At 31.5% G+C, this 57,671-nt stretch carries 52 protein-coding genes (1 of these 52 running past the window's edge); 41 read left to right on the top strand and 11 right to left on the bottom strand.

What is annotated here, in order from left to right; all coding sequences use genetic code 11:
• The 7 genes from hrcA to RYK99_RS02305 form a co-directional block, all read left to right on the top strand.
• Positions 1-702: the 3' portion of a heat-inducible transcriptional repressor HrcA gene (hrcA, locus tag RYK99_RS02335; protein WP_314989789.1), read on the top strand. The gene continues 312 nt to the left of window position 1, outside the view; the window shows 702 of its 1,014 coding nt (coding positions 313-1,014); the start codon falls outside the window, past its left edge; the stop codon is at positions 700-702.
• A 13-nt stretch (positions 703-715) separates the two neighbouring features.
• Positions 716-1,285, top strand: a complete 570-nt coding sequence (gene grpE / locus RYK99_RS02330; protein WP_314989787.1) for a nucleotide exchange factor GrpE — start codon at positions 716-718, stop codon at positions 1,283-1,285.
• 309 nt (positions 1,286-1,594) lie between these two features.
• Positions 1,595-3,418, top strand: a complete 1,824-nt coding sequence (gene dnaK, locus RYK99_RS02325; RefSeq protein ID WP_314989785.1) for a molecular chaperone DnaK — start codon at positions 1,595-1,597, stop codon at positions 3,416-3,418.
• Between the two features lie 219 nt (positions 3,419-3,637).
• Positions 3,638-4,789: a molecular chaperone DnaJ gene (dnaJ, locus tag RYK99_RS02320; RefSeq protein ID WP_204642532.1), complete on the top strand. Its 1,152-nt coding sequence runs from the start codon at positions 3,638-3,640 to the stop codon at positions 4,787-4,789.
• Positions 4,790-4,924: 135 nt separating this feature from the next.
• Entirely contained in the window at positions 4,925-5,872 is a 948-nt protein-coding gene (locus RYK99_RS02315; RefSeq protein ID WP_314989782.1) for an HD domain-containing protein, read from the top strand.
• A 29-nt stretch (positions 5,873-5,901) separates the two neighbouring features.
• Positions 5,902-6,963 carry a hypothetical protein gene (locus RYK99_RS02310; protein ID WP_314989780.1) on the top strand — a complete coding sequence of 354 codons (1,062 nt, stop codon included), beginning with the start codon at positions 5,902-5,904 and terminating at the stop codon, positions 6,961-6,963.
• 82 nt (positions 6,964-7,045) lie between these two features.
• The gene (locus RYK99_RS02305) at positions 7,046-7,906 is read left to right on the top strand and encodes an LD-carboxypeptidase (protein WP_314989778.1); all 861 of its coding nucleotides are present in this window, start codon (positions 7,046-7,048) and stop codon (positions 7,904-7,906) included.
• An 18-nt stretch (positions 7,907-7,924) separates the two neighbouring features.
• Here RYK99_RS02305 and RYK99_RS02300 read toward each other — a convergent pair whose 3' ends face one another.
• Entirely contained in the window at positions 7,925-8,788 is an 864-nt protein-coding gene (locus tag RYK99_RS02300) for an NAD(P)-dependent oxidoreductase (protein ID WP_314989776.1), read from the bottom strand.
• Between the two features lie 162 nt (positions 8,789-8,950).
• Between RYK99_RS02300 and RYK99_RS02295 the strand changes: the two genes are divergently transcribed.
• The 4 genes from RYK99_RS02295 to RYK99_RS02280 all read left to right on the top strand — a co-directional run bounded on the left by RYK99_RS02295 (position 8,951) and on the right by RYK99_RS02280 (position 11,982).
• Positions 8,951-9,853 carry a 1,4-dihydroxy-2-naphthoate polyprenyltransferase gene (locus RYK99_RS02295; RefSeq protein ID WP_314989774.1) on the top strand — a complete coding sequence of 301 codons (903 nt, stop codon included), beginning with the start codon at positions 8,951-8,953 and terminating at the stop codon, positions 9,851-9,853.
• An 85-nt stretch (positions 9,854-9,938) separates the two neighbouring features.
• Entirely contained in the window at positions 9,939-10,445 is a 507-nt protein-coding gene (locus RYK99_RS02290; RefSeq protein ID WP_314989772.1) for a YceD family protein, read from the top strand.
• A gap of 32 nt (positions 10,446-10,477) precedes the next feature.
• Positions 10,478-10,654 carry a 50S ribosomal protein L32 gene (gene rpmF, locus RYK99_RS02285; protein ID WP_003147267.1) on the top strand — a complete coding sequence of 59 codons (177 nt, stop codon included), beginning with the start codon at positions 10,478-10,480 and terminating at the stop codon, positions 10,652-10,654.
• A 221-nt stretch (positions 10,655-10,875) separates the two neighbouring features.
• Entirely contained in the window at positions 10,876-11,982 is a 1,107-nt protein-coding gene (locus RYK99_RS02280) for a Gfo/Idh/MocA family oxidoreductase (protein WP_314989770.1), read from the top strand.
• A 65-nt stretch (positions 11,983-12,047) separates the two neighbouring features.
• On the opposite strand, the gene asd is transcribed toward RYK99_RS02280, so the two are convergent.
• The 3 genes from asd to thrC all read right to left on the bottom strand — a co-directional run bounded on the left by asd (position 12,048) and on the right by thrC (position 15,566).
• Positions 12,048-13,124, bottom strand: coding sequence for an aspartate-semialdehyde dehydrogenase (gene asd / locus RYK99_RS02275; RefSeq protein ID WP_314989768.1), 1,077 nt, complete (start codon positions 13,122-13,124; stop codon positions 12,048-12,050).
• An 88-nt stretch (positions 13,125-13,212) separates the two neighbouring features.
• Positions 13,213-14,094, bottom strand: a complete 882-nt coding sequence (thrB, locus tag RYK99_RS02270; protein ID WP_314989766.1) for a homoserine kinase — start codon at positions 14,092-14,094, stop codon at positions 13,213-13,215.
• Entirely contained in the window at positions 14,094-15,566 is a 1,473-nt protein-coding gene (thrC, locus tag RYK99_RS02265; RefSeq protein WP_314989764.1) for a threonine synthase, read from the bottom strand. The genes thrB and thrC overlap by 1 nt, the downstream gene beginning before the upstream one ends.
• 257 nt (positions 15,567-15,823) lie before the next feature.
• Here thrC and RYK99_RS02260 point away from each other — a divergent pair, with 257 nt between their 5' ends.
• From RYK99_RS02260 to RYK99_RS02250, 3 genes are all read left to right on the top strand, one after another.
• The gene (locus RYK99_RS02260; protein WP_314989763.1) at positions 15,824-16,978 is read left to right on the top strand and encodes a homoserine dehydrogenase; all 1,155 of its coding nucleotides are present in this window, start codon (positions 15,824-15,826) and stop codon (positions 16,976-16,978) included.
• A gap of 138 nt (positions 16,979-17,116) precedes the next feature.
• Positions 17,117-18,424: an aspartate kinase gene (locus RYK99_RS02255; protein ID WP_314989761.1), complete on the top strand. Its 1,308-nt coding sequence runs from the start codon at positions 17,117-17,119 to the stop codon at positions 18,422-18,424.
• A gap of 68 nt (positions 18,425-18,492) precedes the next feature.
• Positions 18,493-19,134, top strand: coding sequence for an NAD(P)H-dependent oxidoreductase (locus RYK99_RS02250; protein WP_314989759.1), 642 nt, complete (start codon positions 18,493-18,495; stop codon positions 19,132-19,134).
• Positions 19,135-19,186: 52 nt separating this feature from the next.
• Here RYK99_RS02250 and RYK99_RS02245 read toward each other — a convergent pair whose 3' ends face one another.
• Positions 19,187-19,822 (bottom strand): YigZ family protein, encoded by a 636-nt coding sequence (locus RYK99_RS02245; protein ID WP_314989757.1) that lies wholly within the window; start codon positions 19,820-19,822, stop codon positions 19,187-19,189.
• Between the two features lie 154 nt (positions 19,823-19,976).
• Here RYK99_RS02245 and RYK99_RS02240 point away from each other — a divergent pair, with 154 nt between their 5' ends.
• Genes RYK99_RS02240 through RYK99_RS02230 form a run of 3 tightly spaced genes read left to right on the top strand, consistent with a single transcriptional unit; the run spans position 19,977 to position 21,829 of the window.
• Positions 19,977-20,294 (top strand): PadR family transcriptional regulator, encoded by a 318-nt coding sequence (locus RYK99_RS02240; RefSeq protein WP_314989755.1) that lies wholly within the window; start codon positions 19,977-19,979, stop codon positions 20,292-20,294.
• The gene (locus RYK99_RS02235) at positions 20,287-20,895 is read left to right on the top strand and encodes an HAAS signaling domain-containing protein (protein ID WP_314989753.1); all 609 of its coding nucleotides are present in this window, start codon (positions 20,287-20,289) and stop codon (positions 20,893-20,895) included. The genes RYK99_RS02240 and RYK99_RS02235 overlap by 8 nt, the downstream gene beginning before the upstream one ends.
• Positions 20,888-21,829, top strand: a complete 942-nt coding sequence (locus RYK99_RS02230; RefSeq protein ID WP_314989751.1) for a DUF4097 family beta strand repeat-containing protein — start codon at positions 20,888-20,890, stop codon at positions 21,827-21,829. Before RYK99_RS02235 ends, RYK99_RS02230 begins: the two co-directional genes overlap by 8 nt.
• A gap of 38 nt (positions 21,830-21,867) precedes the next feature.
• Here RYK99_RS02230 and RYK99_RS02225 read toward each other — a convergent pair whose 3' ends face one another.
• On the bottom strand, positions 21,868-23,217 hold the full coding sequence (locus RYK99_RS02225; protein ID WP_314989749.1) for an LCP family protein: 1,350 nt from the start codon (positions 23,215-23,217) through the stop codon (positions 21,868-21,870).
• A gap of 184 nt (positions 23,218-23,401) precedes the next feature.
• Here RYK99_RS02225 and mutM point away from each other — a divergent pair, with 184 nt between their 5' ends.
• The 6 genes from mutM to RYK99_RS02195 all read left to right on the top strand — a co-directional run bounded on the left by mutM (position 23,402) and on the right by RYK99_RS02195 (position 27,293).
• Positions 23,402-24,283, top strand: coding sequence for a bifunctional DNA-formamidopyrimidine glycosylase/DNA-(apurinic or apyrimidinic site) lyase (gene mutM / locus RYK99_RS02220; protein ID WP_314989747.1), 882 nt, complete (start codon positions 23,402-23,404; stop codon positions 24,281-24,283).
• Complete coding sequence (locus RYK99_RS02215; RefSeq protein WP_314989745.1) at positions 24,276-25,124, top strand: YitT family protein; 849 nt, start codon at positions 24,276-24,278, stop codon at positions 25,122-25,124. Before mutM ends, RYK99_RS02215 begins: the two co-directional genes overlap by 8 nt.
• 70 nt (positions 25,125-25,194) lie before the next feature.
• Positions 25,195-25,527 (top strand): hypothetical protein, encoded by a 333-nt coding sequence (locus tag RYK99_RS02210; RefSeq protein WP_314989743.1) that lies wholly within the window; start codon positions 25,195-25,197, stop codon positions 25,525-25,527.
• Positions 25,528-25,589: 62 nt separating this feature from the next.
• Positions 25,590-26,141 carry a ribonuclease M5 gene (gene rnmV, locus RYK99_RS02205; RefSeq protein WP_271965970.1) on the top strand — a complete coding sequence of 184 codons (552 nt, stop codon included), beginning with the start codon at positions 25,590-25,592 and terminating at the stop codon, positions 26,139-26,141.
• The gene (gene rsmA / locus RYK99_RS02200) at positions 26,141-27,001 is read left to right on the top strand and encodes a 16S rRNA (adenine(1518)-N(6)/adenine(1519)-N(6))-dimethyltransferase RsmA (RefSeq protein ID WP_314989738.1); all 861 of its coding nucleotides are present in this window, start codon (positions 26,141-26,143) and stop codon (positions 26,999-27,001) included. Before rnmV ends, rsmA begins: the two co-directional genes overlap by 1 nt.
• Before the next feature lie 10 nt (positions 27,002-27,011).
• Positions 27,012-27,293: a nucleotide pyrophosphohydrolase gene (locus tag RYK99_RS02195; RefSeq protein WP_314989737.1), complete on the top strand. Its 282-nt coding sequence runs from the start codon at positions 27,012-27,014 to the stop codon at positions 27,291-27,293.
• 136 nt (positions 27,294-27,429) lie between these two features.
• On the opposite strand, the gene RYK99_RS02190 is transcribed toward RYK99_RS02195, so the two are convergent.
• Positions 27,430-28,647 carry an MFS transporter gene (locus RYK99_RS02190; protein ID WP_314989735.1) on the bottom strand — a complete coding sequence of 406 codons (1,218 nt, stop codon included), beginning with the start codon at positions 28,645-28,647 and terminating at the stop codon, positions 27,430-27,432.
• 789 nt (positions 28,648-29,436) lie between these two features.
• Between RYK99_RS02190 and trpX the strand changes: the two genes are divergently transcribed.
• The 8 genes from trpX (at position 29,437) to tnpA (ending at position 37,127) form a co-directional block, all read left to right on the top strand.
• On the top strand, positions 29,437-30,441 hold the full coding sequence (gene trpX, locus RYK99_RS02185) for a tryptophan ABC transporter substrate-binding protein (RefSeq protein WP_314989733.1): 1,005 nt from the start codon (positions 29,437-29,439) through the stop codon (positions 30,439-30,441).
• A 293-nt stretch (positions 30,442-30,734) separates the two neighbouring features.
• Positions 30,735-31,610 (top strand): ABC transporter permease, encoded by an 876-nt coding sequence (locus RYK99_RS02180; RefSeq protein WP_314989731.1) that lies wholly within the window; start codon positions 30,735-30,737, stop codon positions 31,608-31,610.
• 3 nt (positions 31,611-31,613) lie between these two features.
• Positions 31,614-32,387, top strand: a complete 774-nt coding sequence (locus tag RYK99_RS02175; protein ID WP_314989729.1) for an ATP-binding cassette domain-containing protein — start codon at positions 31,614-31,616, stop codon at positions 32,385-32,387.
• Positions 32,388-32,894: 507 nt separating this feature from the next.
• Positions 32,895-33,560: a response regulator transcription factor gene (locus RYK99_RS02170; RefSeq protein ID WP_314989727.1), complete on the top strand. Its 666-nt coding sequence runs from the start codon at positions 32,895-32,897 to the stop codon at positions 33,558-33,560.
• Positions 33,550-34,893, top strand: coding sequence for a HAMP domain-containing sensor histidine kinase (locus RYK99_RS02165; protein ID WP_314989725.1), 1,344 nt, complete (start codon positions 33,550-33,552; stop codon positions 34,891-34,893). The genes RYK99_RS02170 and RYK99_RS02165 overlap by 11 nt, the downstream gene beginning before the upstream one ends.
• A 294-nt stretch (positions 34,894-35,187) precedes the next feature.
• The gene (locus tag RYK99_RS02160; RefSeq protein ID WP_314989724.1) at positions 35,188-35,772 is read left to right on the top strand and encodes a PepSY domain-containing protein; all 585 of its coding nucleotides are present in this window, start codon (positions 35,188-35,190) and stop codon (positions 35,770-35,772) included.
• A gap of 82 nt (positions 35,773-35,854) precedes the next feature.
• A complete protein-coding gene (locus tag RYK99_RS02155) occupies positions 35,855-36,460 on the top strand; it encodes a PepSY domain-containing protein (protein WP_314989723.1) in 606 nt (201 codons plus the stop codon).
• Positions 36,461-36,662: 202 nt separating this feature from the next.
• Positions 36,663-37,127: an IS200/IS605 family transposase gene (gene tnpA / locus RYK99_RS02150; protein WP_314989722.1), complete on the top strand. Its 465-nt coding sequence runs from the start codon at positions 36,663-36,665 to the stop codon at positions 37,125-37,127.
• A 198-nt stretch (positions 37,128-37,325) separates the two neighbouring features.
• Here tnpA and RYK99_RS02145 read toward each other — a convergent pair whose 3' ends face one another.
• A complete protein-coding gene (locus RYK99_RS02145; protein ID WP_314989720.1) occupies positions 37,326-37,850 on the bottom strand; it encodes a hypothetical protein in 525 nt (174 codons plus the stop codon).
• Positions 37,851-38,366: 516 nt separating this feature from the next.
• Here RYK99_RS02145 and upp point away from each other — a divergent pair.
• The 9 genes from upp (at position 38,367) to RYK99_RS02100 (ending at position 45,608) form a co-directional block, all read left to right on the top strand.
• The gene (upp, locus tag RYK99_RS02140; protein WP_003147232.1) at positions 38,367-38,996 is read left to right on the top strand and encodes a uracil phosphoribosyltransferase; all 630 of its coding nucleotides are present in this window, start codon (positions 38,367-38,369) and stop codon (positions 38,994-38,996) included.
• Positions 38,997-39,156: 160 nt separating this feature from the next.
• On the top strand, positions 39,157-39,885 hold the full coding sequence (gene atpB, locus RYK99_RS02135) for a F0F1 ATP synthase subunit A (RefSeq protein ID WP_314989717.1): 729 nt from the start codon (positions 39,157-39,159) through the stop codon (positions 39,883-39,885).
• A gap of 76 nt (positions 39,886-39,961) precedes the next feature.
• The gene (gene atpE / locus RYK99_RS02130; protein ID WP_314989716.1) at positions 39,962-40,177 is read left to right on the top strand and encodes a F0F1 ATP synthase subunit C; all 216 of its coding nucleotides are present in this window, start codon (positions 39,962-39,964) and stop codon (positions 40,175-40,177) included.
• Between the two features lie 53 nt (positions 40,178-40,230).
• Positions 40,231-40,755, top strand: a complete 525-nt coding sequence (gene atpF, locus RYK99_RS02125) for a F0F1 ATP synthase subunit B (RefSeq protein WP_314989713.1) — start codon at positions 40,231-40,233, stop codon at positions 40,753-40,755.
• A complete protein-coding gene (atpH, locus tag RYK99_RS02120) occupies positions 40,755-41,294 on the top strand; it encodes an ATP synthase F1 subunit delta (protein ID WP_314989711.1) in 540 nt (179 codons plus the stop codon). The genes atpF and atpH overlap by 1 nt, the downstream gene beginning before the upstream one ends.
• Before the next feature lie 27 nt (positions 41,295-41,321).
• A complete protein-coding gene (gene atpA / locus RYK99_RS02115; protein ID WP_314989709.1) occupies positions 41,322-42,824 on the top strand; it encodes a F0F1 ATP synthase subunit alpha in 1,503 nt (500 codons plus the stop codon).
• Positions 42,825-42,858: 34 nt separating this feature from the next.
• Positions 42,859-43,728, top strand: a complete 870-nt coding sequence (gene atpG, locus RYK99_RS02110) for an ATP synthase F1 subunit gamma (protein WP_314989707.1) — start codon at positions 42,859-42,861, stop codon at positions 43,726-43,728.
• 39 nt (positions 43,729-43,767) lie between these two features.
• On the top strand, positions 43,768-45,183 hold the full coding sequence (gene atpD, locus RYK99_RS02105; protein ID WP_003147221.1) for a F0F1 ATP synthase subunit beta: 1,416 nt from the start codon (positions 43,768-43,770) through the stop codon (positions 45,181-45,183).
• A 20-nt stretch (positions 45,184-45,203) separates the two neighbouring features.
• Positions 45,204-45,608, top strand: coding sequence for a F0F1 ATP synthase subunit epsilon (locus tag RYK99_RS02100; protein WP_314989704.1), 405 nt, complete (start codon positions 45,204-45,206; stop codon positions 45,606-45,608).
• A 252-nt stretch (positions 45,609-45,860) separates the two neighbouring features.
• Here RYK99_RS02100 and RYK99_RS02095 read toward each other — a convergent pair whose 3' ends face one another.
• The 3 genes from RYK99_RS02095 to RYK99_RS02085 form a co-directional block, all read right to left on the bottom strand.
• Positions 45,861-49,343 (bottom strand): amidase family protein, encoded by a 3,483-nt coding sequence (locus tag RYK99_RS02095; protein WP_314989702.1) that lies wholly within the window; start codon positions 49,341-49,343, stop codon positions 45,861-45,863.
• 234 nt (positions 49,344-49,577) lie between these two features.
• A complete protein-coding gene (locus tag RYK99_RS02090) occupies positions 49,578-51,686 on the bottom strand; it encodes an amidase family protein (protein ID WP_314989700.1) in 2,109 nt (702 codons plus the stop codon).
• A 207-nt stretch (positions 51,687-51,893) separates the two neighbouring features.
• A complete protein-coding gene (locus tag RYK99_RS02085) occupies positions 51,894-52,742 on the bottom strand; it encodes a 5'-nucleotidase, lipoprotein e(P4) family (protein WP_314989698.1) in 849 nt (282 codons plus the stop codon).
• A gap of 426 nt (positions 52,743-53,168) precedes the next feature.
• Between RYK99_RS02085 and RYK99_RS02080 the strand changes: the two genes are divergently transcribed.
• Positions 53,169-57,671: YSIRK-type signal peptide-containing protein (locus RYK99_RS02080; protein ID WP_314989696.1), on the top strand; the 4,503-nt coding region annotated here is incomplete at its 3' end.

The raw sequence follows: 57,671 nt of genomic DNA, 5'->3' as shown, positions 1-57,671 counted from the left end.
AATTATCTAGAAAAAAATGCAATAGTACTATCGGACTTAACGGATTGTACGGCGGTGATATTAGCCCCGACAAAAACGGATAGGCGCATTAATAAAATAGAGGTTATTCTTCTAAGTAGTCGTAGTATTCTCGTTATTTTAGTAACAAATATAGGAGAGGTATTCCAACAAAACTATAAACTTGATGCGGATTTCACTGCAGAAGATATAGGGGAGATTAATAAACTTCTTCAAAGTTACTTCTATGATGTGGATATGGCAACAGCTCACATAATGATCCACGGTGAGTTAGAAAAATATCTAAAGAATAAAGTTAACAACTACGATATGATAGTGGTGGCTTTAAATAGATTGTTGCAAAATAAAATTAAAAAGACTGTAGCATTAGGGGGTAAGTACAATTTACTTAAACAACCCGATATAGACAATGTAGAAAAACTAAAAGAAGTAGTATCGCTCTTAGAAGATGATAAGATAGTCGAGCTTCTAGATAATAATGAAGTAACAGACAAACCATCTATTAAAATAGGAACTGAGCTTAAACTTGGGAATATAGATGATCTTTCATTAGTGTCTAGTAGTTATAACACATCAAAAGGTCAAGGTGTAATAGCCGTATTTGGACCAAAGAGAATGGACTATTCGAAAATCATGACACTTATAGCTTGTGTTCGTGATAATTTAAATAATAATTTAAAATAATTAGGAGGTAGAGATGGCTACTGAAGAACAAAAAGAAACTCTACAAGAAGAAGTAACAGCAGAAGAAACTGTTGAGACTGAAGAAACTACAGACTCTGAAGAAGTAGTTGAAAAAACTGCAGAAGAGTTATTACAAGAACAAATTGAAAAACTGCAAGAAGAAGTAAAAGCGTCAGAAGATAAATACTTACGTCTTTACGCAGAATTTGAAAACTTTAAACGACGTAAAAATCAAGAAATTGACACTATAAATGCTTATAAGAGTCAAAAAGTGATTACAGAAATCTTACCAAGTTTGGACAACTTAGAACGTGCTTTACAAGTTGAGTCAACTAATGAAGAAGTACAAACAGTTCTTAAAGGTGTACAAATGGTATACGAAGGATTACAAGCAGCGCTTAAATCAGAAGGTGTTGAACTAGTAGAAACAGAAAATGCTCAGTTCGATCCAAACTTCCACCACGCAGTAATGCAAGGAGAAGAAAGTGACAAAGAAAGTGGAGTAATCTTAGATACATTCCAAAAAGGATACAAACTAAAAGATAGAGTAATCAGACCAGCAATGGTTAAGGTTAACTCGTAATTATTAATCCTTAGTTTTTTCAAACCTAGAAGGTGAAGAAAAAAGTTAGGAGTAAGAATCGCACAGCTACACCAAGAATGAGGAGCGTAGCAACAAAATGATTGGTATGTAGCCACTGCGCAGATATATACTCAAAAAATTAAGAACGCAGTGACAAAAAAATTTGAAAGTAGCCACTGCGTAGAGTATTTTCAGTGTAAAGCTGAAAAGCATTTAAAAAAGTAATATAAGACTCTGTTAGAGTGAAATAATCATTTTAACAAATAAATTTGAAAATATAGTTATTATAAATTTAAGGAGGACAAGAATATGTCAAAAATTATAGGTATCGACTTAGGAACAACTAACTCATGTGTATCAGTATTAGAAGGTGGGGAAGCTAAAGTAATCCCTAACCCAGAAGGTAACAGAACTACACCTTCTGTAGTAGCATTCAAAGGTGATGAAATTCAAGTAGGGGAAGTAGCAAAACGTCAAGCAATCACTAACCCTAACACAGTAATTTCTATCAAACGTCACATGGGTACAGATTACAAAGAAGATGTAAATGGTAAAAAATACTCACCACAAGAAATCTCAGCTATGATCTTACAAAACTTAAAAGCAACTGCTGAAGCTTACTTAGGTGAAAAAGTAACTAAAGCTGTTATCACAGTACCAGCTTATTTCAACGACGCTCAACGTCAAGCAACTAAAGACGCTGGTAAAATCGCTGGATTAGAAGTAGAACGTATTATCAACGAACCTACTGCAGCAGCATTAGCATATGGATTAGAAAAAACAGATGTAGATCAAAAAGTATTAGTATTCGACTTGGGTGGTGGTACTTTCGACGTATCTATCTTAGAATTAGGAGATGGAGTATTCGAAGTATTAGCTACATCAGGAGATAACTTACTAGGTGGAGATGACTTCGACCAAGCTATTATTGACTACCTTGTAGATGAATTCAAAAAAGAACAAGCTATTGATTTATCACAAGATAAAATGGCAATGCAACGTCTTAAAGATGCAGCAGAAAAAGCTAAAAAAGACTTATCTGGTGTAACTTCAACTCAAATTTCACTACCATTCATCTCAGCTGGAGCTAACGGACCAGTTCACTTAGAAAACACATTAACTCGTGCTAAATTTGATGAACTTACTCACAGCTTAGTAGAAAGAACATTAATTCCAACTCGTCAAGCTCTTAAAGATGCGGGATTAAATCCAAGTGAAATCGATCAAGTAATCTTAGTTGGTGGATCTACTCGTATCCCAGCAGTACAAGAAGCTGTTAAAAAAGAAATGGGTAAAGAGCCTCATAAAGGAGTAAACCCTGACGAAGTAGTAGCTATGGGTGCTGCTATCCAAGGTGGAGTAATCACAGGGGACGTTAAAGACGTAGTATTATTAGACGTAACTCCATTATCATTAGGTATTGAAACAATGGGATCAGTTATGACAGTATTAATTCCAAGAAATACTACAATCCCAACTTCTAAATCACAAGTATTCTCTACAGCTGCAGATAACCAACCAGCAGTAGATATCCACGTATTACAAGGTGAACGCCCAATGGCATCTGACAACAAAACTCTTGGAAGATTCCAACTTTCAGATATACCACCAGCACCACGTGGAGTACCTCAAATCGAAGTTACATTCGATATCGACAAAAATGGTATTGTAAATGTTACAGCTAAAGATCTTGGAACTCAAAAACAACAAAAAATTACTATTGAATCAAGTAGTTCATTAACAGATGAAGATATCGATAGAATGGTTAAAGAAGCGGAAGCTAATGCTGACGCTGATGCTAAACGTAAAGAAGAAGCTGATGTACGTAATGAAGCTGATCAACTTTCATTCCAAGCAGATAAAGCATTAGAAGAAGCTAAAGATAAAGTAGACCAAAGCTTATTAGATAACATTAAAGCTAAAAACGATACATTAAAAGAAGCTATTAAAAACAATAACTTAGAAGAAATTAAAGCTGCTAAAGATGAATTAAACAAAGCTGTTCAAGAAATGACTATGAAACTTTACGAGCAAGCTAATGCTGCAGCTAGAGCTCAAGGAGCAGATGCAGGAGCAACTTCATCTAACAACGATGATGACACAATCGATGCAGACTTCACTGAGAAAAAATAATTAAATAAATAGTCTAAGGGAGTTGCCCACAGGTTCTAAATTCTGAAAAAGTTTATATGGGAACTCATAGACGCAGTGGTTTATTGATATCTAAATTTGCTTTATAAAAGCTTTTAGATATCTAATAAACTTTGCGGGGGTGACTCGACAAAATCGATTTCTCCGAAATCACGATTTTTGAGTCACTCCCTTTGTTAAATAATTATAGGAGAGATTAAGATGGCTAAAAGAGATTATTATGAGGTACTTGGCGTAAGTAAAAGCGCAAGTGCAGCTGAAATTAAAAAAGCATATCGTAAATTATCAAAACAATATCACCCAGATATCAACAAAGAGCCAGGCGCTGAAGATAAGTTCAAAGAAATTTCAGAAGCGTACGAAGTACTGAGTGACGATACTAAAAAAGCTCAATATGATCAATTTGGTCACGCAGCATTTGAAGGTGGAGCCGGTCAAGGTGGATTTGGTGGCTTCGGTGGAGGTTTCTCTGGATTCTCAGGTGGTTTTGATGACCTTGGAGATATTTTCTCAAGTTTCTTCGGTGGTGGAGGATCACGTCGTAATCCAAATGCCCCACGTCAAGGAGAAGACTTATTACACCGCATTCGTATAAGTTTTGAGGATGCCGTATTCGGTACGAAAAAAACTATTAAAATTCGTAAAGATGTAGAATGTGACCACTGTCACGGAAGTGGAGCGAAAGATTCTTCATCTGTAAACACTTGTCACAGATGTAATGGTAGTGGACAAGAAGCGGTAATTCAAGATACTCCATTCGGACGTATGCAAAGTCAACGTACATGTTCTGAATGTCAAGGACGAGGTAAAATCATTAAAGATAAATGTGCTCATTGTTTCGGTAAAGGATATAATAACCGTGAAGTAGAATACGAAGTAGAAATTCCAGAAGGAATTAGTTCAGGACAACGTGTTCGCCTTCGTGGTAAAGGTGGAGCAGGAGAAAATGGAGGTCCAGCAGGAGATTTATTCATAGAGGTAATCGTTGCTGAGGATTCATACTTCCACAGAGAAGATGATGACATCTACACTGAATTAAAACTTTCTCCAGCACAGGCTGCTTTAGGAACAAAAGTTGATGTTCGTACATTAACAGGTGAAATTGAACTAAATGTTCCAGCAGGAACACAACACGGACGTAAATTCCGTCTAGCAGGTAAAGGCGTTAAAAGCGTTATGGGATATGGTCAAGGAGATCACTATATCGTTGTATCTATTGAAATCCCTAAAAACCTATCAACAAAAGAACGTGAATTATACTTAGAACTTGCTAAATTAAATAATGAAAAAGTCGAAGAAGATGAAAGTTTCCTGGATAAGGTAAGTAGAAAAGCAAAAGATCTATTTGACTAATAAGATGAAAAGCTCAGAGATTTCTGGGCTTTTTTTCTATTTTATAGAGTATTATACTATATTTATTTGAATTTTTTTGTAATACAAAGTAAAATATAATATGGATATAAAATATACAAAAGAAGGAGTGAGGAAATGTTCATAAGCGGTTTTAAGACTGATCAAGAGATTAGTATGTTTTTATTATTAGATAATGTAATTCGTGGAATTGCGACAAGTGGGAAACCATATTTAACATTATATCTGAAAGATAAAACTGGCAGCATTGATGGGAAAATTTGGGAAGTTAAAGATGAAGATAGTGAAAACTTAAAAGCTGGTAAGATGGTTTATGTTGAAGGAACGATTTTAGATTATCGTGGAAAACTTCAGCTGAAAATTAAAAACTATCGAATGGCTACAGAAAATGACAACATTGATATACAAGATTATATTCAAACAGCCCCAGTACCAAAAGATGTAATGATAAATGAATTAAATTATTTCTTAAAAGAAATAAGTAATGAGAACTTAAGAACTGTAACAATTGAATTGTTAAATAAATATAAAAAACAATTTATTAGTTACCCTGCAGCTAAATCAATGCATCATGATTTTTATTCAGGATTGATTTACCATACAACAACAATGTTGAAAATAGCAAAAGCGTTGGTGGGAATTTATCCATCCTTAAATAAGGATTTATTATATAGTGGTATTATTTTACATGATTTAGGGAAAACTATAGAACTTAGTGGACCTGTAGGTACTTCTTATACATTAGAAGGTGAGCTATTAGGGCATATTGTTATTATGAGTGATGAAGTAGCTCGAATGGCTGATAAATTAGGTATTGAAGCTGAGGAGATTACATTACTTAGACATATGATTCTTGCACATCATGGTAAGTATGAATTTGGTTCACCAAAACTACCTATGATTAAAGAGGCGGAGATTATTCATTTTATTGATAATATCGATGCTAGAATGATGATGTTTGAGAAAAACTTAGCGAATGTAGAGCCTGGAACATTTAGTGATAAATTATTTGGACTAGAAGGAAGACATTTCTACGTCCCTACGTTTGATAGAGAAGATAATTAAAGAAGAAAATTATAGAAAGAGAAGAAAGTATGAACAAAGGAATAAAATATATATTAGGTTTTGTTGCGATTTTTGTTGCGGCTGTAATATGCGTATTTGGAATTATCAAATATGAAGAAATGCAAGAAGGAAGTACAACGAATAATAGTGCTAACTTAGGAAGTGTAGATGGAAAACAATTAGATAAAGAGACTACGATAATTATTGAAAAACTTTCAACATTAAATGATATCGATGCTCTTAATTCAGAATTACACTTATCACAATCTGTAATTGATATCTTGAAAAAATATGCACCGACTGTAAGTTATGCGGTAGATAACAGTGAAGGATATGATGTAATCTATTTCCGTTTAGGTGGCTATTATGCTAATCGTCAAGTTAATGATGTAAATAAAATTATCGGTTCTTATAGAGTTGATGGTGGAAAATTAACATCAACAGGAGATGACTTAGATAAGATAGGATCTAAAGTTAATGGTAATGATAAGTTGAAATGGAATAACATAAACGTAAATAACAAAGACCATGATAAAGATGCTGCAAAAGCTATTGCTGATAAATACTTTAGCGTTAGTTTAGGTGGAGGTATAGATAATATGATTGGATTATTTGGTTATTTATCAGATTTCAGTAAACATGTAAAAGATGCTCAACTAGGTATGAATGTTGTGCCAATGTCATTAGCAGAAATAACAGATATTTATAACACTGCTTCTGCAGAAACATTTAGTGCTGAACAAGTTTACAAAAAAGTAACATCATTACAATATGCTAAATATAAAGAAATTGATGATAGTTATAAAGGAAATGAAGACAAGTACAATAAGAGTGTTGGAAACGGAGAAGTTGTTTACTTCAAGAAAGATAAGATGTACCTTGCTGTATTTGGTGGAATCGGAGGAATGAATCCAATATCTCCAGCAACACCAGATAAGTTTAAAATAGAAGGTGATAAAGTTATCGTACCTCTAATTGATAGCTCTAGTGGCGGAAGACAATCAGGACAAATGGTACTACGTCTAAATAATAAAAAATATGAAGGCGGACAAAGTAGATCTAAATATTATGTAGAAAGCGTAAGTAATTAGACTATAAAAATATTATAAAAAGTAGAAGATAGGATTAAGTCCTGTCTTTTACTATATATATGATAAGGAAAACTAGTAAGGTATGATATTAAATATAAATGATAAAATAGCATTAGTAGTTTGCTCAAACGGAAAGAATATTGAAGATAGAGCGAGATTAGAAAAATTAGAGAGTATCTTAGTAGAGATGGGTTTAGTACCTGTCTTTACTAAATATATCTATAGAGATAAGTATGGACGTGCCGCAAGTCCACAACATAGAGCTGACGAATTAATGTCGTTTTATAGAAATAATGAGATTAGAGCAATCTTTGATATTTCTGGTGGAGATATTGCTAATGAAATTTTGGAATATATAGATTATGAAGTAATAAAAGAAAACTATAAACCATTTTTTGGATATAGTGACTTAACGACAGTATTAAATGCTTTAGTATGTAAAACAGATAAAATAAGTTATCTATATCAAATTTTAAATATTATAGAAAATGAAGAAATACAAACAAGTTTTGAAAATACATTTTTGAAGAAACAGAACTCTTTATTTGATGTTAACTGGAAATTTTTACAAGGAACAAAAATTGAAGGTGAAATTGTTGGAGGAAATATTAGATGTTTCTTGAAATTAGCTGGGACAGAGTATTTTCCAAAAGTAGAAAACAAGGTGCTTTTCATAGAAGGACTAGGTACTTCAATAGAAGGTCTACTAACACATCTTGCCCAGTTGAAACAACTAGGAGTATTTGATAAAATTTCAGGATTGTTAATAGGAACTTTTACAAAAATTGAAAAAGAATTTTCTGTAGATGAAATATTTGAAATTATTCAGGAGTATATCCCATCTTCTTTACCAGTAGCAAAAACTCAAGAGGTTGGACACGAAAAAGATTCAAAAGCATTGAAACTTGGAGAAAAAATATATATTAAAAATGAGTTGATCTAGGCGATCAACTCATCTTTTTTATAGTTTATACCATTTAGAAATAGCTTGAGTACCATTAGTATTTCTTACTTCTTCTTCTAACTCGTTGTAGATTTTATATGCTGTTTCAAGTCCAGGAAGTTTGATATTCATTTTTTCACATTCCTCTAAAGTTAGTTTCATATCTTTAATAAAGTGGTGAATGAAAAATCCTGGTTTGAAGTCTCCGTTTAGGATACGTGGCCCATATGAAGTCATCGAGAAGCTTCCGCCAGAACCTGTTGATACTGTTTTGAAGAACGAGTCTAAGTCTAGTCCAACTTCTTTAGCGAATTTAAAGCTTTCAGCAACAGAAATCATAGTAGTAGCTATAGCAATTTGGTTAGCAAGTTTAGCATATTGCCCTTTACCAGCTTCACCGAAATATGTAATATTTTTACCAAGTTTTTCAACTAGTGGAAGAACAACTTCTTCAAATACTTTCTTGTCCCCACCAGCCATGATAGACAATGTAGCATTTCTTGCTCCAACATCGCCACCTGTAACTGGAAGGTCGAATGCATATGCTCCAACTTTTAGGAATTCGTTGCTGATTTTTTCAGCGAGTGTAGGTGAAGAAGTAGTCATATCTACGAAGACTTGCCCCTTTTTAGCTGTCGTAATTAATCCTTCTTTACCTAAATATACTTCTTCAACATCTTTAGGGTAACCAACCATAGTGAATATGACTTCGGCAAATACTGGTGCATCTTTAATCTCTTCAAGAAGAGTTGCTCCACGTTTTACTAAGTTGTCAGTTTTACTCTTTGTTCTGTTGTAGACGAAAAGTTCATGACCTGCATCTAATAAGTGTCCAGCCATGCTCTCACCCATAACTCCTGTTCCAATCCATGCAATTTTCATAATGAGTTCCTCCATGTATAATTATATTTCTTCTTTAATTATACCATAAAAATTGAAAACGTTATAATTCGTAGTTTGAATAAATAGGGAAAGAATTTTAATAACATCGAAGAGAAATATATGATATAATATTCAAAGTAATAAGATAACTAGGAGGATGTTGTGAATAAAAGTAAATTAAAAGAATTTTTTATGTGTACAAGACCACATAGTTATCCAGCATCGATAGCACCAGTTTTGTTCGGAGCTACGTATGCATTGGGATATGAGAGTAAATTCTCAATTTTAAAATTTATATTGTTTTTACTAGCTTGCTTGTTAATTCAAGCTGCGACCAATTTATTCAATGAGTATTATGACTACAAACATGGATTGGACAAGGTCGATTCAGAAGGAATTTCCGGTTCGATAGTGAAGGGAAATCTAAGCCCTAAAGAGGTTATGGTAGGAGCCTTAGTATTATATGCACTAGCATTTGTACTGGGGTTAATATTAACTTTTATGACTAGTATTTATGTACTAGTGGTTGGTCTAGTGTGTATGCTTGCTGGATATTTCTATACTGGAGGAAAGTATCCTATAGCTTATTCTCCGTTTGGAGAAGTTGTCTCTGGATTCTTCATGGGAACAATAATAATAGCTTTATCGTTCTATTTCCAAACTGGCTATGTTAATGCTGATATTATTGTCGTTTCATTGCCTTTATTCATCATGATAGGAGCTATTTTATTAGCGAATAATATACGTGACTTAGATAATGATAAAGAATCTGGAAGAAGAACCTATGCAATATTAGTTGGAAGAAATAATGCGATTAAAACAATGGCAGGTAGCTTCATCGTGGTATATTTACTAAATATTTTATTTATATTTACTAAATATGCTTCATGGTGGAATCTGCTAGTGCTGGTTACTTTTCCTTTAGCGATAAAAATAATTAAAGGTTTCAGTGCGAACAATCACAAAAAAACAATGGCACCGTATATGGTGCTAACAGCTAAGTTAACGATTTTTGTAGGATTCATAATGTCGTTAGCAAATATACTGAAATATATAATGAATTAAAAAATATTAAAAGAGTCAACTTTTTTTGTTGACATCTCAAACTAAAAGATATATAATAAATAATGTGTTTATGAGGTGATATTTAATGAAATGGTTAAGATCTTCGTTATTCAAAAATAATAGTGATACTTTTGTTTTTGAAGAAAATATAAATGTTAAAGTAGCACACTATGATAGCTCTCTAAAAGATATTAGAGACGTTGTTGTTAGTGGAAAATTAACTCGAGGTGGACAAGATAAAATCTATGCCGATCTATTAATTAAAGGTAACTTCGAAATGATTTCAGGAAAAACACTAAAAGAAGTTGTTGTTCCATTCGAAGTCGAAGAGAGAGAAGAATACGTTGATAAATCTGTATTTGCAGGTGAAGAGGTATTCGACGTTAATTTAATGGATATGTATATTGATTTAACACCTTTAGTGAATGAGCTTATAATTTTAAATATTCCAATAACTACTTCTGATGAAGAAGAGCTTGAGATGGTTTCTGGTAATGACTGGGAACTGGTTTCTGAAGAGTCTTTAACTGATGTTAAAGAAAAGAAAGAATCACCATTTGCAGCTCTTAATGGATTATTTAAAGAACAATAAGAATTATTTAAAATAATTGGAGGAAATTAACTATGGCAGTTCCTTTTAGAAGAACATCAAAAACAGCTAAAAGAAAAAGAAGAACTCACAAAAAACTATCTGCACCATCAATTACTATCGATGCAACAACTGGTAACTACGTAATGGGTCACCGTGTTGATAGAAAAACTGGTATGTACAAAGGTAGACAAGTTCTAGACGTTAAATAATTTAAATATTACCAAACCCTAAGGAGGTGTCCTTAGGGTTTTTTATGTTTAAAATTAAGGTAGAAAATGAATATATGAGATTTGCATCTGAAGATTTAAATTTATATTAAAAATGAACAAAAAATAAATCTTTACATTTGTATTAGTAAGTTGTAGAATAAATATAAGGATATATAATATTATTTCTTAATTGTTTAGGAATATGAAAAGAGGGTTTTGATATGATAAATTATGGAATTGTTGGAACAGGTTATTTTGGTGCAGACTTAGCGCGTTCATTAGGGAAAATAAAAGATGCGAAGGTAACTGCAGTTTTTGATCCAGAAAATGGAGAGAAAGTTGCTAAGGAACTAGAAGCAGAGAATTGTTCAACTTTAGAACAATTGGTAACAAGAGAAGATGTAGATTGTGTTATCGTCGCAACACCGAGTAATTTACATCGTGAGCCAGTATTATTAGCCGCTAAGAATGGTAAACATGTATTCTGTGAAAAACCAATCGCTTTATCTTATGAAGATTGTAAGGTTATGGTTGAAACTTGTCGAGAAAATAATGTGATTTTTATGGCAGGTCATATTATGAACTTTTTTAATGGAGTACGTCACGCAAAAGAATTGATTAAGCAAGGGAAAATAGGAGATGTAATATTTTGTCATGCAGCAAGAACAGGATGGGAAGAAAAACAAGAAACTGTTTCTTGGAAAAAAAATCGATCACAGTCTGGAGGACACTTATACCATCACATTCATGAACTTGATTGTATTCAATTTATTATGGATGGTCTACCCGAGCAAGCAACTATGATGGGTGGAAATGTATGTCATGTTGGCGAAAATTTTGGTGATGAAGATGATTTCTTAATAGTTAATCTGGAATTTTCTAATAAACGATACGCAGTACTTGAATATGGGAATGCTTTTAGATGGGGTGAACACTATGTCCTTATAGAAGGTACAAAAGGAGCTATAAAATTAGATTTATATAATACTAGAGGTACTTTAAGAGTAGTAGGAGAAGGAGAGAGTTATTTCTTAATCCATGAATCAAAAGAAGAAGATGATGACAGAATGGCTATTTATACAGGTAGAGGAATGGACGGAGCAATAGCTTATGGAAATCCTAATGTACGTTGCCCTCTTTGGTTACAAAGCTGTATTGATAAAGAAATGTTGTATTTGCATAATATTTTGAATGGAGAAAAAGTATCAAAAGAATATGAAAAACTATTAAATGGTGTCGCAGCTCTAGAGTCAATTGCGACTGCTGATGCATGCACATTGTCTTTAAAAGAAAATAGAAAAGTAAAGTTGAGAGAAATAGTAAAATAGAAACTAAGAGACTAATAATAACAAATACTCCAAGAGAAGTTCTCCTGGAGTATTGTTTTATAGTATTAATCTAAGTATCCTAATTTTTTGATTAGTTCTGCAGTTAGTACAGCTCCACCAGCTGCTCCACGTAATGTGTTGTGAGAAAGTCCTACGAATTTGTAGGCGAATAGGTTATCTTTACGTAAGCGACCTACAGTAATTTGCATACCTTTTTCGTTGTCACGATCAAGTACTGGTTGTGGACGATCGTTTTCTTCATAGTATTTAATGAATGGTGTTGGTGCTAATGGTAAGTCGTATTTAGCAATTTCAGGAACATGGTTTTTAATTTTTTCAACTAAAGTTTCTAGTCCTGGGTCATTTTCTAAATTAAATGATACACAAGCAAGGTGCCCGTCAAGAACTGGAACACGAATACATTGAGCTGATAGTTTCATAGAGTTATCTGGAACGATTTTTCCATCAACTACTTTACCGAAGATTTTAAGTGGTTCTTTTTCACTTTTCTCTTCTTCTCCTCCGATGTACGGAATGATGTTTTCGATCATTTCAGGCCATTCGTTGAAAGTTTTACCACTTCCTGAGATAGCTTGATATGTGCAGATAGATGCTTCTTTAACACCGTATTCTTTAATTGCTTCAAAGATAGGTACATAACTTTGAATTGAACAGTTAGGTTTTGTAACGATGAATCCTTTTTTAGTTCCAAGACGTTCTCTTTGCGCAGGAAGAACATCAAGGTGAGCTGAGTTAATCTCTGGAATAATCATTGGTACATCATCTTTATTTCTGTTTGCAGAGTTGTTAGAAACAACAACTACTTCGCGTTTAGCGTAGTCTTCTTCAAGTTTGATTAAAGATTCTTTATCAAGGTTAATTGCACAGAATACCATATCAATTCCTTCAGAAACTTCGTCAATTTTGTATAAATCTTCAACAACTAATTCTTTAGTGTATTCAGGTACAGCGTGGTCTAATTTCCAACGACTTTCCATAAGTTCTCCATATTTTTTACCAGCAGAACGAGGTGACGCTGCTAATTTAACTACGTCAAAGTATGGGTGGTTTTCTAATAATACTAATAAACGTTGTCCTACCATTCCTGTTGCCCCTAATACGGCTACTCTTGATTTTTGCATAATAAATCTCTCCTTTATTTGTATAAAATTATTTCAAAATGAACTTCCTCTCTGCAATAAAAGAAGAAGTTCAAAAATTATTAACATATTAATTTAGAACTACTGTTCCTTCTTTATCAACTTTTAGTAAAATTGCTTGCCAGTTGTATTTTAATTTAGCAAGTTCAGTTTTTATTTTTTCAATATTGTTAGTATCGTTAACTATATTCATAAGTGTAGAACCACTTCCAGAAATGAAAAATGCTGAACTATCGATTTTTTCACAAATTTCTCTAACTTCGTGATATTCATGTATTATTTCTTTTCTGTAAGGTTCGTGGATTTTATCCCCCATAACCTTTTTAAGAAGTTCTAAGTTATAAGTTTCAAATGCTTTAATAACTGATCCGATACGTGATAATGAGTAGATTGCATCTTGGAGTTTAATTTCTTTTGGCATTACTTTTCTAGCTTCTTCAGTAGAAGTTTCGAAGTTTGGAATTAACGCCAGGAAATTAAATCTTTCATCGACCTCGTATCTAACAGTTACCGCTTCTTTACTATCGGTAGTACAAGACGAACTTAGACTTCCGAAAATGGCTGGAGAAACATTATCGGGATGCCCTTCGATTTCGTTAGCTATTGTAAAGATTTCTTGTTTATCAATAGGTGTATCAGTTAGTAAGTACGCACCGTATATTCCAGCAACAACACAAGTAGAGCTACTACCTAAACCACGGCTAATCGGTACATCATTATTAATCGATATTCTAACACCTGAAATTTCTTTGTTTAATTTTTTTAGTGTAGTTAGTAATGTTTGATAAACTAGGTTGTTTTCATTTGAAAAACGTTCTTCAAATCCGACGAATTCAAGACCACTGTCTAATTTTTCGAATTTAAAAGTAGTGTAAAGTGTTAAAGCAACACCAAGGCTATCAAATCCACATCCAACATTCGCAGAAGTGGCAGGTACACGAACACTTACCATTATAAATCACCTAGTTTCTCTAAGATGTATTTCTTCATATCTTCCTTATTAATTACATCTTTGTGTCTAATTTCTTTTTTGTCAAGATCTCTTAAGTTCTCAGGGATAACAACTTTTGTTTTTTCATGAAGTTTATTCATAAGAGTAAACTCATCTTCACCTTGAGTTTCGAATAGAGAAGAGTAGACACTTTCTGTAAATTTATATGGAGATGCTGTTGATAATACAATACTAGCATGCTCATTATCTAAATTATCAAGAAGAACTTTGTAAGCTACTGCAGTATGAGTATCTAATAGGTAGTTATCTTTTTCATAGATAGCTTTAATAGTTTCTTTAGTTTGTTCATCATCAGCAAATCCAGCTTGGAATTTGTCTTTTATCTTAGCTAGCACATCACCAGTAACTTCAAAACGACCAGTTTCTTTTAGGTCTTTCATAAGTTTAGAAATATATGAGTTATCGCAACCACTAATGTAGTAAAGTAGACGTTCTAAGTTACTAGAAATTAAGATGTCCATACTTGGTGATACTGTTTTTAAGAAGTCTCTGTTCTTATCATAAACACCAGTTGTTAAGAAATCATAAAGTACGTTATTGTTGTTACTTGCACAGATTAGTTTATTTATAGGTAAACCAATTTGTTCAGCGTAGTAACCAGCTAGAATATTACCGAAGTTTCCAGTAGGTACAACAAAATTTACTTTATCATTTAATTTAATTTTGTTTGTATTTACTAAGTCTAAGTAAGAAACAACATAGTAAACTACTTGAGGGATAAGACGCCCTATATTTATTGAGTTTGCACTTGATAACTTAATGTTTTTAGAAAGTAATTCTTTTTTGAATTCTTCATCAACGAATAGTTCTTTAATACCACTTTGAGCATCGTCAAAGTTTCCATGAATCGCACAAACTTTTGTATTTTTACCTTCTTGAGTTTGCATTTGTGTTTTTTGTACTGTACTTACACCATCGTTAGGATAGAAGACCATGATTTTTGTTCTATCTACATCTTTAAAACCTTCTAGTGCGGCTTTACCTGTATCTCCACTAGTCGCAGTCAGGATAAGAATATCATTTTTGTCTTCTACTTTTGTAAGTGCCGTTTTTGTAAGTTGTGGAAGAAGTGAAAGACCTACGTCTTTAAATGCACTAGTAGGTCCATTGAATAATTCAAGAACGTAGCTATCTTTTAATCCTACTAGAGGAGTAATGTTTTCATGAGAGAATTTACCTCTATATGCTTCTTCTACACATTTTTTAATTTCTTCATCGCTAAAGTCTACGAAAAGACGTAGCACGGCTTCAGCTACTTCATAGTAGCTTTTTCCGATTAATTTCTCTAAATCTAATTTATTTTTTCCTAAATTTCTTAAAACGAAAAGTCCACCTTCTTCACTTAAACCTTGAAGAATAGCTTCACTCGGATTTAATTTTCTATTAATATCTCTTGTACTTTCGTAAATCATTTAAAATCTCCTTGCTTTATCGTTGTATATATGATACAATGTTCTCTATAAAAATACAAGTGTTTTTTACAAAAAGAACTTAATTAATTTTTATAATTATAATTTTACACCAAAATAAGTTATAAAAACAGTCAAAATAATCAAAAAATTGAAATTTTTTGATTATTTTCAAATTGATTTATTTGACATAAATAAAATACTTGATAAACTTTAACTATATAATTGAAAATAAATAATGAACTTAGGAGAAAATAATTATGAAGATTGCGATTTTAGGATATGGAACTGTTGGTAGTGGGGTATATGATATTATTACTAACGGTAAAACAGAAGAATTAAATAAAATTGAAGTAAAAAGTGTTTTCGCAAGAAGTCGTGATAAAATGCACCTTGCTACAGACGATATTAATGAAATTTTAAATGATGAAGAAATTTCGGTTGTAGTTGAGTGCTTAGGAGGATTAAATCCTGCGTATGATTTCATTAAGAGATCTTTAGAAAATGGAAAACACGTTGTTACTGCAAATAAAGCTGTTGCAGCAAAGTATTTAGCGGAGTTCGTTGAATTAGCTGAGAAGAATAATGTTAAGTTTATTTTTGAGGCTAGTGTTGGTGGAGGAATTCCATGGCTTGTAAACTTAGAAAGAACTAGACGTGTTGATGAAGTAAAACGAGTATATGGTATTTTTAATGGAACAAGTAACTACATCTTAGATAATATGTACAGAAATGATCAAGAATTTGATTCTACACTAAAAACTGCTCAGAATTTAGGATATGCTGAAGCTGATCCAAGTGCTGATGTGGATGGTGGGGATGTTGTGAACAAAATAATCTTAAGTAATGCACTTGCTTTTGATATTCACGTTAAACCTGATTTTCCTACATACTCTATGAGAAATATTACAAAAAATGATATAGACTATTTAAAACAGTATGACCTAGCTGTTAAATATATTGGAGAAACAAATGTAGAAAATGGGAAGTATGAAACATCTGTAATGCTTTCTATATTCGGAAAAGAATCTCAAGAAGCGGCTGTTCCTCTGAATAATAATATTATTACTTTAGATGGTTCTTTCATCGGAGAACTTAAGTTTTATGGACAAGGAGCAGGAAAACTTCCAACAGGAAATGCTATCGTTCAAGATATAGTTGATATTAATGAAAGTTCAACTCGTGTTGATGTAGTAATTAAGAATGACTTATCTTATTCAGAAGAATTAACTAGAAGAAACTATTTAGTTCGTTCAGCGGTAGAATTATCTGGTGAATTAGTAGAGAGTGTTGAGCAATATAGAGATAATTTTTATGTAAAAACAAAAGAAATTTCATTAAAACAATTAAGTTCTTTAGTTGATGAAGTAAAAGAGAAAGATAGCAAATTTGTAGTTGCTAAGTTTCATAAATAATTAAAAATAAGGAATAAAGTGATTATTAAAAATAAATGTTAGATTTTTCAGAAAATTTATTGATTTTTCTACAGATAGTTATATAATATATAGTAGTAACAAAAATACAAATAACATGAATTAGAAAAAGGAGTTAAGATGGTTAGAGTATCAAAATTTGGAGGAAGCTCGGTAGCGAGTGCTGAGCAATTTAAAAAAGTTAAAAATATTGTAGAATTAGACGATGCACGTCGTTTTGTTGTAGTGAGTGCTGTTGGTAAGGCGAATAAAGAAGATAATAAGGTTACAGATTTGCTATATTTATGCTATGCACACACTAAATACAATATAAATTTTGATAATATCTTTAAAATGATTGAAGATAAATTTATTGCTATTAAAAATGAATTAAACTTAAAATTTGATATTGAAGGTGAACTTGCTAAATTAAAATCTGAAATTAGTAAAGGTATTGATGAAGAGTATTTAGTAAGCCGTGGTGAATATTTAACAGCTTTATTAATGGCAGAGTATTTAGGATATCACTTTGTAGATGCTAAAGACTTAATCTTCTACAACTACCAAGGTGAGATTGATTTTGAAAAAACTCAAGCAGCTTTTGATGCTATTGTAAAAGAGTATGATCGTCTTCTTATTCCAGGGTTCTATGGAAGTAGACCAAATGGGGAAATTAAAATTATGACTCGTGGTGGAGGAGATGTTAGTGGAGCGATTGTTGCTAATATCGCAAATGCGAGTGTTTATGAAAACTGGACTGACGTATCTGGAATCTTAATGGCAGATCCTCGTATTATTGATAATCCACATGAGATTAAAGTAATTAGTTATACAGAACTTCGTGAACTTTCATATATGGGTGCAAGTGTTCTTCATGAAGAAGCAATCTTCCCAGTTCGCGATAAAGACATTCCAATCCAAATTCGTAACACAAATGATCCAACAGCAGAAGGAACTATTATCTCAGATAATAAACATCTAGATGCGAAACAAATAGTTACAGGTATTGCAGGGAAAAAAGATTTCTCTATTATTACTATTAAAAAACGTCACATGGCAAATGAAGTTGGATTAATTGGTAAAGCTCTGAAAATTTTTGAAGACTTTAATGTTAGTATCGAGCACATTCCAAGTGGAATTGACTCATTCTCTGTGGTTGTTGAAACAGGTAATGTTAGACCATTTATTCATGAGTTAGTAGCTAAAATTAAAGCTGTTTTAGATGCGGATGAGGTAAATGTAACACATGAGATTTCTTTAATTGCTACAGTTGGGGAAAAAATGAAAAATACAAAAGGATTATCTGGCAGATTATTCAAAGCTCTAGGGGAAGCTGGAGTAAATATTGCACTAATTTCACAAACAAATGATGAGATTAACATTATCGTTGGTGTTCATAACGATGATTATGAAAAAACTATAAACACTATTTATTCAGAATTTAAATAATATAAATGGCTTCTTATCTTATGTTAGATAAGAGCCATTTTTTATAATATTTTATTTTATGAGGTGAAATGATGAAAATTTTACAGATTATGTGTCATCCAGATTTTGATGGAAAGCATAGAATTTCTAATATTTTAGCAAAAATTGGTGAAGAAAAATTAATAGAAGAAGGATTTAACAATATCGAAAAGATAAATTTATATGATCCGAGTACTCACATTCCCGTGATGGATAAATTTATGTTTAATTATGAGGGAGAGCAATTAACAGATAGAGAACAGCAAGATAAAATTAGACAAAAAGAGTTGTTAACACAGTGGAAGAGTGCTGAAGCAGTGTTTATTTACATGCCGCTTCACAATTTTAATGTAGTATCAAAATTCAAAGATTATGTTGATAATATAATGATAGTAAATGAAACTTTTAAATGTGAGGTAGAGTCTCTAATAGGATTAGATGATTCTAATAAACAAATAACCTTCATCATAACTAGTGGAGGAGAATTTGATAAACATATTCAATATACTAATCTAGACTTTGCAGTTCAATATGTGAGAGGAATATTCAGTATCTTAGGAATAGATAAAGTTAAAGTCATAAGAGTAGAGGGCTTGGATTTAGCATTCAATAATAAAGAAAAGATAGTAGAGAAGGATATCTCTGTTTTAAAAGAGTGGATAGAAGAATTTTCGAGAAAGAATAAAAAATAAGCTAAGAAGGAATAAGAGACTGTTTAATATGGTTTCTGATTCCTTCTTAGCTTTATTTAATATCGAATTCTAGTTGTTTTTCTTTTGAAGATAGAATTTTGAATTGACCGTTAGTTAGATTAGCAATCCAATTTTCAAAGTTATCGTAGTCTTCTTGCATTACATAAATTGTATAAACGATTTTGTCAGTGTATTCTAAGTTGTTCACGATGAAATTAGTTTTTCCAATTTCATATTCTATTTTTCCGTTTAGACTATAATCTAATTCTAATCTAACTTCAAAAGCATCTTTTCTTTCTACTAATGTTGCATTTTTTAGAGCGTTAATTACTCCACCACCGTATGCACGAACTAAACCACCAGTTCCTAGCTTAGTTCCCCCGTAGTATCTGATAACAGTGGCACAAACATTTTTTATTTCGTTTTTTACTAGTACGTCTAGCATTGGAGCGCCAGCAGTTCCACTAGGTTCTCCGTCATCATTAGCACGAGTTATTTCGTTATTATCACCAACTACATAACATGAACAAACATGTGTAGCATCATAATGTTTTTTCTTCATTTTTTGAATAAACTCTCGGGCTTCTTCTTCGTTACTAATTCTTATAAGATGAGTAATGAATGTAGATTTTTTTTCAACGAATTCATCGTATGAATCTTCTTTGATTGTAATAAATTTTTTCGCCATAGTACCTCCTTTGTAATTTATAATTTGCTAAATTTACTACATTAATTATGATGTATTATATATAAAATGTCAATAATTAGAATGTATTTCTCATTATACTACTTGACAAACTATACTATGCAATGTATAGTATTATTTGAAAGGAGATATTCGTATGGAAGCTCAATTAAAAAGAGGGTTATTGGAAATATGTGTTCTTGCTACTTTACGTAATTCTGAATCATATGGGTATAAAATTATAAAAGATGTTTCAAATGTAATTCCTATATCGGAATCAACGTTATATCCAATCTTAAAACGCTTGGAAGCAAACAATTGTGTTACCTCATATTCGGTAGAACATAATAGTAGACTAAGAAAATATTATAAAATTACAGATGTTGGTCTTAATAAAATTCAGGAATTTCTTATCGACTGGAAAGTAATAAGTAATGCACATAAATATATATTAGGAGATGAAAAACATGAATAAGACACAGTTTTGCGCTCTTTTGGGAAATAAATTAAAACCATATTTATCGCCAAAAGAGATGTATAAAACACTCAATTTTTTCGAAGAAATGATTGATGATCGTATTGATGAGGGCTTAAGTGAAGAAGAAGCTGTATCACAATTAGGGGATATTAATATCATCGTTGATCAAATTTTAGATGAACATAATATTGGGAAAAAACAAACAAAACTAGTATGGAGGTTTATACCACGAAAAATCCCTACAGAGCTCGGCTTTATTATTACCGTATTATTATTTCCTGCTTGGATAACTATATTTGCTCTAGGTGCTAGTCTTTTTATAGTTATTCTGTCTATAATATTCAGTACTGTACTTACTATTATAGCTATTTTCATTGGTGGAATCTTATTAATATTAAAATCCCCATTTTATCTTATTTACGAAAGAAATATTTCGTACTTCTTAGATACTTTAGGATTTGGATTTGTTATTTCAGGAGCTGGTTTAATTGGTATTTACTGGTTGATAAAAATATATAAAAAATCACGTCAAAATGGTATAAACATCAGAACAATTTTTGTGAAGTTTTTCAAAAAAGAGGTGTATATAAATGAATAAATTTATAAAAATTTCTATTAGTTTTATAATTTTTGGACTAGTATTGATAGGATTAGCAACTTACTTAAATAATGGTCATATACCTAGATTCTCTTCTAATTTCGAGAAAAAGAATTATACTGTCTCAATTAATGATGTTAAAAATTTAGATTTAGATATTATTGATTCTGATGTAACCATAGAAGAGAATACGGCTTCTAAAAATATGGAAATAGAATACTATACTGCTCTAGAACGTAAAGTTAATATAGAGCACACAGGAAATAAGTTATCTATAAAAGAAAATAAAAATATTGTGGGTATTAATTTTAATTTCTTTAATGAAAAAAGAAAACTTATTATAAAAATACCTAAGTCTTCTAATATCGATATCAATTCAGTTAATAAAATAGGAGATTATTTTATCAAGAATCTAGATATTAAATCTCTTATAATTAATAGTAAACTAGGTGATGTATATCTAACTAATATTTCAGCTTCAGATGCTGATATTAAATTGGCAACTGGAAATTTAAATATAGATAACTTAAATAGTAAAAATAATTCTCTAAAAATTAATGTTGCTACAGGAAATGTTAAATTAAATAATATTAATGATTTAAAAAATATTAGTGTTGATAATAAAACAGGAGATACAGATTTGTCAGCATCGACAATAAAAGATATTAATATAACTAATAAACTAGGAAATATTAGGGTAAGTAATCTTCCTAGTGAAAGTTCAGATAATATTAATTTAAAAACAACTACTGGTAATATTACTTTAAGTAATCTTACTGCAAATAATTCTATTACTCTTAAATCAACAGAAGGTGATATTATAGCTGAATTAAGTGATGAAGAATCAAATTTTACAAATAACTCAAATAAAAAGAAACAATTATTCACATCTTCAAATACTGGAACTGTAAATGTGAAATTTTCAAATAAATAAATAATATCCCATCAAAATTAGTTTTGATGGGATATTATTTATTCTTGATTATTATTTACATTGGTATTTTGATGAGTATTTGTTGTACTGACACCAGTTGTAGTATTTTGCTGTTCATTGCTATTGTTAGCATTGTTTTCAGTATTGCCATTTTCATCAGGTCTATTTTCGTTACTTACTGTAATATCTTTTTTCAGATCTTCTTTAGAAAGTTGTTCTGGAAGATTGATTAGTAAATCTCCATGTGACATTATTGTAAGTCCAACTTGAGGATATATAGTTTTTGGTAATAAATTATTTATTCTATATTCTTTTAATCCTATACTTATATGACCTTGATAGTAAATGTTTAGTAAGTCTGTCGCTTTTGGTAATGGTAAATCTAAATTATCTCTTAATGCTGATGATGCGTATAATAAAGATAATGGGCGCGGATAGTAGTAATATACACCGTTGTACATCACATCATATCCATCGATTCTGTGTGAAACGATTTGAATATCATCATTAAAGAACATTTTTATCGCTGAAGAGATTTCTGTCGTTGATAGGTTATGTTCTACATTATCACCTGCGATATTAATTACATCATTGATTTTAGTTAAAGCATTTAAGCTTTTTGCTTTATCGATAAGAGCGTGAATAGCTTGAAGTTGACGTTGACCACGTTCTATATCACTATCGTAATATCTACTACGAGCAAAGGCAAGAGCTTGTTCACCGTTTAAAGTATGCCATCCTTTTTTCAATTTAACAGTGTTTTCTTCACCATTAGCATTTTGTTCATCCATATCGAATGGTACGTATAAATCAATTCCACCAAAGGCATCGACTGTCTGTTCAAACGCTTTGAAGTTTATTAATACGTAGAAGTTGATAGGTGTATTTAATAAGTTTTCTACTGCGTTTGTTGTTCCTTTTACATCATTGTATGCATGAGCATGTGTGATTTTATCATAGAAGTATGCACTATCATTATTCTCGTCATTTTTTTCACGCATTAAAGCAAGTGAGTCACGAGGAATACTAACCATGTCCATACGTTTTTTATCTTTGTTAACAGTTGCTAAAATCATAGAGTCTGTTCGACTGTCTGCTCGTGTTTGACCTTGAGCCTTACGATCATCATTCATATCTATTCCTAAAATTAGTACTGAAAATTTCTTAAAGTTAGGATCAACTTCTTTTAAGTAATCAACTTTTTTGTATCCTTTGTGAGTTGAATTATAGAAGTTGAAGAACGTGTATGCTGCAAAAGCTCCTGTTCCTATGAACAGTAATGCTAGAACTGTAAATATTATTTTTTTAAAGCTTCTTTTTTTAGGAGAGTGTTTATCATTTCTTGACCCAGAACTGATTCTATCTCTTCTAGATATTCTTTCTTTCATTTAATATAATCCCTTCTATACATTATAACTTTTTTATTATACTACAAATTTCAATTTGTTGCCATAATAAAGGTGAAAATTTGAGATGAATATTGAAAATAAGAGAAATAAAAGTGGGAAATTTTTGATATTTTCATATATTTATATTAAAATAAAAAGGTAAGTATAAAAATAGGAGTATATTATGCCAGAATTACCTGAGGTTGAAAATATAAAATTTGGACTTGAAGAAGTAGTAATAAATAAGCAAATTCTAGATGTGAAATATTCAAATGTTGTAACAGAAAGTCATAAATTGAATAAAATGGCTATAGTGAAGCAGGATATAAATTATTTTTCAGAAAATGTAAAAGGTAAAACTATAGAAAAATTATCTAGAAGAGGGAAATATTTATATTTTACATTAAATGAAGGATATATTATCACACATTTTGGAATGACGGGAGCATTTTTTTTAGTAAAAGATATAGCAGAAATTACTAATAAAAACTACTTCAAACATCAACATGTGATTTTCGAATTATCGACTGGTGAAAAATTAGTCTACAGTGATATTAGAAGATTTGGCGAACTTAGATACATAGAAGATGTAACGAAATTTAAACCTTTTGTTAATCTCGCTCCAGAACCGTTTGATAAAAAAGCTAAAAAGTATTTTCTAGATAAATTAGATGAAAATAAATATAAAGATCAATCTATTAAAGCATTGCTATTAGAAGGGAATGTATTTTGCGGATGTGGGAATATTTATGATTGTGAAGTATTGTATCGTCAGAAAATACATCCTTTAACTAAAGCTAGTGAACTTTCTAAAAAGAAAAAAGAAAGTCTCTTTAAAGAGTTAGTTGATATTTTAGAATTAGCGATAAAAGAAGGTGGTTCTACAATTTCAGACTATGTACATACAGATGGTGGAGAAGGAAATATGCAGAATTTCCACCAAATTTATGGTAAAAAGGTTTGCCCATTAGGTCATGATGTTGAAAATGTTACAATAAAAGGTCGTTCGAGTCATTTTTGTCCTATTTGTCAAAAAAATAAAATAAAAAGGAGATTCAATGGATAGTAGATTAGAATTTTTAAAGAAATATATTAGTATAGTTATAGGATCGTTAATCTTTGCAGCAGGATTAGAATTTTTCTTAATTCCTAATAATATCCTAGATGGAGGAGTGATTGGGGTATCTATTATTGCCCGCCATTATTTAGGATTACCACTTGGATTATTTATCTTTCTGTTAAATATTCCATTCTTATATTTAGGATATAAACAGATAGGTAAAGGATTTTCGATAGCATCTATTTTTGGTATTGTTATTCTTTCTGTAGCTACATCATACTTCCATAGCATTCCACCACTAGTTACGGATCCATTTTTAGCTTGTATATTCGGAGGGATTATACTTGGAATTGGAGTAGGGCTAGTTATTAGAAATGGTGGTACATTAGATGGTAGTGAGATGTTCTCAATCTATGCTACTAAAAAATTACCGATTTCTGTAGGTGAGATGGTCCTAGGAATAAATGTTGTTATCTTTATCGCATCTGGATTTGTTTTCACATGGGAAGCGGCATTATATTCTATGATAAGTTATTTCATCGCATCTAAAGTTATGGATATTGTTATTGAGGGGCTTAACGATTCTAAATCCGTTATGGTTATTACAAGTAATTACCAAGTAATAAGTCAAGAAATTCAAGATAGACTTGGTCGTGGAGTGACTTTATTACACGGGGAAGGTGGTTATTCAGGTCAAGAAACAAAAATTATCTTTTGTGTAATAACTCGTATTGAAGAATCAAAACTAAAAAAAATAGTTTTTAAGAACGATAAAAATGCCTTTCTATCGATTGGAACAGTTAGTGAAGTAAGTGGAGCTAACTTTAAGAAAAAAGATATTCACTAATATACTTTCCTTTGCAGAATTTTCTGCAAAGGATTTTTTGTGTTATAATGACTATAAAGAGGTGGGAGTTATGGAAGAATTATATAATTATCTTATTAAGAGTGAGAAAGTTTATTTGTTAGAAAGAAGAAAAACAGTAAAATGGTGGCATATACTATTTGAACTTGTTGGATTCCTATATTTTTGGGGAGAATATGGAAAAGATACGATCTACGATTGCTACTTAGTTAAGTTTGAAAAACATTGGGAAATACTAGTGTGTAAAAAAGGAAAAGCACGAGAAAAAATTAAGCTTAAAGAGAAATTTGAATTAAAAAAGAATTTCCTTTGCGGAGGTTATAAGTACACAGTTCACCATGAAATTACGCATGAACTATACAACTATTTGAAATATTCATGCTAGCATGAGCAAAATTTGTCTAAATATGTTATAATAGACTGATGAATTTTTTAAAGGATAATAAAATGAAAATCAAAGAAATAATAGTAGTAGAAGGAAGAGATGATACCAATAGGGTTAAAGAAGCAATAGATTGCGATACATTTGAAACTAATGGCTCTGCCCTTACTAAGAAAAAAATAGAACGATTAATCTTTTTAGAAAAAACAAGAGGATTAATAGTTCTAACTGATCCTGATTATGCGGGAAAAAGAATTAGAAGTATAATAGAAAAAAATATCCCTACTGCAAAACATGCATATATATCAAATAAAAAGGCCGTTGATAGTAAAGGGAAAATTGGAATAGAAGCTGCGAGCAAAGAAGATATTATAGCAGCTATTAAAAATCATTATACACCGATGGATGAGGTGAAAAATGATATAAGTAATGAAATATTGATAGAGTTAGGTTTAGTAGGAGGAACCACATCAAAAGTTCTAAGAGAAGAACTTTGTGAAAGATTAAATATAGGTTACACTAATGCAAAACAACTACTAAATAAACTTAATATGTATAATATTTCTAAAGAACGTTTATTAGATGAGATGGAAAAAATAAGTAAAGGATTGAAATAATGATAGGAACACCTAAGAAAACTTTTGAAATACTAAAAAAACACGGATTTACATTTAAGAAGAGTTTAGGACAAAACTTCTTGATAGATGCGAATATTTTAAATAGAATCGTTGATGGAGCAGGAGTAAATGAAAATGTAGGAGTAATAGAAATAGGGCCTGGGATAGGTTCTCTTACAGAAGCATTGGCTAAAAAAGCTAAAAAAGTAATTTCGTTTGAAATTGATGGTAGACTTTTACCGATTTTATCTGAGACGCTTGCAGATTATCCGAATGTTGAGATTATTAATAACGATATCTTAAAAGTTGATGTTGATAAAATAATCGCTGAGAAGATGTCAGATTGTGAAAAAATAATGGTAGTAGCTAACTTACCTTACTACATTACTACACCAATTTTAACTCATTTAATTGAGAACACTGAAAAAATTGATGGTTATGTAGTTATGATGCAAAAAGAAGTTGCGAATAGATTAAATGCTAAGGTAGGAACAAAAGATTATAACTCATTAACAATTTTATTAAATTACTATACAGATGTTGAGTATTTATTTACTGTACCGAAAAAAGTATTCGTACCTGCACCGAATGTTGAGAGTGCTGTTGTAAAAATTATGACAAAAGAAACTCGCGAATTTGAAACTGATGCCAAATTCTTTAAATTCGTGCGCTCATGTTTTGTACAACGTAGAAAAACTTTGCTTAATAATTTAATTTCAAGTTATGGTAAAGATAAAAAGCAAGACTTACAAAACGCTTGTCTTGACAGTGATATTGAACCTGGAAGACGAAGCGAAACTCTAAGTTTAACGGAATTTTACAATTTATATAATAATTTAACAAATAACAGTTTAATATAGGGATAAAAAGATGGAAGAGTTAAAAACAATAATAACTGAGTTTCGAGAGAAAAGAGGTTGGGGAGAGTATGATACTTTAGAAAGATTTTCTAAAAGTATCTCTATTGAAGCGGCAGAACTATTAGAGCATTTTCAATGGAGTGAAGAGGGAGATAATATACAAGAGATAAAAGATGAGCTAGCAGATGTGTTAATCTATGCTCTGGCAATGTGTTATCATCTTAATGAAGATCCTAAAAAGATTATAAAAGATAAGTTAGTTGATGTCGCAAGACGTTATCCAGAAAAATAAAAGAGGGAGTGACTCAAAAATAGTGATTTCGTAGAAATCGATTTTGTCGAGTCAGCCCTCTTTTGTTATTAATAATAAATATCTATAAAAAAAGTAGCCCTTAATTTAGGACTACTTTTTAAAGTTTTTAATATTACTATCGACTAGTTTTAGTTTTTAACACTGGTACTTCTTTACCTTTGTAGAACATAGCGTAAAGAACAGTTACTCCAATTGTTACTATTGCACAAAGGATGTAAATTCCTCTGTATGATAAGATTCCTTGAACAGTACCTAGTGCATATGGTCCAAATCCAAGACCAAGGTCTAATCCGATGAAGTATGTAGATAATGCAATACCTACTTTAGTAGAATCAACAAGTTTTAAACAAACAGCTTGTCCGTTTGACATGAATGTTCCATATCCTAAACCGATTAAAGCACCAGAGAATAATAACATGAAGCTACCGTTTGTGAAACTTAACATTAATAATCCTAATGTTAAGAATACAAAACTTGGATACATAACTGCATTCTCACCACGTGCATCGAATACGCGTCCTGCGAATGGACGAGTAACTGTAACGATAAGAGCATATACTACAAAGAAGAATGCCCCAGCAGTAGATAAGTTTAAGCTATCAGCGTAGATAGATAAGAATCCTAATACACTAGAGTAAGCTAAACCAACTAGGAATGCTACAGTAGAGATGAATAATACTTTGTATTCAATAAATGTATTTAAAGCCCAGCTGTTTAATAATTTTTTTTGTTTTTCGTCTAATTCGATATTTTGAACTGGGAATAAGAAACAAGCAATTGTAACTGCTACAGATAATACGATTGCTAAAATAATAACTGCATTAAATCCTGTAATAGGAAGTAATAACATACCGATAAATGGTCCAATTGCAGCTGCTAAACTTGTACTTAATCCGTAGTAGTTAATACCTTCACCGTTACGAGATTTAGGAATGTAAGTTGTAACTATTGCATTAGCTGCAGTTGAGATAGTCCCATAAGCAAATCCATTTAAGAAACGAACAGTATCTAAAATAACAATATTAGATGAAATTAGGTAAGCTGCTGTTGTGATTAAATAGATTAACGCTCCAAAACGTAAAATTTGTTTACGACCAACAATTTCTAATTTTTTCCCAATATAAAGTCTAGCAACAAGTGTACCGATAATATAAATACCTGCGGCGAATCCTGCTTGAGCAGCAGTTGCTCCTAATTGAGAAGTTGCATATTTAGCTGTAATAACTACGAAACAGTAATAAATTAAAAATACGATAAAATTAATTGTAGTTATTGTAATAAATCCTTTATTAAATAATTTGTCTTTTTCTTCTATAGCTATCTGGCTATCCATAAAAATTCTCCTAACTTATTTTTTAATAACATATATCTATCATACTCCTCTGAAAATGTATTTTCAAGTGTAAATTTTCATAAAAATGATATATTTTCAATTTTATTTTCATGGAAAATACTATTTATTATAATAAATAATAAATGACGGTATAACAGTAGTCTGAAACTTTCTATGTGTGTATTAATAATTAAATATCAATAATTTAACTATGAAAACGAATTATTTTCATAAGTTTCAAAAAATATTGAGAAAATACCTTAGTTTTTATAGTACAGCAAATATACATAAAACACCGTTAATATCTTTTTAATATTTTTTTGAAAATATCCGTATTTACTTTTTTCTTTACATGCTGAAAATTCAAAGGTATGAATAATTTTAGATAAATTGTCAGAATCTTTTAATTTTTTTAGAAAAATATCTTGACAATAAAAAAAACTGTTGCTATAATGTAAACAAGAATTAAACGTAAAGGAGAAAAAAGATTTATGAAACTGTATCAAGTTGACACGCTACAATTAAATATTCGTTGGCAAAGCCACTAGATACTGAGTCGATCTTGTTTCTTTTTAACATAGATACGACTCTCAGGTGAGAAGTAAGTATCTATGTGGATTATTTGTGATGAAAAAATGAGACCACATAGAAATATCTAGGTGGTTTTTTATATATGAAAAAACATATTGTGAGGACCACTGCATATTACGCTAGTGGTCTTTTTATATAGATACGCTTCTAAAATTTTGATTACAAAAAATATTATTAAAGTAAAAGGAGATTATTAAAATGAAAGTAAATAAAATTTTTGTAGCATTTGCGGTATTATTAGTTTGTGTATTAGGTTATGGGTTTTTCTCAGGTAAAAAAGGTGAAGATACTAAAAAAGTTGATAATAAAGAAGTGAAAGTAGGAGTTCTACAATTGCTTAGTCACCCAGCTCTTGATCAAATTTATAAAGGTTTAGAAGATGGACTAAAAAAAGAAGGATATGAAGTTGGTAAGAATTTAAAAATTGATCTTCAAAATGCCCAAGGTGATCAAAGTAACTTAGCAAGTATGGGTCAAAAATTAGTTACAGATAACAATGATATCTTAGTAGGTATTACAACACCAGCTACTTTATCTTTATCAAATGCAACTAAAGATAAACCAATTATCATGGGTGGTATTACTTATCCAGTTGAAGCAGGATTAATTAAAGCTGAAGATAAACCAGGAAACAACATTACTGGTGTTAGTGATAGAACGCCAATTAAACAACAACTTGAAATCATGAAAAAAGTATTACCTAACATGAAAAAAGTTGGAATTCTTTACACAGCAAGTGAAGATAACTCTGTAAAACAAGCTCAAGAAGCTGAAAAATTAGCTAAAGAATTAGGATTAGAAGTTAAGGTATCAACAGTAGCAAACACAAATGATATTCAACAAGTAACAGAAAGTCTTGCTTCACAAACTGATGCAATTTTTGTACCAATCGATAACACAATCGCTAGTGCAATGGCAACAGTAGTAAAAGTAACAGACGCTAAGAAAATTCCAGTATTCCCATCTGCAGATACAATGGTAGCTGACGGAGGACTTTTAGGATTAGGTGTTGATCAATATCAAATCGGTGTTGAAACAGCCAAAGTTGTCGCTAAAGTACTAAAAGGTGCTGATACAAAAGATATGCCAATCGTACTTGCTAATGAGGGTGTAATTTACCTAAATGAAGCAAAAGCAAAACAATTAGGAATCGAAATTCCAAAAGAAATTAAAGATAAAGCAAAAGTAGTAGATAAAAAATAATGGGAGTGACTCAAAAATTGTGATTTCGGAGAAATCGATTTTGTCGAGTCATCCCCGCACAGTTTATTGATATCTAAAAAGCTTTTTTAAAGCGAATTTAGATATCAATAAACCACTGCGTCTATGAATTATCATATACATTTTGTTAAAATTTAGAACTTTTGGGTCAGTCCCATTATAGATAGTAAATATATTAAAGGAGCGACTCATTAAATCGATAAAAATATTTGTTTATGAATCGCTCTAAATTACATAATATTAATTTAGGGAAAAAATAAAAAAAGAGGTGTAAAATGGATTTATTTATTTCAGCGATTTCGCAAGGAATGTTGTGGGGAATATTATCGCTTGGATTGTTTATAAGTTTTAGAGTATTAAATATTGCAGATATGACTACTGAAGGTGCGTATCCTTTAGGAGCTGCGGTATGCGTAATCTGTATACATAATGGGATTAATCCTATTATTGCTACATTAATTTCTATAGTAGCAGGAATGTTAGCGGGACTTGTGACAGGGTTCTTAATAACTGTTTGTAAAATACCGAGTTTACTTGCAGGGATTTTAACAATGACTGCATTATTATCGGTAAACCTTAGAATTATGGGAAGACCAAATTTAAGTTTAATTAATAAAGATACGATTTTTAGTAAAATTCAAGGATTAGACTTACCGACTCATTATGATACTGTGCTTGTTGGAATTATTCTTTCTGGATTAATTATTATTGCTATGTCTTTATTCTTTTCAACAGAATTAGGTCAGAGTCTAATTGCAACAGGTGATAATGAGAAAATGGCAACTGCTCTAGGAATTTCTACTAAAACAATGACAATTTTAGGATTAATGCTTGCTAATGGAATTATTTCTTTAGCTGGTGCTATTTTAGCTCAAAATAATGGTTATTCTGATGTAAATAGTGGAATTGGAGTTATAGTTGTAGCTTTAGCAGCGATTATTATAGGAGAAGTAATCTTCAAGGATGTGAGTTTTACGACAAGATTGATTTGTGTCATTTGTGGAGCGATTATTTACAGATTATTACTAGTTGGAGTGTTAAAATTAAATATTATTGGAGCTAATGATTTCAAATTAGTTTCAGCATTAGTAATAGCTTTATTCTTAACACTACCTCAATTAAAATTAAAAGCTAAGAGAAAGGATGTATAGATCATGTCATTTATAAAAATTAATAAAATAGATAAAACGTTCTTTCCTGGTACGATTAGAGAACAACATGCATTAAAAAATGTTAACCTTGAAATAAAAGATGGTGATTTCATTACTATTCTTGGAGGGAATGGAGCAGGGAAATCAACTTTTCTTAATGCACTAGCAGGTTCATTTTCACTAGATGGTGGAGAGATTTTAATTGAAGGAAAAGATGTAAGTAATATAGTAGAACATAAAAGAGCTGGATTTATTAGTAGAGTATTTCAAAATCCGTTAGATGGAACAGCTCCTCGTATGACTGTAGCACAAAATATGTCTTTAGCACTTCGTCGTGGGAAAACTAGAGGTTTTAAAGTAGGTACGACAAAAGAAGATAGAAAACTTTTTAAAGAGTTATTAGCAACTTTAGACTTAGGACTTGAAGATAGATTAGATAGTGAGATGGGGCTATTATCAGGGGGTCAACGCCAAGCTATTGCACTTTTAATGGCAACTATGACTACTCCAAAACTTTTACTTCTTGATGAACATACGGCGGCACTAGATCCAAAAACTCAGAAAAAAATAATGGAACTTACTCGACAAAAGATTGAAGAAAAGAAATTAACAGCTTTAATGATAACTCACAATATTCAAGATGCGGTGAAATATGGGAACAGAATAATAGTTCTGCACCGTGGAGAGTTAGTTCGAGATATTAGTAAAGAAGAAAAAGAAAAACTAGATGCAAAAGCATTATATGAATTACTTTATAATTTAGAAGAAAGTGAATAAAAGCTTATAGAGCCTTTAAAATCTAGGCTCTATTTTTTTGACTTTCCGTTGGTATTTTATATACTAAATATACTTTTTTAACATAGAAAGAAAAAAGTTAATTTGATATAATAAAAATGGCGTAAGGAGTAGTATATAGGGATTGCGCCTTGATGGAGGAGATTCCGGTTCGAATCCGGACTATTGCGTCTGAGACATCTATTTGAAAATAGGTGTCTTTTTTCATTTTAGATTCATTATTTTGTTTTAGAATATAATGTAAATTAAATTATAAATGGGTTGACCCAAAAAAATGAATTTTAACAAGGTGTATATGAGAACTTATAGACGCAGTGGTTTATTGATATCTAAATATGCTTTAGAAAAGCTTTATAGATATCTAATAAACTTTGTGGGTATGATTCGACAAAATCTTGTTTCTCCGAAATCACGATTTTTGAGTCGCTACCTTTACATTTACATATGAATTAAGTAAAATATAGTAGAATTTAGTACGAGGAGATTTTTATGAAAATACTTGTTGTTGAAGATGAACGCGATTTGAATAGAATAATTACTAAGCACTTAAAGAAAAATAATTATAGCGTAGATAGTTGTTTTGATGGAGGGGAAGCTTTAGATTTTGTAAGTTATAGTGAGTACGATTTGATTATAACTGATATAATGATGCCAAATGTTGATGGTTATGAGTTTATAGCGAGACTTCGTGAAAGTAAAAATAATACACCAGTTATAATGTTAACAGCAAAAGACACATTAGAGGATAAAATCATCGGCCTTGACAGCGGAGCTGATGACTATATAGTTAAACCATTTGAGTTTGATGAGTTATTAGCTAGAATAAGAGTTTTAATGAGACGAAACTATGGTTTAGCAACTAATGTTATTCAAGTTGATGATGTTGTTTTGGATATTTCGAAAAAACAAGTGTTGAGAAATGGTAAAAATATTGGCTTAACTGGTAAGGAATATGAGGTATTAGAATATCTTATGAAGAATAAAGAGAGTATCTTAAGTCGTGACCAAATTCTTAACCACGTTTGGGATTATGATTACGACGGGGCTTCTAATATAGTAGATGTTATTATAAAAAATATAAGAAAAAAATTAGATAATGGTACAGATAAGACTATTATTTACACTAAAAGGGGGCTAGGATACTTTGTTAAATAAAATTAAGAAATTATCGATATTTCCATTTAGAAAAGTATCGCTGACTTTTAAAATCACTTTATGGTACACAACATTTATAGTTTTATTAATAGGATCACTGATAGTTGGGACATTTTTAGTTAGTGATAGTGTTGTTGAAAAAAATAGTGAAAAGAAATTGATAGAAGAGGTGGCTGAAATTTCAAGTGGATCTGATAAGTTTACCCCATATGAAGATGGAGTGACCTTATCTGTTTATGATAAAGATGGTAATCTTGTTGCAGGTTCTGTACCTAGAAATTTCAAAGTTAATGATTTTAGTCTAGGAATAATTTCTGAATATAAAGATGTTAATCATAATAAATATCTTTACTATGATTCAGAAACAAGTTCGGCCCGTTTAGGAAACGGAAAATATGTAAGAGGAGTCGTACAAATTACTAATAATATTAATGGTTGGATATTGCCGTTAATCATAAGTATAGGAAGTCCGTTCGTTATATTAGTTATAATGTACGGTGGATATTTAATTATTAGAAGTTCATTAAAACCGGTTAGAGATATGACTGAAACTGCTGATGCTATTGCAAAAAGTAATGACCTTAGTAAAAGAATTACTATAGAAGATGGTACTGATGAAGTGCATAAATTAGGTAAAGTTTTTAATGAAATGTTAGAAACATTAGAAAATTCCTCAAAAAGGGAACGTCAATTTAGTTCAGATGTATCGCATGAACTTCGAACGCCGATTTCTGTAATAATGGCAGAAAGTGAATATGGAGTTAAGTATACAGATTCTGTAGAAGATGCGAAAGAATCCTTTGATGTTATTGAAAGACAGAGTAAGAGAATGACATCTATGATAAATCAAATACTAGAATTAGCTAGATTAGATAGTCGTTTAGAGATTCCAAAAGAAGAACTTTTATTATCTGATAAAATAAAATCTACACTAGAAGATTATAAAATATTATTTGATAATAAGAATATAAAGTTATTTATAAATATAGAAGAAAACATCAAAGTATACGCTAATGAAGCGTTAATTATGAGAATGATAGATAACTTACTATCTAATGCCCTGAAGTATGCTCAAACAGAAGTAAAAGTTTGTTTAGTAAAAAGAAATAGAATAATACTTGAAGTTGTAGATGACGGAATAGGAATAAATGATGCTGAGAAAAAACATATTTGGGATAGATTTTATAAAGTAGATAAATCTAGAACTACAACAGAGGATAATTCTTCAGGGTTAGGGTTATCTATTACGAAAAAAATAGTAGAATTACATGATGGTAAAATAGCTGTTTTAGATAATAAGTCAAAAGGAACAAGATTTGTAGTGAATCTTTAAAAAACGAGGGAAAGTGACTCGAAAATCGCAATGTAGAAATCGATTTTGTTGAGTCACTCCTTTTTTATTTTACAGAAAATTATATATTAATTAATATGAATCTTCATTTAAGATTCATAAAACACAGATATAATAAAAATATCTTAAGAGAAGAATAAAAGTGAAATCTTCATTTAATATTCATAAAACAAAAATATAATAAAAATATCAAAAGAGAATAAATAATAGAATCTTCATTCAAGATTCATAATAGAAATATAAAATAAAAATATAAAGAAAAGAAGGAAAAGAAAAATGACAAAAAATACTAATAATAATGAAATCGAAACAATTGAAGGTACTTACGTTGAAACTATCGAAAACGACAACCAATATGACAACCAATATAGTGAGCAACCTAAAAAAACTAGAAGAAACTTTTTAAAACCATTAATTATTGGAGCGTTAGCTGTAGTAGTAACGAGTGGGGTTGGAGCGTATGCTTATGATAAATATGAAACTGCGCAAAGAACTAAAATTCAAGATGCTTACTATAATATTAAGTTGAATACAGGAAATCAAACTAATTCAAATGACAATAACAATAGTGGAAATAATAGCTCAAATAATAATACTCAGAGCAATAATGCACAACAAAATACTCAAAATGTTAAATCACAACAAGAAATCCGCTCAATTGTAGCTGCTGCAATATCAGTACCAGAACAAAATATTAACTTTGTAAAAATTAAACCTAAATACGAGGATGATTATGCACCTCAAAATAATGGAGTATCATTATATGTTTATAAAGTTGAAGCAAAAGCTAACGGATTAGAGTATGATGTGGTAGTTGATGCTGTATCAGGAAAAGTTCTAAAAGTTAAGATTGATAACTAGAAAATAATAATAATGAAATCTTCATTTTAGATTCATAAAAGAAATATATAATAAAAATATAAAGAAAAGAAGGAAAAGAAAAATGACAAAAAATATTAATAATAATGAGATTGAAACAATTGAAGGAAATTATACAGAGAATGTTCACAGTGAAACTCAATATAATGAACAACCTAAAAAATCTAAACGAAGTTTTTTAAAACCGTTAATTATAGGAAGTTTAGCAGTAATAGTTACTGGTAGTGTTGGAGCATATGCTTATGACAAGTATGAAGAAGGGCAAAGAGCTAAAATTCAAGAGGCTTACTCAAATGTAAAAATGAATGTAGGAAACCAGACAGCTCAAAATAATAATACTGCTAATAACAATAATAGTAACAATGGTTCAAATAGTGATAACCAATCAACAAATGTTCAAAATAATAACAATAGTAATACTCAACAAAATGTACAAAATGCAAAATCACAACAAGAAATTCGCTCTATAGTAGCACAAGCTATTTCTACTCCTGAACAAAATATTAATTTTGTAAAAGTTAGACCAGAGTATGAAGACGATTATGCACCGCAAAACAATGGTGTGCCCTTATACGTTTATGAAGTTGAAGCACGTGCTAATGGATTAGAGTATGATGTAGTGATTGACGCTGTATCAGGTAAAGTTTTAAAAGTTGAAATAGATAACTAATGAAGAAACTGATAATCTAGAAAGAATCTAGGTTATCAGTTTTTTATTAAGGGCTTTAGCCAGTTGAGGAGGCGAAGTCTCCGAAACAAAAAACCACCCGCTATGCGGGTGTGAGACAAAAGTTAAACAATTGAAAAATCATCCTTTCTTGATAAAATAAGAGTAGTTCAAGCTCTAAAATAAAGAAAGGATGATTTTTATAATGGCAAATAAACATAATAGTTTATCGCATACAAAGTGGTTATGTAAATACCATATTGTATTTACACCTAAGTATAGACGAAAAATAGAATTTAATCAATACAAACGAGATATAGTAGATATAATAAAAAGGTTATGTAAGTATAAAGGAGTGGAAATAATAGAAGGACATATAATGCCAGATCATATACATTTGCTACTATCAATACCGCCAAAATATAGTGTATCAAGTTTTATGGGATATCTGAAAGGAAAAAGTTCATTAATGATATTTGATATGCATTCAAACTTGAAATACAGATACGAAAATAGAAAGTTTTGGGCAGAAGGATACTATGTAAGTACTGTAGGATTGAATGAAAGTACAATAAGAAAATATATCAGAGAACAAGAATCGCATGATATTGCGATAGACAAACTGACAACAAAAGAATATAAAAATCCATTTGGAGATAAGAAAAAATAGATAAACCCGTTTAACGGGTAGCGGGCGTTAAAATACAATAGGGCTTGAACGAATGTGAAAGCCAGCGCCTTGAGGTGCGTGTTAGTAACAAAGGGTTATACCCGAAGAGAAAACCACCCCTTTTCAGGGGTGGTCATTATTTATTTGATAGAAGCGGACTTCTTATATTAAGAGAGTTGTCAATTCTCGTTGTATTGATTACTTCCTATTGTTACAAATATAATATCCAATGAAAATAGCCGCTATTAAATATAGATTGAAGTTAGGGTTTGCAACGTAGAAAAGCATTGCTTTATATGAAAGTCTCATAAATAATCCTTGGATAATTGACGGAGCAAAAAGTAAAATTACAATTACAGAATTATCCATTTTCTTCGCCAGTATTATTATAAATATTAATACAAGTAAAAGAATTAGAATTGCTAAGTATTTATTTATAATAATATTGAGTGCTGTTGGAAATTTAAAAGGATTAAAAAATATCAGTAATGCTATTAATAGTACTAAAATTGTAATTATTGTACTTTTGGTACGTTCATCGAGTCTGCTTTTATTTGTGTACATAAATATATAACTTAAATAAAATCCACCGAAAATTAAAATTCCAACTAAAGCTGCTTCTAATAGATTTAATGCCATAAAAGGATTAGCCAAAATAGGTGTAAGATAAAAAAGTAAATATATACCAGTTGCTATTATTAAATTACGTTTGAATATTGTCATATACTCTCCTTAATTATTTTAATAATGATGATAGACCATAAGCTATAAATGAAAAAACTAATATAATAAGTATTAAAACTATAGCACTTGAATTAAAAATGAAAAATAAAGGAAGTGCTAGAATAGTACTTAATACGGGTATAAATATAGTTTTTTGAATAAAGTGTGATATCAATAGTGTTATAGCAAATGAAGTGAATCCATAAACTAATATTAAAATGAAACCAGCTTTATCACTAGTGCCATTGTAGAATTTCAAAAAAAGAAGTGGGATAATATAGTAGAAAATACTAGTAAGTAAAAATATCCCTAAAAATGTTTTTCTTTGCATGTTAAAGTCTCCATTTATCTTGTTTTTATTATTGTAATATTTTCTACAATAGAAGTCTAGTAATATAACAAAATTAATAAAAAAATATTTTTTGAAGTGAACAAAATATTTTCGGATATCCCTTGTTAAAATGAAATAATTAGAGTAAAATAAATATAATAATATAACAAAGGAGAACTATAATTATGTCAAAAGTTCATGTATTTGATCATCCATTGATCCAACATAAATTATCTTTTATTAGAGATAAGAGAACGGGTTCTAAAGACTTTAGACAACTTACTAATGAAGTAGGTTCTTTAATGGCTTATGAGATTACTCGTGATCTTCCACTTGAGGACGTTGAGGTGGAAACTCCAATCCAAACTACAACTTGTAAACGTCTTGCTGGTAAGAAGATAGTTTTTGTACCAATTCTTCGTGCAGGGTTAGGAATGGTTGATGGTTTAATGAATTTAATCCCATCAGCAAGAGTAGGTCACGTAGGTTTATATCGTGATCCAGAAACTCTTCAACCACATGAGTATTTTGTTAAAATACCAAGTAATCCAGAAGAACGTCATTTCATCGTTGTTGATCCAATGTTAGCAACAGGTGGTTCAGCTATCGCGGCGATTGACTCATTGAAACAACGTGGAGTTAACGATATTAAATTTATGTGTTTAATAGCAGCACCAGAAGGTGTAAAGGCTTTACATGACGCACATCCAGATGTAGATATCTATATCGCAGGATTAGATGAAAAATTAAATGATCATGGATATATCGTGCCAGGACTAGGAGACGCTGGAGACAGAATCTTCGGAACAAAATAACATAATAATAACATATTTTTAAACAATTTAGATAAAATTTAAGAAATCGCTAGCAAATATTATAAAATAATATTATAATATGTATTAAGTATTTCTAATTTTATATTACAACAGATTTAGAAATATAAAAGATACTTAAGAAAAGAGGTGAGGGGAATATATGGAAAAACATACATATCTTATTACCAAATTATTTGGCTATGATATAACGGTTAATATTCCTAGTGTAATCACAACTTTAATAACAGTGTTGCTTACCTTTATTATAGTGATGTTTCTAACTAGTAGAATTAAATTAAGACCAGATAGTAAACGTCAAAATGCAGCTGAGTTACTTGCTTATTTCGTTAGTGATAATGTAATTAAGGGTAACGTTAGTTGGAAAAAATATGGTAAAGGATTATGGGCGACAGCGTTAACACTTATTTCACTTATTGCTGTAGCAAATACGATTGGTGTACTTATAGAAGTTAGTTACAATGAAGTTGTATATGTGAATTCTATAACAGCAGATCCAACATTTACTTTCTCTCTTGCATTATTGATTATTGTATTTACTCATTTTGCAGGAATTAAGTATAAAGGTGTTAAACATTATTTTAGTACTTATACTTCTTCAGGTATTGGTATTACACCATTTAAAGTTATTGAAGAGTTCACAAACTTAATGACTTTCTCAATGCGTTTGTTCGGTAACATTTATGCAGGTGAAATATTATTAGCCTTATTAGCAACTCTTACAACCGTAGGGTTCTTTGGAGCTATCGCCGGGATGGTAGGTTTAGTAGTATGGAAAGGATTCTCTCTATTCATTGGGTTTATCCAAGCGTACATCTTTACTGTCTTAACATTTATTTATTTATCACATAAAATTAGTGATGAACACTAATTTTATAATGCACTAAAAGTGCAAAAATCTTATAATTAATAAAATTCATTTATTATCCAAGGAGGAAAATATAATTATGGTAGAATTAATTGGAGCAGGATTAGCAGCAGGATTAGCAGCAGTTGGTGCTGGTATCGGTAACGGATTTTTATTCGGTAAATTCATCGAAGGTGTATCTCGTCAACCAGAATTAGAGTCAAGATTAAAATCAAATGCATTCGTATTATTCGCACTTGTTGAAGCAGTACCTATCTTAGCTATCGTTATTGCGTTCGTTATTTTAGCTAAATAATTTAGTATAATACTGTGAACAAAAGAACTATGAAGAATAGGAGCATTTAGTAAATGGAAAATTTAGTATTTTTAGCTACTGAACACTCTTCTCATCAAGGTTTTAATCTAGGAAATATGGCTATTAATATTGTAGCTGTATTGATCTTATTAGTATTACTGAAAAAATTTGCTTGGGATAAACTTATTGATATGTTAGATGAGCGTCAAAGATTAGTTGAAGGTCAACTTGATGATGCTGCTAAAAATCAAAAAGAAGCATTAGTTTTACTTGAAGAAAATCAAGAAAAATTAAGAAATGCTCAAAAAGAAATCAAAGTTATGATGGAAGATGCTCGTGAACAATCTAAGGTTGAAAAACAAGCTATTCTTGAAGAAGCTCGTAAACAAGCAGAACAATTAAAAGTAAATGCTCAAAGAGATATTGAGGATGAGAAGAAAAGAGCGCTTGAAGAAATCAACAGACAAATTGCTGATTTATCAGTGCTTGTAGCTTCGAAAATTTTAGAAAAAGAATTAGATGACTCAACACAAAGTGAATATGTTGATAAAGTCATTAAAGAGGTAGGGGTGAAATAATGAGTAAGTCAGTATTAGCTAATAAAATTGGATATTCATTATTTGAAGTTGCAAAAGAAAATAACGCATTAGAACAAGTAGCTAATGAGTTACCAGAAGTTGCAAAAGTTATTAATGGAAACTCTGATTTTGTTACATTGATGAACAACCCTAATTTAGAAAAAATAAAAAAAATTAACTTGATTGAAGCATCATTTACAGGAGTAAATAAATATGTTGTAAATGTTGTTAAAATCTTAGCAGGAAATCTGCAAATCTCATTAATAAATTTTGTTTTAGAGCAATTTACTGAATTGTTTAATAAACATTCAAATAGCGTTGTTGTAAAAGTTGAATCAGCTTCGCCACTAACTGAAGTTCAGTTAGAAAATCTAAAAGAAAAACTTAAAAATGAGTTACAACTAGAAAAAGTAGAACTTAATAACCTTGTAGACAAGAGTCTTCTAGGTGGGCTTAAACTTACTTACAATAACAAAGTAGTAGATGCTAGTGTTAGAGCAAAATTAAACGCTATAAAGTCAAAAATTTCTACAATCTAGAAGAAGTTGAAACAAGGAGGGACATAAATGGCTATTAGAGCTGAAGAAATTAGTTCATTACTAAAATCACAAATAGAAAATTATCAGTTTGAAGTTAAGTCAACAGATGTCGGTACAGTTATAGAAGTAGGGGACGGTATAGCTCGTGTATACGGTCTTAATGAAATAATGAGTGGTGAGTTAGTTGAATTCACTAAAACAGGGGTTATGGGGCTTGCTCAAAACCTTGAAGACACTAATGTTGGTATCGTAATTTTAGGACCAACAACTGATATTAAAGAAGGAGACGAAGTTCGTCGTACTGGACGTGTTATGGACGTTCCTGTTGGTGAAGAATTAATAGGACGTGTAGTTAATCCATTAGGACAACCAGTTGATGGACGCGGTCCAGTAAATACTACAAAACGTCGTCCAATCGAATCTCCAGCAGTTGGGGTTATGGGACGTAAGTCTGTATCAGTTCCTTTCCAAACTGGTATTAAAGCGATTGATGCATTAGTACCAATCGGACGTGGACAACGTGAGCTTATTATCGGGGATAGACAAACAGGTAAAACTGCAGTAGCTATCGACTCAATTTTAGCTCAAAAAGGACAAGATGTTATTTGTATCTATGTTGCAATTGGGCAAAAAGAATCTACAGTACGTAGTGTTGTAGAAACACTTAAAGAACACGGTGCATTAGACTACACTATCGTAGTTACAGCATCAGCATCTCAACCAGCACCACTTCTTTACATTGCACCTTATGCAGGGGTTGCTATGGCAGAAGAGTTCATGTTTAATGGTAAAGATGTAGTAATCGTGTATGATGATTTATCAAAACAAGCAGCAGCTTACCGTGAGTTATCATTACTATTAAAACGACCACCAGGTCGTGAAGCTTACCCAGGGGACGTATTCTATTTACACTCACGTCTTCTAGAGCGTGCAGCTCGTGTAAATGAAGATTTTGGTGGAGGAAGTATCACTGCACTACCATTCGTAGAAACACAAGCAGGTGACATTTCTGCATATATTCCAACAAACGTAATCTCAATTACTGATGGACAAATCTTCTTACAATCAGATTTATTCTTCTCAGGTATCAGACCAGCGATTAACGCAGGGCTTTCAGTATCTAGGGTAGGAGGATCTGCACAAATTAAAGCTATGAAAAAAGTATCAGGTACATTACGTCTTGACTTAGCATCTTACCGTGAGTTAGAAAGCTTTGCTCAATTCGGTTCTGACCTAGATCCAGCAACTCGTGAAAAACTAGAACGTGGTAAACGTACAGTTGAAGTTCTAAAACAAGACTTACACAAACCAATTCCAGTAGAAAAACAAGTTATGATTCTTTATGCTTTAACACACGGATTCTTAGATGATGTTGAAGTTAAAGATATTCACAGATTTGAACAAGAATTATATGCGTACTTAGATGCTCATGAAAATGAAGCAGTTAAACACATTAAAGAAACAAAAGACTTACCAGCAACAGAAGTTATGGATGAAGTAATCGCTGCATTCAAAAAAACTTTTGCTTAAGATGAGAAGTAGTAGAGTAAAGGTGGTGAACTAATTGGCGTCACTAAGAGATATTAAAAACAAAATCAATTCTACAAAGAAAACTAGTCACATTACAAAAGCGATGGAGATGGTTTCCACTTCTAAACTTTTAAAAGCACAATCTAACACACAAAAATTCAATCCTTACATGCAAAAAATGCAAGAAGTGATGGGAACAATTTTTGGTAAAGGAGCTAATATCAAGCATCCTATGTTAGAAAAAAGAGAAGCTAAGAAAACTCTTTATGTGGTAATTACTAGTGATAGTGGTTTATGTGGAGGATTCAACTCTAATATCATAAGAAATTTTGTTAATACTGTTAACGAAAGACATAATGATAGCGAGTATGGAATTGTAGCTATAGGTAACTATGGTGCAGAATTCTTCAGAAAAAATGGCTATAATGTAGTTGATAGTTATAGAGATATACCAGATGAGCCAAGTTTCACACAGGTTAAGGAAATTACTAATAAAGTTGTAGGTTATTTCATAGATAAAGAATATGATGAAATCTATTTACATTACAATCACTTTGTTAGTATGATTCAACAGGTTGTAACTGAAAGTAAAGTTCTTCCTATAGAAAATACAGATCAATTCGCAAATTCTGATGAGCAACCTACAGGAGCTTATGAATTTGAACCTGGTGAGGCAGCAGTACTAGATGTAATACTACCACAATATGCTGAAAGTATGATTTACGGAAGTATATTAGATAGTAAGGCTAGTGAACATTCTGCAAGAAAAACAGCAATGAAAAACTCAACTGATAATGCAGGAAATATTATTGATACACTTACGATTAAATACAATCGTGCAAGACAAGCTGCAATTACACAAGAAATTACAGAGATTGTAAGTGGAGCAGCAGCAACAAAATAGTAATGAGAAAGGAGAAGCTATTAAGTTAGCAAACAACATATGAATAAAGGTTATATTCTCCAAGTTATGGGACCTGTAGTAGACGTAAAATTCGAATCAGGGCATATGCCTAATCTATTAAATGCTTTAGAAGTATTTATAGAAAAAGGTGATGGAAAAAAAGAAAAATTAGTTCTTGAAGTTTCTCTAGAAATTGGTGATAACGTAGTTAGAACAATTGCGATGTCATCTACTGATGGATTAAATAGGGGAGCAGAAGTAGTAGATACAGGAGCGCCAATCACAGTTCCTGTTGGTAACTACACATTAGGTCGTGTGTTCAACGTATTAGGTGAAGCAGTTGACCACGGTGAAGAAGCAGGAGCAGAAGTTCGTAAAGATTCAATTCATAAAGAAGCTCCTACATTCGAAGAATTATCAACACACGTTGAGGTTCTTGAAACAGGTATTAAAGTTATCGACTTACTTGCACCATATATTAAAGGTGGTAAAATCGGTCTTTTCGGTGGTGCGGGAGTTGGTAAAACAGTTCTTATCCAAGAACTTATCAATAACGTTGCACAACAACACGGTGGTCTTTCAGTATTCACTGGTGTAGGTGAACGTACTCGTGAAGGTAATGACCTTTACTATGAAATGAAAGATTCAGGTGTTATTAACAAAACAGCCATGGTATTCGGACAAATGAACGAACCACCTGGTGCTCGTATGCGTGTAGCATTAACAGGATTAACAATGGCGGAATACTTCCGTGATGAAGAAGGACAAGACGTACTTCTATTCATCGATAACATCTTCCGTTTCACACAAGCAGGTTCTGAGGTTTCTGCGTTATTAGGACGTATGCCTTCAGCCGTTGGTTACCAACCCACACTTGCTACTGAGATGGGACGTTTACAAGAACGTATTACATCAACTAAAAAAGGATCTGTTACATCTATTCAAGCGATCTATGTACCAGCCGATGACTATACTGACCCGGCTCCAGCTACAACATTCGCTCACTTAGATGCAACAACAAACCTTGAGCGTTCATTAACAGAGATGGGTATCTATCCAGCCGTTGACCCATTAGCTTCTACATCAAGAGCATTAGCTCCAGAAATCGTAGGGGAAGAACACTATCAAGTTGCGACTAGAATTCAAAGAACTCTTCAAAAATATCGTGAATTACAAGATATTATCGCTATCTTAGGTATGGACGAATTAAGTGATGAAGATAAGAAAACAGTTGATAGAGCACGTCGTGTTCAATTCTTCTTATCTCAAAACTTCCACGTAGCAGAACAATTCACTGGTCAACCTGGATCATATGTTCCAGTATCTGAATCAGTAGAAGCATTCAAAGGAATCTTAGATGGTAAATATGACCATATTCCAGAAGATGCATTCCGTCTAGTTGGTGGAATTGAAGATGTATTAGAAAAAGCTCGTAAACTAGGAGTAGAAGTATAATACAAATAGGAGGTAAATAAATGAATACTTTAAGTGTAAGCATTGTTACTCCTAATGGAGAAGCTTATAGCGCAAAAGAGGCTTCCATGGTTGTATTAGGAACTACAAGTGGACAAGTTGGGGTAATGGCCAACCACGTTCCAATGGTTGCATCATTAAAAGTGGGACCATTAAAAGTAGTTTTTCCTGATGGCAGAGAAGAATATTTAGCTGTAAGTGAAGGATTTGTGGAAACACATAAAGGCGAAGTAACTATTATAGTTCAAACAGCAGAATTAGATAAAGATATTGATGTTGAACGTGCTCAAAGAGCATTACAACGTGCAGAAGAACGTCTTTCTAAAAAAGAAGATGGTCTTGATGTAAGACGTGCAGAACTAGCTTTAGCTAAAGCTTGTGCCCGTCTGAAAGTATCTGGAAAGTAAAGAAAAAGATATAGTTCATTTCATTTGAACTATATCTTTTTTTTATAATTTTAAAGAGATAACTGGGAGTGACTCAAAAATCGTGATTTCGAAGAAATCGATTTTGTCGAGTCACCCCCGCACAGTTTATTAGATATCTAAAAAGCTTTTATAAAGCGAATTTAGATATCAATAAACCACTGCGTCTATTAGTTTTCATATACACCTTGTTAAAAATTTATGATTTTTGGGTCAGCCTGAGTTAAAAGTGTATTAGCTATTTTTTTTACGTTTTAATAGTATAGTCGCAGCGAATAATGAAATTCCCAATAAAGTTAAAGCCTTATTAGTAGTTTCTCCAGTTTTAGGAAGTGTTTTTGGTGGGTTTTTAGGAGTTGATTTTGCCCCTTTTGCATTAATAACTGTGAATTTTTTCTCTTCTTGTACTGCAGAAGTATTAATATCTTTTTCATTAGAAGCTAATGCTGTTTTAATTTTTGCAATAATAGCAAACTTACTAAAGTGATTTACAGTAAATTGTAAATTTCCACCTGTAGTACTTGAAGGTATTAATTCAATAGAATTATCGTCTTTTATGTGATATACAAGTATTTCTTTATCTTGTTCATTCTGAAGTAAAGCTATATGTACTGTTCTTGGTACATTTAGTTTTACTGTTTTATTATCTTTTTGTAATTCTAAATCAACAACCCTAATAGATGAAATTTCATTTTTATTATTAATTCCATTATTTTTATCATTTATTATTTTTGCTTTTAATTCTTCTAAATCTATTTTATTAGTAATATCAGTTGCTTTAAAACTGATTTCTTCGGCATGGTTAGAATTTAGTTCTACACTGATATTTTGATCTTTTGATTTAATTACAACAGTTGTTGTTTCGTTGTTGATAGTTAGTTCTGGAAGTTTTGGAACACTAGGTGCTTTTTCTGGGTTTCTAAATTCAGAAACATTACCATTTTTATCGACAATAACTTTATTTCCACTTGTTGAAAGTTCGTCAATTTTTCCAATGAAAGGCTTCAGAGCATCAGCCACAGGAGTATCACTCGGAGTGTTGAATTCAAAAACATTGCCATCTTTTTCGACAACTACTTTATTACCATTTTCAGAAAGTCCGTCAACTTTCCCAGTGAAAGGTTTAAGAGCTTCAGTAACAGGAGTATCAGCAGGAGTATTGAATTCAGAAACATTACCATTTTTATCGACAACTACTTTATTACCATTTGTTGAAATTTCATAAATTTTTCCAATGAAAGGCTTCAGAGCATCAACCACAGGAGTATCGCTCGGAGTGTTGAATTCAAAAACATTGCCATCTTTTCCGATAACTACTTTATTACCATTTTCAGAAAGTCCGTCAACTTTCCCAGTGAAAGGTTTAAGAGCTTCGGTAACAGGAGCATCAGCTACAGTGTTGAATTCAAAAACATTGCCATCTTTTCCGACAACTACTTTATTACCATTTTCAGAAAGTCCATCAATTTTCCCAGTGAAAGGTTTAAGAGCTTCGGTAGCAGGAGCTTCAGCTGGAGTGTTAAATTCAGAAATATTGCCATCTTTTCCGATAACTACTTTATTACCATTTTCAGAAAGTCCGTCGACTTTCCCAGTGAAAGGTTTAAGAGCCTCAGCAACAGCAGCGTCAGCAGGAGTGTTGAATTCAGAAACATTACCATCATTATCAACAACTACTTTATTACCATTTTCAGAAAGTCCATCAACTTTGCCAGTAAAAGGTTTAAGAGCCTCAGCAACAGTAGCGTCAGCTGGGGTATTGAATTCAGAAACATTTCCATCATTATCAATAACTACTTTATTTCCATTTGTTGAAAGTCCATCAACTTTCCCAGTGAAAGGTTTAAGGGCCTCAGCAACAGTAGCGTCAGCAGGAACTGAATATTCATATTTTGTACCATATTCATTTTCTCTTACTTTATTTCCATTTTCGGCAACAACTGTTTTTCTAATGTTTGGATGCATTATGAATTGATTATTATCTTGGAATAATTGTCCCATTTCCAGAAGTATTTTTTCTGAATTATTTTTTGCTGCAAACATAACTCCAAGAGGAAGATTGTTTTCACTCTTATAAACAGGTAAAGAAATAGCAGGATTACCTGTTAAGTTGAATAACCATGTAAATGGAGTACGTTTCATCATTGGTTCCCATTGTTTTACAAGTAGATTGAATCTCTCTTTTGGATCTTTTATTTTATTAATATTATAAAGTTTTTCTTCAACTTCTGGATCTACATAAGGGTCAACTTTTTTATCGTTAGATGGTGCTGTCACAGCGTTCGTTGCCATTAAGAATAAATCATATTTTCCGTAAAATTCATTCATCTTATTAATATATTCAGATGCAGGTTTAGCAGAAGAAGTGTCAGTATTAGCATTTTTACCTTTGGCTATAGATGTACCTAAAGCATAAGTAGCAGGATCTAAATTACGTTTGTTTTCGTCTGTAATACCTTTAACTGCGGAAGTATATGAAATATATCCTACAGACTGCATAGTATATGTTCTAATTCCTTCATAACCATCGATAGGGAATTCATTTACTTCTTCTACAGTGAAGCCTTGTTTTCTAAGGAATTCAACAGCTTTAAGAACCGCTTTTTTTCCATCTTCACTTAATTCAACATCTTTCAATGGAGTTTTAAGAGTATAAGCTATTTTTAAAGTTTTTAGGTCTGTAGGGACTTCTACTAATGTTTTAGGTTTATTAATTTTAGTTTTATCGAAATACTCTTTAGCATCTTCAATAGTTTTTACAAGTGGGAATTTAGCTCCTTGTCCTGTTGGTTTTAACCCGATTAATCCTGTCCACGAAGCAGGGATTCGAATAGAACCACCTATATCACTACCACTAGCGATTGATACCATACCACTTGCCACAGCACCTGCGCTTCCTCCTGAAGATCCACCTGTATTTCGACTTGGATCCCAAGGGTTACCAGCAGGTCCGAATAACTTAGAATCCGTGATATTTCTAGTTCCTAGCTCAGGGTAGTTAGTCTGTCCAAGTATTACAAAACCAAGTTTTTCGAATTCTTTTGCTACTCCTCCACTAGCTCTAGATACTTTACCTCTATTAAAAACAACGCCACTAGAAGCATCTCCATCTTTTAGTGATTCTAATCCTTTAATTAGTGTAGGAACACCTAGGAATGGTTGTTCTTCCCAGTTTACAGGATTAGCGGCAAGATTACCTGCTTTTACTCTCTCGTCTATTTCTTTAGCAGTTCTATATGCTTCATCAACGATAGCTTTAGGAATTTTTCCATTTTCAGTTGTTAAAACAGCATTTAATTTAGGATTTTCTTCTGTAATAACTTTATATGCTAGATCAACTAACTCTGTACTTGTTACTTTTTTCTCGCGAATTAATTTAGCAAGTTCAAGAGCGCTTTTTTGTTTATATTCTGCTACAGTAAATGGGATTGTAGGTTTAGAAGTTATATTTTCTTCAGTATTAGTAGCAGAAACCTCATTATTATTAGTATCTACATTAGGTTTTACATCTGCAGTTGAAGATGAATTTGTAGCAGTGTTAGAAGTTGGGGTTTCAGTAGTTGAAGTTCCGTTATTGTTAACTGTATTATTAACTGGTGCAGATACTGTATCACTGTTCTCATTAGCATGAACTTGGTTGTCATTTGCTAAGACAGGAAATAGCGTAGTGGCTGCAAATGCTGGTATAAGAACGTATTTTAGATTTTTCTTTTTCATTTTTGACTCCTAATTTAATGAATAATAAATAAGCTGTTATATGCTTTGCTACTTAATTATACTCTGATATTCGCTATCAAGCAAGAAAATAATTTAATGAATTTTAAAAAATATGAATTATGTTTATTATAGTTAAATTATAGTGAGGAAGAAGTGGACGTAATTTAGTGAAAATATAATAACTACGGTTAATTTTTAGGAATCTACCGTAGTTATTAAGAAAATTACATTATATTAATTATTATTTTTACGTTTTAATAATCCAATTAGAGCAATGAATGATAACCCTATTATAGATAGGAAGTTATTTGTACGTTTTCCAGTATTAGGAAGAGTTCTAGATGTAGCTGAATTAACTTTTATTGTGTTAATATTTGTTAATTTTTTCTCATCTTTATTAGTTGGAACTGTTATTTCTTTAGATTTATTTGAAATAGGAATTGTGTCATTATTGATATTTAATGTTGGCAATTCTGTAGTAGTAGGAGCTTCGTTTGGTACAGCATATTCAAATTTAGTTCCGAATTCATTTTCTCCTATTTTGTTTCCATTTTCTGATTCATTTATGCTTCTAATACTTGGATTCATTTTGAATTGGTGTCTATCTTGGAAGTATTGACCAATCTCTAAAAGAACTTTTTCTGAATTGTCTTTTGCCGCAAACATTACACCAAATGGTAGATTTTTATCACTTAAATATGTTGGTAGTGAAATCGCAGGATTTCCAGATAAGTTAAATACCCAAGTATAAGGAGAACGTCTTGTCATTGGTAACCATTGTTTAGTTAATAAATTAAATCTTTCTTTTGGATCTTTAATTTTATTAATATTATATAGTTGTTCTGCAATATCTGGCTCTATATATGGATCTACTTTTTTATCGTTAGATGGAGCAGTAACTGCGTTAGTTGGTACTAAGAATAAATCATATTTTTTATAAAACGCATTCATTTGATCTATAAATGTAGATAATGGTTTTACTGAAGAAATATCAGTATTTGCATTTGGTCCCATATATGAAGAAGTTCCTAATCCGTAAGTAGTAGGGTCTAGTTGACGTTTGTTTTGTTCTGTTACGTTTTTAACAGCTGCAACATAACTTTCTTCACCGATACCACCCACAGTGTATGTTTTAATTCCTTCGTATCCATCGATAGGAAACTCTTTAACCTCTTCAACCGTAAATCCTTCTTTTCTTAGGAAGTCTACTGTTTCTAGAATAGCTTTTTTACCAACTTCACTTAATTCAAGATCTTTAAGTGGAGTTTTAAGAGTGTAGGCTATTTTTAATTTCTTCAAATCTTTTGGTGGTTCTATTAGTGTTTTAGGTTTATTTAATTCAGTTTTTTCAAAGTAAGCTTTAGCATCTTCAATAGTTTTCACTAGGGGGAATTTAACGACGTGTCCAGTAGGTTTTAAACCGATAAGTCCAGTCCATGCAGAAGGAATACGGATAGATCCTCCAGCATCACTACCACTAGCTATAGGTACCATACCACTAGCTACAGCACCGGCACTTCCTCCTGAAGATCCTCCGGTGTTACGGCTAGGATCCCAAGGGTTACCAGCAGGTCCAAATAATTTAGAATCTGTGATATTTCTAGTTCCAAGCTCAGGGTAGTTAGTTTGACCAAGTATAACAAAACCTAATTTAGCAAATTCTGTTGCAACAGGACCACTTGCGTCTGCAACTTTCCCTTTGTTTAGATATACACCATTAGTATAGTCACCATTTTTTAATTGATCCAGACCTTTAATTAAAGCAGGTACACCTAAAAAAGGTTGAGCTTGCCAATCAACAGGATTAGCAGCTAGTTTCCCAGCACTAATACGATTGTCAATTTCTTTAGCAGTTCTATATGCTTCATCAACAATAGCTTTAGGAATTTTTCCATTTTCAGTTGTCAGAACTGCATTTAATTTAGGATTTTCTTCTGCAATAACTTTGTAAGCTAAGTCAACAAGTTCTGTACTAGTAACTTTTTTCTCACGAATTAATTTAGCAAGTTCTAAAGCACTTTTTTGCTTGTATTCAGCTACAGTAAATGGAACTTTTGGATTAACAGTTTCGTTATCGACAACACTTGCACTATTTGTTGTTTCTTTGTTATTTACAGTTTCTGGTTTTACACTGTTAGTTGGACTAGCAGGAGTAGTAGCTGTTGTTTCTGCAACATTGTTAGTAGCAGTTTTTTCGTTAGTAGTTTCTGGTTTACTAACAGTTGAAGTTGTAGTAGATTTATCCTCATTAGCTTTTGCTTGAGTATCGTTAGCTAAAACAGGGAATAGCGCAGCAGCTGCAAATGCGGGTATAAGAACGTATTTAATATTATTTTTTTTCATTTTTAACTCCTATTTTAAAATAAATATTTAAATAAATGATTGAAGCTTTGAAAAAGCTTTCTATTAATGATTATACTCCGATAATATTTTTCAATCAAGAAAATGATTTTAAAAATAAAAAAAAATATAAGTGACTTAATAATACTTTTAAATTATATTTTAAATCACTTATATTTTTTATTTATGGTAATTTGTTATTCTTTTAGATTAGTATCCTTTAAGTGCATTTAGACGAGCTTCAGATTGTCCTTTAGCATCTTTTTTCTCACCTTTATACACTGCTGATTCCCATGATCCGTATAGTGGGTTAGGGAAGATTATGAATTTTTCACCAAATTCAGCTTTTAATTGTTCAAACATTTTATCTCTATCAGGTTCTGATGTAGTAGAGAATTCAGCGAAGTCAACTAAGTTATCCCCAAATAACATAACTAGGTTAGTGTGTTTCATAACTTCTTGACGACGTCCTTCTTTAGATTTATCACCTTCTTTTTTGAACATTAGATGATCGCGTCCTTGAACTGGAATACCTTGTGCTTCAAGGTTTTTGATAGTAGCATCTACTTGTGAATCAGTTCTGTCAGAAATATAGTAGATTTGAACTTTGTTTTTATCAGCAAACTGTAAGAATTCTTTAGCTCCAGCTACAGGTTTAGCTTCAGCTTTTTGAACCCATTCATCCCAGCTTTTTGGGTTGAATGCAGTTCCATCTTTAACATTTTTAACTTGGTATGGTACGTTATCTAATACTGTTTCATCTAAATCTAATACGATAGAATAAGGCTTATCAGTAGGTTGTTTTAATAGTTCTTTTAACTTATTAGTAGCAACATTATAACCTTGTTGATATAATGCATCTACTTCAGCTGCATTTTGATACCATAAAGCTCCCATTGTATTTTCGCGAGATCTAAGTTGATCGTAAGTAAGAGTTATCTTGTTATCTCCACTCTTATTTTCTTCTTTTTTTTCTTCAGTTTTTTGTGCGCATCCTGTTGCAAGAACAACAGTAGCTAGAACTGATGAAATAGTCATAATAAATTTTTTATTTTTCATAATAAATATAGCTCCTTTTATTGTCTACAACTATAAGTATAATTTATTAATTAGTAAATTTCAATATAAAATTATTTTTAAAAAATTTATGATTTAAATATTTTAATATAAAATATTTAAATTCTCACTGAAAACGGTTTATAAAATGATAATAAAACAAAATTAGTAATATTTATTTTTATAAATTAATTTTGTTTGTGAAAATATTATTAAGCATAATGGAAAAATTACTATATTTGTATATTAAAAATTGAAAACAAGCTTATTACAATACTATGAATTAAAAGAGTTTTCATTGTGTTATTAAATATGCTTATGTTATAATGAAATAAAAATAATAAATTAGTTAATTTAAATTGTATTTAAGTTAAATAAGTTACAATTTAAAATAAAAAGGCAAAGTGTATACAAAAGGAGATAAAAGTTTTGAAAAATATTTTAAGTAAGAATTCAGTTGAAAATTATAATCCAGAGAAGATTACTCGTTATTCAATTAGAAAAGCAAGTTTTGGAGCGACTTCAGTAGCAGTAGCTGCATTTTTTATGTATTTAGGACAAGGAACAGCAGCTGCTGCAGATAATAATATCCAAAATCAAGAAAATAAAATTTCTTCAACAGATGAAAATAAAAATACTGATATTGAGAATACTGTAGAAAAAACTTCTAATGAAACAGTTGTTAAATCTACAGTAGTTGCATTGGATAAAACAAAATTAAGTAGTTTAATCAATGAAATTGAATCGAAAATTGCTTCAGGAGCGTATGATTCTAAAACTGAAGATAGTGTCGCTAAATTAAGAGTAGAGTTAGGAACAGTTAAAGCAATATTAGAAAATGCTAAAACTCAAGAAGAATTAACTAGAGCATATAATAAACTTATTACAGCTACTACGCAACTAAAAACAAAACCAGAAGACAAAAAAGAAGCACCAGTAGTAGATACAACAAACGGCAAAGATACTGTAGGAATTAAAGCAACAAATACTGAGAAAGCTAAAGAATCTAATTCGATTGTAAATTCAGGTTCTAGAGATGAACGTAATGGAAAATCGTTGAATACAAATAATCCATTCCGTACAGACTCTACTACAACAGATACAGATGCTTCAGCCAATCAAACATATACTGCACCAGCAGCTAATGCGAATTTAGCGACATTATCGAATGAATTAAAAAATCTACCAAATTTTATTGAAAATAATAAAAAAGTTCAAGATATGGATACTTTAGGGAATGCTCTAAATGTTGAAAAAGGTAGTGTCACTGAAATTAATGAATTCGGTGGATGGAAGGCAGTTGGCGATACTGGTAAATTTGCAATTGCTAGAAAAACAGAAGCTGGCGTATTTCCAATCGAAACAGTTAATACAGTATGGGCAGAGAGTACTAAATCATATGTTACATGGGTATTAGAACAGTCTTTCAATAGAGATAGTGACTATATGTTATTCCTATCCAAAGTAAGAACAAAGGCTAGTAGTACTGAAGAAGCTTACGATAATTCTACTTATGTTTCTACAGGTCTAGGAAATAAAATAGCTAAAGGTGTTAAAGGATTTGATGGAATACAAAAAACATTTAAAGCCTATTCAAAAGAACATGGATCTAAAGTAATTGTGTCATTTAAGACTGGATATACTGGAGATATTGATGGTACTAAAGCACAATATAAAGTAGAAGTAATTATTAACCGTAATGGACAAGAAGAAAAATTATATAATCAAACATTTACACCAGAAGTATCCAAAACAAATACTGAGATGACGGTAGTAAAAGCAAGTGATGGAAAAAATAGTCCTCAAAACTTTAGTACACCAGGAACTCCAGTTCCCACAAAAGCGGAACTAGAAGCAAAAATGGCCAATAATAAACCAAATGGTACGGGAGGAACATTTAAAAGTAAGGAGATTGATTTACCTGAAGGTGTTACTGAGTATACAGTACGTATTAGCTCAGCTGATAATCAACGTTTAGGAATGGGATATCAATCACCATATAGACACTATGCTCTTCCAGTAACTGGATTAGATTTCAATATTGATCAAGATACTGGTGCAATCGCAAAAGATTTATTATCTCGTATTTATGATAAGTTAAAAGCAACTGAAACAGCTGATACAGATGGAAAAACAAATGAAACAAAAGCTGCGTATTTAACTGAATTAGAAAATATTAAGACACTTGTAACAAGTACGGATGTTAAGAAAACAGCAGAATATAAAGAAGCTTTAGAATCTATTTTATCGAAGCAATTAGCATTAAGAGTTGATAAAACAGGTTTAACAGATTCAAAAGCTTTACTTGATGGTTTAGTGAATGAAGATCCAACGCCAGGGAAAACTCAAGATACAGCTACTGCTTATAATGCAACAAAACAAGAAGCAATAAAAGCTATTGAAGCAGCAAAAACAGTTATTGAAAATGAAAATGCAACTGTGGCTCAAGTAAGAGAAGCTCTAGCAACAGTTAATGCTAAAAAAACAGCTTTACAACAAGCTAAAGATGGCTTAATAGAAGCAGCAACAGCAGAAGAGAAAGCTAAATTAAAAGCAGATGCAGATTCATTAGTAAAAGCTGATACTACAGGTAAAACGCCAAATAGTATCGAAGCTTATAATAGAAAATATGAAGAACTAAAAGCACAATTAGAAGCTGCAAAAACAGAAGCTGCAGCAGTATTAGCAAAAGAAAATAATGCATCTAAAACAGAAGCACAAGCAGCTCAAACAAAAGTAGATGCTGCAAAAGCAGAGTTAACAAAAGCCGCAGAATTATTAGTCAATAAAGCTGACAAAACAGAATTAACAAACGCAAAAGCAGCGTTAAACACTTTAGCAACAGAAACAGATCCAACAACAGGAAAAACTGCAGATAGTGCAAAAGCATATAATGATGCGAAAACAGCTGCACAAGAAGCGATTCAAGAAGCAGAAACAGTTATTAATGACGAAAATGCAACACCAGAACGAGTATCTGCAGCTTTAGAGAAAGTAAATGCAAAAAAAGCAGCTTTACAACAAGCTAAAGATGGCTTAATAGAAGCAGCAACAGCAGAAGAAAAAGCTAAATTAAAAGCAGATGCAGCTTCATTAGTAAAAGCTGAAACTACTGGAAAAACACCAAATAGTATTGAAGCTTATAATAGAAAATATGAAGAACTAAAAGCACAATTAGAAGCTGCTAAGACAGAAGCTGCAGCAGTATTAGCAAAAGAAAATAATGCATCAAAAACAGAAGCACAAGCAGCACAAACAAAAGTAGATGATGTAAAAACAGAATTAGAAAATGCTAAAAACCTTCTTGTAGAAGCAGCAACAGCAGAAGAAAAAACAAAATTAAAAACAGATTCTGAAGCATTGAAAAAAGCAGAAACAACTGGTAAAACAGCGGATAGTATTAAAGCATATGAAACAGAATATGAAAAATTAAAAGCACAATTAGAAGAAGCGAAAGCAGCAGCTGCCGCAGTAGAAGCAAAAGGTGATAATGCAACAAAAGCAGAAGCACAAGAAGCACAAGCGAAAGTAGATGCAGCGAAAAAAGCTTTAGAAAAAGCAGCGGAATTGTTGAAAGATAAAGAAGATAAAACAGAGTTAACAAAAGCAAAAGAAGCATTAAGCACTTTAGTATCAGAAGCAGATCCAACAACAGGAAAAACTGCCGATAGTGCTAAATCATACAATGATGCAAAAACTGCTGCAGAAGAAGCGATTAAAGCAGCAGAAACTGTTATTAATGATGAAAATGCTACTCATGACCAAGTAACAGAAGCTTTAAATAAAGTAAACGAGAAAAAAGCGGCATTAGAAGCAGCAAAACAAGCTTTAGTAGAAGCAGCAACAGCAGAAGAAAAAGCTAAGTTAAAAGCAGATGCAGATTCATTAGTAAAAGCTGATACTACTGGAAAAACACCAAATAGTATTGCAGCCTATAATACAAAATATGAAGCTCTAAAAGCACAATTAGATGCAGCTAAAACAGAAGCAGCAAAAGTCTTAGCAAAAGAAAATAATGCCTCTAAAGCAGAAGCACAAGCAGCTCAAGCGAAAGTAGACGCAGCGAAAGCGGAATTAACAAAAGCAGCAGAATTATTAGTGAACAAAGCTGATAAAACTGAGTTAACTAAAGCAAAAGAAGCATTAAGCACTTTAGCATCAGAAGCAGATCCAACAACAGGAAAAACTGTGGATAGTGCAAAAGCATATAATGATGCGAAAACAGCTGCAATAGAAGCAATTGAAGCAGCAGAAATGGTTATTAATGATGAAAATGCCACTCAGGAGCAAGTAACAGAAGCTTTAAATAAAGTAAATGAGAAAAAGGCAGCATTAGAAGCAGCAAAACAAGCTTTAGTAGAAGCAGCAACAGTAGAAGAAAAAGCTAAATTAAAAGCTGACTCAGCTTTATTGATGAAGGCTGATGAGACAGGTAAAACACCAGATAGTATTGCAGCATATGAAGCAGAATATGAAAAACTAAAAGCACAATTAGAAGAAGCAAAAGTAGAGGCAGAAAAAGTTTTAGCAAAAGAAAACAATGCAACAAAAGAGGAAGTTAAAGCAGCTCAAGCAAAAGTAGATGTAGTGAAAAAAGCTTTAGAAAAAGCAGCAGAATTGTTAAAAGACTTAGTAGATAAGACAAAATTAACAACTGAAGCAACAACAGATGCAGAGGAAACAAAAGGAAGCCCAGCATATTACAATGCAGATGAAGCTAAGAAAGCAGCATACGATAAAGCATTATCTGAAGCGAAAAAAGTGTTAGAAAATGATAAAGCAACACAAGCAGAAGTAAATGCAGCCCTAAAAGCATTAGAAGAAGCAAAAGCAGCATTAAACGGACAACCAACGAATAAAGATGCTTTAACAAAAGCAGCAACAACAGATGCAGAGGAAACAAAAGGAAGCCCAGCATATTACAATGCAGAT

It is taken from the genome of uncultured Gemella sp. (genome assembly GCF_963537375.1).
Lineage (GTDB): Bacteria > Bacillota > Bacilli > Staphylococcales > Gemellaceae > Gemella.
The sequence above is the reverse complement of the archived record's forward strand: the minus strand, read 5'-3'. Positions and strand labels throughout refer to the sequence as shown.

Excerpts from the sequence above, each read along its gene's own strand:
- grpE (WP_314989787.1), top strand. The coding sequence starts at position 716 with ATGGCTACTGAAGAACAAAAAGAAACTCTACAAGAAGAAGTAACAGCA.
- dnaK (WP_314989785.1), top strand. The coding sequence starts at position 1,595 with ATGTCAAAAATTATAGGTATCGACTTAGGAACAACTAACTCATGTGTA.
- dnaJ (WP_204642532.1), top strand. The coding sequence starts at position 3,638 with ATGGCTAAAAGAGATTATTATGAGGTACTTGGCGTAAGTAAAAGCGCA.
- RYK99_RS02315 (WP_314989782.1), top strand. The coding sequence starts at position 4,925 with ATGTTCATAAGCGGTTTTAAGACTGATCAAGAGATTAGTATGTTTTTA.
- RYK99_RS02310 (WP_314989780.1), top strand. The coding sequence starts at position 5,902 with ATGAACAAAGGAATAAAATATATATTAGGTTTTGTTGCGATTTTTGTT.
- RYK99_RS02305 (WP_314989778.1), top strand. The coding sequence starts at position 7,046 with ATGATATTAAATATAAATGATAAAATAGCATTAGTAGTTTGCTCAAAC.
- RYK99_RS02300 (WP_314989776.1), bottom strand. The coding sequence starts at position 8,788 with ATGAAAATTGCATGGATTGGAACAGGAGTTATGGGTGAGAGCATGGCT.
- RYK99_RS02290 (WP_314989772.1), top strand. The coding sequence starts at position 9,939 with ATGAAATGGTTAAGATCTTCGTTATTCAAAAATAATAGTGATACTTTT.
- rpmF (WP_003147267.1), top strand. The coding sequence starts at position 10,478 with ATGGCAGTTCCTTTTAGAAGAACATCAAAAACAGCTAAAAGAAAAAGA.
- RYK99_RS02280 (WP_314989770.1), top strand. The coding sequence starts at position 10,876 with ATGATAAATTATGGAATTGTTGGAACAGGTTATTTTGGTGCAGACTTA.
- asd (WP_314989768.1), bottom strand. The coding sequence starts at position 13,124 with ATGCAAAAATCAAGAGTAGCCGTATTAGGGGCAACAGGAATGGTAGGA.
- thrB (WP_314989766.1), bottom strand. The coding sequence starts at position 14,094 with ATGGTAAGTGTTCGTGTACCTGCCACTTCTGCGAATGTTGGATGTGGA.
- thrC (WP_314989764.1), bottom strand. The coding sequence starts at position 15,566 with ATGATTTACGAAAGTACAAGAGATATTAATAGAAAATTAAATCCGAGT.
- RYK99_RS02260 (WP_314989763.1), top strand. The coding sequence starts at position 15,824 with ATGAAGATTGCGATTTTAGGATATGGAACTGTTGGTAGTGGGGTATAT.
- RYK99_RS02255 (WP_314989761.1), top strand. The coding sequence starts at position 17,117 with ATGGTTAGAGTATCAAAATTTGGAGGAAGCTCGGTAGCGAGTGCTGAG.
- RYK99_RS02250 (WP_314989759.1), top strand. The coding sequence starts at position 18,493 with ATGATGAAAATTTTACAGATTATGTGTCATCCAGATTTTGATGGAAAG.
- RYK99_RS02245 (WP_314989757.1), bottom strand. The coding sequence starts at position 19,822 with ATGGCGAAAAAATTTATTACAATCAAAGAAGATTCATACGATGAATTC.
- RYK99_RS02240 (WP_314989755.1), top strand. The coding sequence starts at position 19,977 with ATGGAAGCTCAATTAAAAAGAGGGTTATTGGAAATATGTGTTCTTGCT.
- RYK99_RS02235 (WP_314989753.1), top strand. The coding sequence starts at position 20,287 with ATGAATAAGACACAGTTTTGCGCTCTTTTGGGAAATAAATTAAAACCA.
- RYK99_RS02230 (WP_314989751.1), top strand. The coding sequence starts at position 20,888 with ATGAATAAATTTATAAAAATTTCTATTAGTTTTATAATTTTTGGACTA.
- RYK99_RS02225 (WP_314989749.1), bottom strand. The coding sequence starts at position 23,217 with ATGAAAGAAAGAATATCTAGAAGAGATAGAATCAGTTCTGGGTCAAGA.
- mutM (WP_314989747.1), top strand. The coding sequence starts at position 23,402 with ATGCCAGAATTACCTGAGGTTGAAAATATAAAATTTGGACTTGAAGAA.
- RYK99_RS02215 (WP_314989745.1), top strand. The coding sequence starts at position 24,276 with ATGGATAGTAGATTAGAATTTTTAAAGAAATATATTAGTATAGTTATA.
- RYK99_RS02210 (WP_314989743.1), top strand. The coding sequence starts at position 25,195 with ATGGAAGAATTATATAATTATCTTATTAAGAGTGAGAAAGTTTATTTG.
- rnmV (WP_271965970.1), top strand. The coding sequence starts at position 25,590 with ATGAAAATCAAAGAAATAATAGTAGTAGAAGGAAGAGATGATACCAAT.
- rsmA (WP_314989738.1), top strand. The coding sequence starts at position 26,141 with ATGATAGGAACACCTAAGAAAACTTTTGAAATACTAAAAAAACACGGA.
- RYK99_RS02195 (WP_314989737.1), top strand. The coding sequence starts at position 27,012 with ATGGAAGAGTTAAAAACAATAATAACTGAGTTTCGAGAGAAAAGAGGT.
- RYK99_RS02190 (WP_314989735.1), bottom strand. The coding sequence starts at position 28,647 with ATGGATAGCCAGATAGCTATAGAAGAAAAAGACAAATTATTTAATAAA.
- trpX (WP_314989733.1), top strand. The coding sequence starts at position 29,437 with ATGAAAGTAAATAAAATTTTTGTAGCATTTGCGGTATTATTAGTTTGT.
- RYK99_RS02180 (WP_314989731.1), top strand. The coding sequence starts at position 30,735 with ATGGATTTATTTATTTCAGCGATTTCGCAAGGAATGTTGTGGGGAATA.
- RYK99_RS02175 (WP_314989729.1), top strand. The coding sequence starts at position 31,614 with ATGTCATTTATAAAAATTAATAAAATAGATAAAACGTTCTTTCCTGGT.
- RYK99_RS02170 (WP_314989727.1), top strand. The coding sequence starts at position 32,895 with ATGAAAATACTTGTTGTTGAAGATGAACGCGATTTGAATAGAATAATT.
- RYK99_RS02160 (WP_314989724.1), top strand. The coding sequence starts at position 35,188 with ATGACAAAAAATACTAATAATAATGAAATCGAAACAATTGAAGGTACT.
- RYK99_RS02155 (WP_314989723.1), top strand. The coding sequence starts at position 35,855 with ATGACAAAAAATATTAATAATAATGAGATTGAAACAATTGAAGGAAAT.
- tnpA (WP_314989722.1), top strand. The coding sequence starts at position 36,663 with ATGGCAAATAAACATAATAGTTTATCGCATACAAAGTGGTTATGTAAA.
- RYK99_RS02145 (WP_314989720.1), bottom strand. The coding sequence starts at position 37,850 with ATGACAATATTCAAACGTAATTTAATAATAGCAACTGGTATATATTTA.
- upp (WP_003147232.1), top strand. The coding sequence starts at position 38,367 with ATGTCAAAAGTTCATGTATTTGATCATCCATTGATCCAACATAAATTA.
- atpB (WP_314989717.1), top strand. The coding sequence starts at position 39,157 with ATGGAAAAACATACATATCTTATTACCAAATTATTTGGCTATGATATA.
- atpE (WP_314989716.1), top strand. The coding sequence starts at position 39,962 with ATGGTAGAATTAATTGGAGCAGGATTAGCAGCAGGATTAGCAGCAGTT.
- atpF (WP_314989713.1), top strand. The coding sequence starts at position 40,231 with ATGGAAAATTTAGTATTTTTAGCTACTGAACACTCTTCTCATCAAGGT.
- atpH (WP_314989711.1), top strand. The coding sequence starts at position 40,755 with ATGAGTAAGTCAGTATTAGCTAATAAAATTGGATATTCATTATTTGAA.
- atpA (WP_314989709.1), top strand. The coding sequence starts at position 41,322 with ATGGCTATTAGAGCTGAAGAAATTAGTTCATTACTAAAATCACAAATA.
- atpD (WP_003147221.1), top strand. The coding sequence starts at position 43,768 with ATGAATAAAGGTTATATTCTCCAAGTTATGGGACCTGTAGTAGACGTA.
- RYK99_RS02100 (WP_314989704.1), top strand. The coding sequence starts at position 45,204 with ATGAATACTTTAAGTGTAAGCATTGTTACTCCTAATGGAGAAGCTTAT.
- RYK99_RS02095 (WP_314989702.1), bottom strand. The coding sequence starts at position 49,343 with ATGAAAAAGAAAAATCTAAAATACGTTCTTATACCAGCATTTGCAGCC.
- RYK99_RS02090 (WP_314989700.1), bottom strand. The coding sequence starts at position 51,686 with ATGAAAAAAAATAATATTAAATACGTTCTTATACCCGCATTTGCAGCT.
- RYK99_RS02085 (WP_314989698.1), bottom strand. The coding sequence starts at position 52,742 with ATGAAAAATAAAAAATTTATTATGACTATTTCATCAGTTCTAGCTACT.